The sequence below is a fragment of the Endozoicomonas atrinae genome (assembly GCF_001647025.1).
GTDB lineage: Bacteria > Pseudomonadota > Gammaproteobacteria > Pseudomonadales > Endozoicomonadaceae > Endozoicomonas > Endozoicomonas atrinae.
In genome coordinates this window covers 1-57,671 of the sequence record NZ_LUKQ02000002.1, presented here as the reverse complement: position 1 = coordinate 57,671, position 57,671 = coordinate 1, and the positions used below count along the sequence as shown (strand labels likewise).

General features: G+C 48.3%; 48 protein-coding genes and 1 tRNA gene (1 of these 49 running past the window's edge). 35 read left to right on the top strand and 14 right to left on the bottom strand.

All coding sequences use genetic code 11. From position 1 onward, the window contains the following. On the bottom strand, nucleotides 1-456 hold the beginning of the coding sequence (gene ygfZ / locus AK963_RS00825; RefSeq protein WP_066013241.1) for a CAF17-like 4Fe-4S cluster assembly/insertion protein YgfZ. The gene continues 591 nt to the left of window position 1, outside the view; only the first 456 of its 1,047 coding nucleotides appear in the window; it begins with the start codon at nucleotides 454-456; its stop codon lies off the left edge, out of view. Between the two features lie 475 nt (nucleotides 457-931). Between ygfZ and AK963_RS00820 the strand changes: the two genes are divergently transcribed. Together AK963_RS00820 and AK963_RS00815 are read left to right on the top strand one after the other, a co-directional pair. After that, nucleotides 932-1,198, top strand: coding sequence for an FAD assembly factor SdhE (locus AK963_RS00820; protein ID WP_066013270.1), 267 nt, complete (start codon nucleotides 932-934; stop codon nucleotides 1,196-1,198). Next, complete coding sequence (locus tag AK963_RS00815) at nucleotides 1,170-1,625, top strand: protein YgfX (protein WP_139117179.1); 456 nt, start codon at nucleotides 1,170-1,172, stop codon at nucleotides 1,623-1,625. Before AK963_RS00820 ends, AK963_RS00815 begins: the two co-directional genes overlap by 29 nt. 340 nt (nucleotides 1,626-1,965) lie before the next feature. On the opposite strand, the gene nadB is transcribed toward AK963_RS00815, so the two are convergent. Next, complete coding sequence (gene nadB / locus AK963_RS00810) at nucleotides 1,966-3,591, bottom strand: L-aspartate oxidase (RefSeq protein WP_066013236.1); 1,626 nt, start codon at nucleotides 3,589-3,591, stop codon at nucleotides 1,966-1,968. Between the two features lie 579 nt (nucleotides 3,592-4,170). Here nadB and rpoE point away from each other — a divergent pair. The 13 genes from rpoE (at nucleotide 4,171) to acpS (ending at nucleotide 15,706) form a co-directional block, all read left to right on the top strand. Further along, nucleotides 4,171-4,758 (top strand): RNA polymerase sigma factor RpoE, encoded by a 588-nt coding sequence (gene rpoE / locus AK963_RS00805; protein ID WP_066013235.1) that lies wholly within the window; start codon nucleotides 4,171-4,173, stop codon nucleotides 4,756-4,758. 59 nt (nucleotides 4,759-4,817) lie between these two features. Further along, nucleotides 4,818-5,528, top strand: a complete 711-nt coding sequence (locus AK963_RS00800) for a sigma-E factor negative regulatory protein (protein WP_066013233.1) — start codon at nucleotides 4,818-4,820, stop codon at nucleotides 5,526-5,528. Nucleotides 5,529-5,532: 4 nt separating this feature from the next. Further along, complete coding sequence (locus tag AK963_RS00795) at nucleotides 5,533-6,540, top strand: MucB/RseB C-terminal domain-containing protein (protein ID WP_139117178.1); 1,008 nt, start codon at nucleotides 5,533-5,535, stop codon at nucleotides 6,538-6,540. Nucleotides 6,541-6,626: 86 nt separating this feature from the next. Further along, nucleotides 6,627-7,115, top strand: a complete 489-nt coding sequence (locus AK963_RS00790) for a SoxR reducing system RseC family protein (protein WP_066013230.1) — start codon at nucleotides 6,627-6,629, stop codon at nucleotides 7,113-7,115. Nucleotides 7,116-7,380: 265 nt separating this feature from the next. After that, a complete protein-coding gene (locus AK963_RS00785) occupies nucleotides 7,381-8,718 on the top strand; it encodes a DegQ family serine endoprotease (RefSeq protein WP_238593605.1) in 1,338 nt (445 codons plus the stop codon). Between the two features lie 252 nt (nucleotides 8,719-8,970). Further along, nucleotides 8,971-10,770 (top strand): translation elongation factor 4, encoded by a 1,800-nt coding sequence (lepA, locus tag AK963_RS00780; protein WP_066013228.1) that lies wholly within the window; start codon nucleotides 8,971-8,973, stop codon nucleotides 10,768-10,770. A 153-nt stretch (nucleotides 10,771-10,923) separates the two neighbouring features. Further along, nucleotides 10,924-11,733 carry a signal peptidase I gene (lepB, locus tag AK963_RS00775; protein WP_066013225.1) on the top strand — a complete coding sequence of 270 codons (810 nt, stop codon included), beginning with the start codon at nucleotides 10,924-10,926 and terminating at the stop codon, nucleotides 11,731-11,733. Between the two features lie 30 nt (nucleotides 11,734-11,763). Then, nucleotides 11,764-12,138 carry a DUF4845 domain-containing protein gene (locus tag AK963_RS00770; RefSeq protein ID WP_066013223.1) on the top strand — a complete coding sequence of 125 codons (375 nt, stop codon included), beginning with the start codon at nucleotides 11,764-11,766 and terminating at the stop codon, nucleotides 12,136-12,138. A 2-nt stretch (nucleotides 12,139-12,140) separates the two neighbouring features. Then, nucleotides 12,141-12,818 (top strand): ribonuclease III, encoded by a 678-nt coding sequence (rnc, locus tag AK963_RS00765; protein ID WP_066013221.1) that lies wholly within the window; start codon nucleotides 12,141-12,143, stop codon nucleotides 12,816-12,818. Nucleotides 12,819-12,832: 14 nt separating this feature from the next. Next, nucleotides 12,833-13,804 carry a GTPase Era gene (era, locus tag AK963_RS00760; RefSeq protein ID WP_238593604.1) on the top strand — a complete coding sequence of 324 codons (972 nt, stop codon included), beginning with the start codon at nucleotides 12,833-12,835 and terminating at the stop codon, nucleotides 13,802-13,804. Further along, entirely contained in the window at nucleotides 13,801-14,562 is a 762-nt protein-coding gene (recO, locus tag AK963_RS00755) for a DNA repair protein RecO (protein WP_066013219.1), read from the top strand. The genes era and recO overlap by 4 nt, the downstream gene beginning before the upstream one ends. 19 nt (nucleotides 14,563-14,581) lie before the next feature. Then, complete coding sequence (pdxJ, locus tag AK963_RS00750; protein ID WP_066013217.1) at nucleotides 14,582-15,331, top strand: pyridoxine 5'-phosphate synthase; 750 nt, start codon at nucleotides 14,582-14,584, stop codon at nucleotides 15,329-15,331. Further along, entirely contained in the window at nucleotides 15,332-15,706 is a 375-nt protein-coding gene (gene acpS / locus AK963_RS00745; protein ID WP_066013215.1) for a holo-ACP synthase, read from the top strand. 99 nt (nucleotides 15,707-15,805) lie between these two features. Here the strand turns inward: acpS and AK963_RS00740 are convergent, their stop codons facing one another. After that, nucleotides 15,806-18,607, bottom strand: a complete 2,802-nt coding sequence (locus AK963_RS00740; protein ID WP_066013213.1) for a response regulator — start codon at nucleotides 18,605-18,607, stop codon at nucleotides 15,806-15,808. 236 nt (nucleotides 18,608-18,843) lie between these two features. Here AK963_RS00740 and cysM point away from each other — a divergent pair, with 236 nt between their 5' ends. From cysM to mazG, 4 genes are all read left to right on the top strand, one after another. Next, entirely contained in the window at nucleotides 18,844-19,728 is an 885-nt protein-coding gene (gene cysM / locus AK963_RS00735; protein ID WP_238593603.1) for a cysteine synthase CysM, read from the top strand. Between the two features lie 132 nt (nucleotides 19,729-19,860). Beyond that, complete coding sequence (rlmD, locus tag AK963_RS00730) at nucleotides 19,861-21,198, top strand: 23S rRNA (uracil(1939)-C(5))-methyltransferase RlmD (RefSeq protein ID WP_066013209.1); 1,338 nt, start codon at nucleotides 19,861-19,863, stop codon at nucleotides 21,196-21,198. A 420-nt stretch (nucleotides 21,199-21,618) separates the two neighbouring features. Next, the gene (gene relA, locus AK963_RS00725; RefSeq protein WP_066013207.1) at nucleotides 21,619-23,877 is read left to right on the top strand and encodes a GTP diphosphokinase; all 2,259 of its coding nucleotides are present in this window, start codon (nucleotides 21,619-21,621) and stop codon (nucleotides 23,875-23,877) included. A gap of 77 nt (nucleotides 23,878-23,954) precedes the next feature. Beyond that, complete coding sequence (mazG, locus tag AK963_RS00720) at nucleotides 23,955-24,764, top strand: nucleoside triphosphate pyrophosphohydrolase (RefSeq protein WP_083232368.1); 810 nt, start codon at nucleotides 23,955-23,957, stop codon at nucleotides 24,762-24,764. Nucleotides 24,765-24,846: 82 nt separating this feature from the next. Here the strand turns inward: mazG and AK963_RS00715 are convergent, their stop codons facing one another. The 3 genes from AK963_RS00715 to AK963_RS00705 all read right to left on the bottom strand — a co-directional run bounded on the left by AK963_RS00715 (nucleotide 24,847) and on the right by AK963_RS00705 (nucleotide 27,509). Next, a complete protein-coding gene (locus AK963_RS00715) occupies nucleotides 24,847-25,299 on the bottom strand; it encodes a YaiI/YqxD family protein (protein ID WP_066013206.1) in 453 nt (150 codons plus the stop codon). A gap of 181 nt (nucleotides 25,300-25,480) precedes the next feature. Next, nucleotides 25,481-26,611: a dienelactone hydrolase family protein gene (locus tag AK963_RS00710; RefSeq protein ID WP_083232367.1), complete on the bottom strand. Its 1,131-nt coding sequence runs from the start codon at nucleotides 26,609-26,611 to the stop codon at nucleotides 25,481-25,483. Between the two features lie 97 nt (nucleotides 26,612-26,708). Beyond that, complete coding sequence (locus tag AK963_RS00705; protein WP_066013204.1) at nucleotides 26,709-27,509, bottom strand: type IV pili methyl-accepting chemotaxis transducer N-terminal domain-containing protein; 801 nt, start codon at nucleotides 27,507-27,509, stop codon at nucleotides 26,709-26,711. Nucleotides 27,510-27,566: 57 nt separating this feature from the next. On the opposite strand from AK963_RS00705, the gene AK963_RS00700 reads away from it, so the two are divergent. Further along, the gene (locus AK963_RS00700) at nucleotides 27,567-28,274 is read left to right on the top strand and encodes a pseudouridine synthase (protein WP_066013202.1); all 708 of its coding nucleotides are present in this window, start codon (nucleotides 27,567-27,569) and stop codon (nucleotides 28,272-28,274) included. Here AK963_RS00700 and AK963_RS00695 read toward each other — a convergent pair. Both AK963_RS00695 and trmJ read right to left on the bottom strand, forming a co-directional pair. Continuing rightward, entirely contained in the window at nucleotides 28,248-28,688 is a 441-nt protein-coding gene (locus tag AK963_RS00695) for a GNAT family N-acetyltransferase (protein WP_066013200.1), read from the bottom strand. The genes AK963_RS00700 and AK963_RS00695 overlap by 27 nt on opposite strands. Then, on the bottom strand, nucleotides 28,681-29,427 hold the full coding sequence (gene trmJ, locus AK963_RS00690) for a tRNA (cytosine(32)/uridine(32)-2'-O)-methyltransferase TrmJ (RefSeq protein WP_066013199.1): 747 nt from the start codon (nucleotides 29,425-29,427) through the stop codon (nucleotides 28,681-28,683). Before trmJ ends, AK963_RS00695 begins: the two co-directional genes overlap by 8 nt. A gap of 252 nt (nucleotides 29,428-29,679) precedes the next feature. Here trmJ and cydD point away from each other — a divergent pair, with 252 nt between their 5' ends. Together cydD and cydC are read left to right on the top strand one after the other, a co-directional pair. Further along, nucleotides 29,680-31,488, top strand: a complete 1,809-nt coding sequence (gene cydD / locus AK963_RS00685) for a heme ABC transporter permease/ATP-binding protein CydD (protein ID WP_066013197.1) — start codon at nucleotides 29,680-29,682, stop codon at nucleotides 31,486-31,488. After that, the gene (gene cydC, locus AK963_RS00680) at nucleotides 31,481-33,157 is read left to right on the top strand and encodes a heme ABC transporter ATP-binding protein/permease CydC (RefSeq protein WP_066013193.1); all 1,677 of its coding nucleotides are present in this window, start codon (nucleotides 31,481-31,483) and stop codon (nucleotides 33,155-33,157) included. Before cydD ends, cydC begins: the two co-directional genes overlap by 8 nt. 299 nt (nucleotides 33,158-33,456) lie before the next feature. Here the strand turns inward: cydC and AK963_RS00675 are convergent, their stop codons facing one another. From AK963_RS00675 to ubiG, 4 genes are all read right to left on the bottom strand, one after another. Then, nucleotides 33,457-35,118 carry an HAD family acid phosphatase gene (locus AK963_RS00675; protein ID WP_238593602.1) on the bottom strand — a complete coding sequence of 554 codons (1,662 nt, stop codon included), beginning with the start codon at nucleotides 35,116-35,118 and terminating at the stop codon, nucleotides 33,457-33,459. A gap of 200 nt (nucleotides 35,119-35,318) precedes the next feature. Next, entirely contained in the window at nucleotides 35,319-36,065 is a 747-nt protein-coding gene (locus AK963_RS00670; RefSeq protein ID WP_066013190.1) for a YciK family oxidoreductase, read from the bottom strand. Between the two features lie 92 nt (nucleotides 36,066-36,157). Beyond that, on the bottom strand, nucleotides 36,158-36,871 hold the full coding sequence (locus tag AK963_RS00665; protein ID WP_175404401.1) for an HAD family hydrolase: 714 nt from the start codon (nucleotides 36,869-36,871) through the stop codon (nucleotides 36,158-36,160). A gap of 88 nt (nucleotides 36,872-36,959) precedes the next feature. Next, the gene (gene ubiG / locus AK963_RS00660) at nucleotides 36,960-37,682 is read right to left on the bottom strand and encodes a bifunctional 2-polyprenyl-6-hydroxyphenol methylase/3-demethylubiquinol 3-O-methyltransferase UbiG (RefSeq protein WP_066013188.1); all 723 of its coding nucleotides are present in this window, start codon (nucleotides 37,680-37,682) and stop codon (nucleotides 36,960-36,962) included. A 564-nt stretch (nucleotides 37,683-38,246) separates the two neighbouring features. Between ubiG and gyrA the strand changes: the two genes are divergently transcribed. The 12 genes from gyrA (at nucleotide 38,247) to AK963_RS00600 (ending at nucleotide 53,866) form a co-directional block, all read left to right on the top strand. Next, a complete protein-coding gene (gyrA, locus tag AK963_RS00650) occupies nucleotides 38,247-40,868 on the top strand; it encodes a DNA gyrase subunit A (RefSeq protein WP_066013185.1) in 2,622 nt (873 codons plus the stop codon). A gap of 263 nt (nucleotides 40,869-41,131) precedes the next feature. Next, nucleotides 41,132-42,250, top strand: coding sequence for a 3-phosphoserine/phosphohydroxythreonine transaminase (gene serC, locus AK963_RS00645; protein ID WP_083232364.1), 1,119 nt, complete (start codon nucleotides 41,132-41,134; stop codon nucleotides 42,248-42,250). Then, nucleotides 42,250-43,335 carry a prephenate dehydratase gene (gene pheA / locus AK963_RS00640; RefSeq protein WP_066013183.1) on the top strand — a complete coding sequence of 362 codons (1,086 nt, stop codon included), beginning with the start codon at nucleotides 42,250-42,252 and terminating at the stop codon, nucleotides 43,333-43,335. Before serC ends, pheA begins: the two co-directional genes overlap by 1 nt. Before the next feature lie 221 nt (nucleotides 43,336-43,556). Further along, a complete protein-coding gene (gene hisC, locus AK963_RS00635; RefSeq protein WP_066013182.1) occupies nucleotides 43,557-44,663 on the top strand; it encodes a histidinol-phosphate transaminase in 1,107 nt (368 codons plus the stop codon). 104 nt (nucleotides 44,664-44,767) lie between these two features. Beyond that, nucleotides 44,768-47,140: a bifunctional prephenate dehydrogenase/3-phosphoshikimate 1-carboxyvinyltransferase gene (locus tag AK963_RS00630; RefSeq protein ID WP_083232363.1), complete on the top strand. Its 2,373-nt coding sequence runs from the start codon at nucleotides 44,768-44,770 to the stop codon at nucleotides 47,138-47,140. Nucleotides 47,141-47,305: 165 nt separating this feature from the next. After that, entirely contained in the window at nucleotides 47,306-48,001 is a 696-nt protein-coding gene (gene cmk / locus AK963_RS00625) for a (d)CMP kinase (RefSeq protein WP_066013181.1), read from the top strand. Nucleotides 48,002-48,235: 234 nt separating this feature from the next. Beyond that, the gene (rpsA, locus tag AK963_RS00620; RefSeq protein WP_274520482.1) at nucleotides 48,236-49,936 is read left to right on the top strand and encodes a 30S ribosomal protein S1; all 1,701 of its coding nucleotides are present in this window, start codon (nucleotides 48,236-48,238) and stop codon (nucleotides 49,934-49,936) included. 352 nt (nucleotides 49,937-50,288) lie between these two features. Next, nucleotides 50,289-50,588 (top strand): integration host factor subunit beta, encoded by a 300-nt coding sequence (gene ihfB / locus AK963_RS00615; RefSeq protein ID WP_066013177.1) that lies wholly within the window; start codon nucleotides 50,289-50,291, stop codon nucleotides 50,586-50,588. Between the two features lie 15 nt (nucleotides 50,589-50,603). After that, complete coding sequence (locus AK963_RS00610) at nucleotides 50,604-50,951, top strand: LapA family protein (RefSeq protein ID WP_066013175.1); 348 nt, start codon at nucleotides 50,604-50,606, stop codon at nucleotides 50,949-50,951. Next, nucleotides 50,944-52,116 carry a lipopolysaccharide assembly protein LapB gene (gene lapB, locus AK963_RS00605; RefSeq protein WP_066013171.1) on the top strand — a complete coding sequence of 391 codons (1,173 nt, stop codon included), beginning with the start codon at nucleotides 50,944-50,946 and terminating at the stop codon, nucleotides 52,114-52,116. The genes AK963_RS00610 and lapB overlap by 8 nt, the downstream gene beginning before the upstream one ends. A 271-nt stretch (nucleotides 52,117-52,387) precedes the next feature. After that, nucleotides 52,388-52,942: a hypothetical protein gene (locus tag AK963_RS31735; protein WP_139117177.1), complete on the top strand. Its 555-nt coding sequence runs from the start codon at nucleotides 52,388-52,390 to the stop codon at nucleotides 52,940-52,942. Nucleotides 52,943-53,302: 360 nt separating this feature from the next. Continuing rightward, entirely contained in the window at nucleotides 53,303-53,866 is a 564-nt protein-coding gene (locus tag AK963_RS00600) for a hypothetical protein (RefSeq protein WP_066013169.1), read from the top strand. 6 nt (nucleotides 53,867-53,872) lie between these two features. Here the strand turns inward: AK963_RS00600 and AK963_RS00595 are convergent. Further along, a tRNA-Asn gene (locus tag AK963_RS00595) sits at nucleotides 53,873-53,948 on the bottom strand. Nucleotides 53,949-54,034: 86 nt separating this feature from the next. Then, the gene (locus AK963_RS00590) at nucleotides 54,035-55,183 is read right to left on the bottom strand and encodes a pyridoxal phosphate-dependent aminotransferase (protein WP_066013168.1); all 1,149 of its coding nucleotides are present in this window, start codon (nucleotides 55,181-55,183) and stop codon (nucleotides 54,035-54,037) included. A 329-nt stretch (nucleotides 55,184-55,512) separates the two neighbouring features. On the opposite strand from AK963_RS00590, the gene uvrB reads away from it, so the two are divergent. Then, nucleotides 55,513-57,525 (top strand): excinuclease ABC subunit UvrB, encoded by a 2,013-nt coding sequence (uvrB, locus tag AK963_RS00580; protein ID WP_066013164.1) that lies wholly within the window; start codon nucleotides 55,513-55,515, stop codon nucleotides 57,523-57,525. Nucleotides 57,526-57,671: the final 146 nt, after the last annotated feature.

Below are 57,671 nucleotides of genomic sequence, written 5' to 3'. Positions count from 1 at the left end.
TGATGAATCGGGGAAAATATTAGCTAGTATTCTGTCGATATTTGCACCAGACAGACCGAGAGCCACGTAATCGGATTGATTGGTGAGATTAACTTTAAAAAAAACCGCGTACTTCTTCAGAGTTTCTATTGTGGTTTCAGTAAGGCCTGAGTTCATGCACAACAGGTAGTCTTCACCATTGTCCATTATTTTGAAATTTGTATACATCCGTCCTTTAGGGGAACATGCCACCCCAGTACTGAAATGATGAGCGGCAAGCTGAAGCATATGTGTTGATATTTGTCCCTGTAAAAACTTCTGGCGATCAGTGCCGTCGACCCTGATAAAGTTTTGGCCGGATAGTACTGAGACAGCATTTTCACCCAGTGCACGTGGGACTTTGGAAAAGCCTGTTAACTGCTCTTCTTCATAAATAGCGCCCTGAGTTTTTAAGTAGGTCTTCCAGTCGGTGGCCATCTGATTACCTTGTTATCTGGTTGCCGCAATGTGATAGGGCAGAACACTAGGGTCTGTTGACGTTTCATTACGTGCTCAGTGACCCAGAAAAGCGTCATATGCGCGAAAGGCTTGCGCAGCGTGTAGTTATTCTACATCAAGCAAGCATGACAACGCAGATGGTGCTTTTCTGAGTCACCCTTCGGGCGGATCAGGGCGTTGCCTATGATTTCGTTATGGCATCTTGAAAGGCAGCCAGCCTTCCAACAATGCCGAGCCTCGTCATAGGCAACGCCCTGATCCGCTGAGCTCGCAACGAAACGTCAACAGGCCCTGGCACCCGAAAAATTAAAAATAATTGATCGCCGTACGTTTGTTATGTCTGCCAGTTATGCCCTGGGGCATGCATTCAGTGAATGCTGGCATAATAGAGGATTATTGCTTCAAATTTAAAGGTATAATATCCGGCAAAATCCATAATTGGAGTTATTCTGAGATGCTGGGTGAAAATGAATTGAAATGCCTGCAGTGGCGAAGTCGTCGTGGGATGCTTGAGCTTGATGTGCTTTTGGAGCCTTTTACCAGGGAGGCGCTGTCAGACTTGAGCGAGGAAGACCAGCAAACATATGTTCGCTTGCTGGAGTGTGAAGACCCGGACCTCTTCAGTTGGTTTATGAGTGGTACAAGGCCTGAAGATCAGGCACTGAGCCGCATGGTCGATATGGTATTGGAACGTGGGCGATACAAAGGCGAGTCTTTGTGAAGTTAATTTAAGAAGTTCCCGTTACCATCTTGTTGTAATGCTTCTAAGCCACTGTGCTGGATTTGTCGCACTGTGGCTTTGCTCGGTCTGGCTTATTTTCAAGATTACCCTGGCCACGGCTCTGGCTATGCATTTATATCGATACTACCTTCAATTTATTACTCAGAAGCTTTCGAACAGTATTTCTGCCATTCGTTTACTGGAAGACCAATGGCGAGTTAATCTTTCAGGTGTCTGGTATCGCGCCTGGCCTGAGGGTGAAATTGTTGTTACCTCAATGCTAATTTGCTTTAAGTTAAGAGTTGAGGGTAAGCGGTATCCCTCCTACCTGATTCTGTTTCCGGACAGTGCTGACCCTGTTGAGCTACATGGCTTCAGGTTAAGACTGATTCTTGAGTCTCACTCTCTTTTCGATGGCAAGAGTTAGTACCCGGTATTCCTATATAAGTCCTCCTTGAGCCAGCTTTTATGCTGATTTGACGCGAATAGTGGTTCTATTTAGCGAGAACAGCGTGAAAAACATGGCCAAATCCGGATTTTTACACGACTGCAGGGACGCAGGAGCTGCTGCCGTTAGGTTAGTGGTCAGCTAGAAAGGCTCCTGGGGGCACGTATCATTGCGTGCCCATCATATCAGTGCCGGTTATGTCTTTATCGTGGCATTTTGATTGGCAGTAACCTTTATCTGCTCTGCAATACTGAACCTTGGCGGCACTTGCGGGTATCGTCATAGGAACGGCTTGAAACGCTGGGCATGTAGCGAAACGTCAACGAGTCTTGAAATTCTCTGGAGCCAGAACCGTGTCTTTGGGATCATGGCTCGTCTGAGGGTAATCCAGTGTATAATGCAACCCACGGGACTCTTTCCTCGCCATGGCGCACCGAATAATTAGCTCAGATACCTGGGCAAGATTACGAAGTTCAATCAGGTCATTACTGACTTTGAAATTGCTGTAGAACTCATGAATTTCAGACTGGAGTAACTCAACGCGATTCATAGCCCTCTGCAGGCGTTTTGTGGTACGGACAATACCAACGTAATCCCACATAAAGCGGCGAAGCTCATCCCAATTGTGTGAGATAACAACATTTTCATCGGAATCCGTTACCTGACTTTCATCCCAGTTCGGTAGAGATGGTGGTTTTGGGTATTGGTGAAAGGTATCGCTTATGATCCGGGCACAGCTTTTTGCAGTTACAAAGCACTCTAACAGTGAGTTGCTGGCCAATCTGTTAGCGCCATGCAGGCCGGTAAAACTACATTCGCCAATGGCAAAAAGGCCTTTTGTGTCTGTTTGACCGTTTTTATCAACCAGAATTCCACCACACGTATAATGAGCCGCAGGAACAACAGGGATTGGGTCCCTGGTGATGTCGATGTCATAACTGAGGCAGCGCTCATAAATGGTTGGAAAATGAGAGCGAATGAATTCTGGGGACTGATGGCTGATATCCAGGTAAAGACAGTCTGATCCCAGTCGCTTCATTTCATGGTCAATGGCCCGTGCAACAATATCTCTAGGAGCCAGTTCTGCCCTGTGGTCATAGTCTGGCATGAATCGGCTGCCATCGGGCCGCTTGAGAAGGCCTCCTTCACCTCGAACAGCCTCTGAAATCAGAAATGACTTGGCATTTGGGTGGTAGAGGCAGGTTGGATGAAATTGATTGAATTCCATATTGGCAACCCTGCAGCCTGCCCGCCAAGCCATTGCAATGCCGTCTCCAGATGCGCCATCGGTGTTACTGGTATATAGATAGGTTTTACTAGCGCCCCCAGAAGCAAGAACGGTACAACGGCTCTTGAATGCATGAACCTGATCTGACACCAGGTCGAGTATATAAACACCAACACAGCGCTGTTCCTGGCTGTTACTGTAATTTTCCAGTTTGCTGGTGGTGATTAGATCTACAGCCAGGTGATGGTCGAAAAGGTCTATGTTCGGCTTTAACTTTGCCTGTTCCAGTAATGTATCTGAAATAGCCCGGCCAGTGGCATCTGCGGAATGAATTATTCTTCGGGAGGTGTGTCCTCCTTCTCGTGTCAGGTGGTAGTCAAAGGGCCTGTCAACGGCGTGATCCGGTGTGAATGGAACGCCCTGGCCTATCAGCCATTCAATACTCTCCCTGCCATTCTCAACAATATGTCGAACAGCCGGCTCATTACACAGGCCTGCGCCAGCAGTCAGGGTATCTTTCACATGCTGGTCGATATTGTCGCCTGTTTGGTCCAATACGGCCGCCACGCCTCCCTGCGCCCAATAGGTTGATCCGGCGCTTAATGAGTCTTTGCTGAAAATGGCTATCCTGGCATCATCAGGCAACTGCAGTGCAGTAGTCAGGCCGGCTGCGCCAGAGCCAATGATGATCACATCGTAATTATAGGGCTGTTGCATAAGGCTCCCCAATCATCAGGTCACTCTGACGTAATATATCCTTCATATAATCCATAGGAAAATGAATGCAGTATGGTTTAATGTGCTAGCCTGTGGAACTGTAACTGTCTGGCATGTGACATGATAAGTTCTTTGTTGAGAGGCTTGTTCATTTATAAGTATGATTAATTACAGTTACTGGTTATGTGTATCGGGCTAAAGAGGCAATTTTTCGGGTCGATGTTAAGATTGCTGCTGATCTGAATCAAGAGCCTGAGTTTACTTGTTTGACCTTTGTTTTTTACTGAGCCAGGTCAGCTATATACTTTAGAATACACATTTTCTGGGCATTATATAGAATGTGTTGCAGCTACTGTAGTGTCGTTGAAGTGCTAGAGATAACATGTCGGTTTTCCAATATAATTACAGAACTCAGATAAACTGGGTTGTGGTGGACAAATACCCTTATAGTAAAAAATTGAAAATATCAGGAACTTTTCTTCATTTTGATGGTCTATATATTTGCGGTTGAGCTAAACCCTATATTGCACGATGGTACCGTTTTAGGTGCTCCTGCCATGCATGGGTGGAGATGCCTGAATGGTTGATAGTCCGGATTCTGATCAGCAGTTGGTTGATCGTGTTAAGCAGGGTGATAAAAGAGCTTATGATGTGTTGGTTATAAAATATCAACACCGCATACTTGGGCTGGTTGGAGGTTATGTCAGTGACTTTCAGGAGGTTCAGGATGTTACGCAAGAGGCTTTTATAAAGGCATATCGTGCGCTGGATAAATTTCGTGGGGATAGCTCTTTTTATACCTGGTTGTATCGTATTGCTGTTAATACTGCCAAAAATCATCTGGTATCCAAAGGGCGAAGGCTTCCAGAGTCTGATATTGATGTTCATGATGCTGACTTTCTGGAAACAGCGACCACTTTGCGAGTCGTTGATACCCCTGAACGCAACCTGTACTGTAATGAAATTGAGCAGGTTATTCACGATGTAATCCAGCGTTTACCCGATGAGCTGAGAACGGCGGTCATGTTGAGAGAATTTGATGGTCTCAGCTATGAAGAAATTGCAGATGTTATGGACTGCCCGGTTGGTACTGTACGGTCCAGGATATTCAGGGCTCGTGAAGCCATTGATCGTGAGATCAGACCGTTATTAGGGCAAAGTGGTTAAATAAGGTTTAACTCATGTGTGGCAGAACGAAGGCCTGCATGAATACCAGAGGTTTGTCTATGAGTGAAAAGGGTTCTCAACACAGTGCCAGAGAACAGCTGAAAGAATCTTTATCAGTTTCTCTGGATGGGCAGGCCAGTGAACTCGAATTGCGTCGAGTGATTGATGGCATAGGCAAGGATGACGAGCTTCGAACACTTGCGGGACGCTATCAGTTGATTGGTGAGGCACTGCGTGGAAAAAGCAGTAAATTTGTCAATGTCGATATTTCCAGGGGTGTGATGTCTGCTATAGAGCAGGAGGAAGTCGATAACGCCTTTTCGCAGAGTGAATCTGGAGTGGGAGGTTCTTCTTCTGCGATTATCTCCAGATCAGGTCGCTTTGTTGAGGATGTATGGGCTTCTTTGGGTAAGGTTGCTGTTGCAGCCTCTGTGGCTTTTGCGGTCGTTATCGGAGTTAGAAACAGTAATCCAACGCCTGAATTGCAGGTTCTGGCTGAAAATGAACCAGCTGCCACCTTGACTCAGCCAGTTCAACTGGCACAAATAGGTAGTAATGATTATGGTGCGTCGGGTATTCGTGCAGGGTACAACTCTAAGCAGCATGACAGTATTACGCCTGAACAACTCGCGTATGCACAGAGCCTTGCTGATAGAGCAACCAGGGAACGCTTTCATGCCTATGCGCTTCAGCATGCTGAGCTTTCTGCAATGGGAAGCGGTCAGAGTATTTTGTCATTTGCCAGATTGACCAGTTTTGACAACCAATAAATTTATGAAAAAGATGCAATGGATTACCAGAAAGCTGCTGGTGCTTAGTCTTTTTGTCAGTGGCTTTGTGTATGCAGATACGTCATCAGATGCTGGTTACTTGCTTGAAAGAATGGCAGTTTCTTCCAAGGGGTTGAGTTTTCAGGGAGAATTTGTCTATCAGCAGGGAGCGCAGCTTCAGACGTTAAGCATTATTCATCAGGCCAAAAATCAGAAAATATCGGAAAAAGAACGAATTCTCTATCTTGATGGTGCTCCTCGGGAAGTAGTACGTTCTGGGAATGAGCTTTTCTTTTCCAGTTATAACGAAGGGGTGACGAAGTTTCAGCATGGCTCATTGTTGCCTGTGATAAACAAGTTTCAGTCGGGTGTATCTGAAAGTTTCTATGACTTGAAGATTGTAGGTATTGACCGGGTGGCTGGCCGAGAAGCAGTCCTGCTGCTTGTGTTACCAAAAGATCGTTTCCGTTATGGGTATCAGTTATGGCTCGATCGAGAATCTTCGCTGTTATTAAAATCAGTACTGGTCGATGATCAGGGTAAAATTATTGAGCGGCTGCAGTTTACCTCTCTGAGTATTGGACAGCTGTCAGATGATGTTCTGGTGCTACTGAATCGCAAACCCTCCACTGTTGATGAAACTATTCATATAAAAAGCAGCTCAGCTAAAGAATACCCAGAGAAAGATGTTGCGCCCCCTGATTGGGAAACGGGTTGGTTGCCAGATGGTTTTGTGTTGGAGAATAGAAGTATTCGCCCTTCACCTGTTAGTCGGCACGATGTCGATGCATTGATTTTTTCTGATGGCATTGCCACTTTCTCTGTTTTTGTAGAGCAGGATGATACTCGGGTGCTTAGCCAGGCATCTGAGAAAATCGGTGCTCTTTCTGCTGTTTCAAAGATCTACAGAGAGGGTGATCAGTATTTCCATGTTACGGTTGTTGGTGATATACCTCTGGGTACGGCAGAGAGGGTGGCTGTCTCTGTGCGTCCGGTAAAAATGAAGCCTTGATGTAATGATCAAGTAAGTTTACTGGACTTGAAGGTTTGTTTTTTTTTTATTATTTCGTTACCGATCTATATCAGGTTTTCAGGAATATGATAGAAGAGCAGGGACGAGTTGTAGCTGTAGAGCGTGATTTTGTCTGGGTTGAAACAATCAGGCAGTCCAGTTGTTCAAGCTGCAGTGCTCGAAATGGTTGTGGGCAGCATCTTTCCGAAAAGTACAGGGTCAGCTCATCCTATTCATATATCAAGGCGATTAGTCCCTGGGTGGTGAAAGAGGGTGACAGGGTTGTGGTCGGTATACCGGAAGGCGCATTGTTAAAGGCTTCTTTTCTAATTTATCTCTTCCCGCTTTTACTTATGATGGCTGGTATCTGGTTGTCCTCTGCAATGGGGGCTACAGATGGACAGCTGCTTCTCTCAGCTGGTTTGCTCCTTGTATGTGGCTTTGGCGCAGTATGGTTTATGGGGAAGAGGTCATCTGATATGTGCCGTGTTAATGTGGTAAGGCTATTACCATCAGATGATTTGTATTTTTCAGATGGCTCCTTCGGGCAGACGCTTTCTTTCAGGCAAAATTGATTTTTTATTGCTTTGTTTCTGGTGGAAAGCAAGTCTGCATGGCTGAGCTGATGTTGCTGGCGTTGAACCGGCTCTTAGTCATGTAATTATAAACATTATCGCAGGAGTCTATAGCTGCGGTGGATATTTCCAATAGTCGAGTACTGGAGAAAACATATTTATGAGTAGGGTGTTTTTTCTCTTCAAAAAGTCATTTTATAATGTTGGGCTTCCCCTGTTTTTGTTTTACGTAACATTGGCAAATGCTTCAGGTAGGGATTCTGGTTTGCCAGATTTTGAGGCATTGTTTGAACAGGCATCCCCAGCAGTAGTTAATATCAGTACTCTGGCCACTCCGAAAGCGAGGCAGCCAATATACGGACCGGGGGGGGAGGAGATTCCTGAGATTTTTCGCCGTTACTTTGGTATACCACTGCCCGATGAAAGCCCTTCCGGTCGTTCCCAGCCAATGTCTCTTGGTTCTGGTTTTATTATCTCGCCAGATGGTTACATTCTGACGAATAATCATGTTATCGATGGTGCTGATCAGATTATTGTCAAACTCAGCGACAGGAGTGAGCGTTCTGCAGAATTAATAGGCGCGGATAAACGTTCGGATCTGGCGCTGTTAAAAATTAAAAGTGACCGGGGTCTGCCAGTAGTGAGGCTTGGTGATTCTGAGAGTGTTAAGCCTGGTCAGTGGGTCGCGGCGATAGGCTCTCCGTTTAATTTTGAATACTCGATTACCAAGGGTATTGTCAGCGCTCTCAATAGAAGCCTTCCCAGCGACTCATATGTTCCATTTATTCAAACCGATGTTCCTATTAATCCGGGTAACTCAGGTGGTCCTCTGTTTAATATGAGTGGAGAGGTAATTGGAATTAACTCCCAGATTTTTACGCGCTCTGGCGGATTTATGGGGCTTTCATTTGCCATACCTGTTGATCATGTTATGTGGGCTGTTGATCAACTGAAAGAGAAAGGGTATGTAACCAGAGGCTGGCTGGGTGTTGCTATCCAGGACGTGGATCGCGATCTTGCAGAATCATTTGGTCTGGAAAAGCCGATAGGGGCTCTGATCAGTCAGGTGGTTCCAGGCGGGCCTGCTGATAAGGCAAAGCTACACCCTGGAGACATTATTGTAAGGTTTAATGAAAGGGTTATCAGCAGCTCAGGTGTTTTGCCAATGTCGGTAGGTGTTATAAAACCTGGTGAAAAAGCAAAGCTCGAATATATCCGTAATGGCAAGCGCAAGACCGTAGATGTTGAAGTGGGCCAGCTGCCGGATGAAAACAGTGCAGCTTCTGAGCGAAAGGGGGATAAGGCTGCTTCTGATAAAAACCCTCTAGGTGTTCAAGTGGCTGAGCTTGATGAGAGTTATCGCAGTAAACTGCGCCTGGATGAGGATGTTCAGGGGTTGGTTGTGATTGGAGTAAACCGGGGGGCTGGTCGTTCTATTGGGTTGCGCCAGGGGGATGTTATTACAGATCTCAATAATCGCAGTGTGACTACGGTCGTGGAATTCAAAAAAGTAGTCGCCAAGCTACCCAGAAATCGCTCGATTTCAATGCGGGTCATTCGAGGTGGAAATCCTGGCTACATTACCTTCCGGTTGCAGGAGTAATCAAATGTGGGTAGCACAGTATATGACCATGGAGTACTGTGCTGACATGTTATAGAATAGTATGGAATCATTTATGCAGGTCAGACACGTTTTAATTGCTTCCGGAGCTTTAGCCATAGGCTGAATAGAAGTAAGCCATGCTGTTTAACAGCCGGTAGCGTCAGTTTGATCTGCAGGTCAACTCCCTAGTTCAAGACGGTCCCCGCGGTTGCGGGGACCGCTTTTTGTGACGTTTTTATAGTAGATACTATCGTGAGCGACCTAAGCTTAATCAGGAACTTTTCAATCATTGCCCATATTGACCATGGGAAATCGACCCTGGCTGACCGTTTTATTCAAACCTGTGGCGGGCTCAGTGATCGTGAAATGCAGGCCCAGGTGCTTGATTCCATGGAGCTTGAGCGCGAGCGGGGAATCACGATCAAGGCCCAGAGTGTTACGCTGGATTATCACGCAAAAGATGGTAATACCTATCAACTAAATTTCATTGATACACCTGGGCACGTTGATTTTTCCTATGAAGTTTCACGTTCTCTGGCTGCCTGTGAAGGTGCCTTGCTGGTGGTTGATGCGGCGCAGGGTGTAGAGGCCCAGTCCGTTGCTAACTGCTACACGGCGATAGAGCAGGGGCTGGAAGTCATGCCCGTGCTGAATAAAATGGATCTGCCTCAGGCTGAGCCTGACCGGGTCTCTCAGGAAATTGAAGAGATTATCGGTATTGACGCAACTGATGCTGTTCGTTGCTCTGCCAAAAGTGGTTTGGGAATTGAAGATGTTCTTGAGCGTCTGGTATCAACGATTCCTGCTCCCGAAGGTGACATTAATGGCCCGCTGCAAGCGCTGATTATTGATTCATGGTTTGATAACTATCTTGGTGTAGTGTCTCTCGTTCGAGTTAAAAATGGCACGTTACGAAAGGGCGAGAAGATCATTGTAAAATCCACCAAACAATCTCATGTGGTGGATAATGTTGGTATTTTTACTCCAAAGCGGACACCTACCGGGGTGCTGAAAGCCGGTGAGGTTGGTTACGTGGTTGCCGGTATCAAGGATATTCACGGTGCCCCCGTAGGTGACACACTGACTCACCTGAAAACTCAGGATGTTGAGGCACTGCCAGGCTTTCAACATGTTAAGCCGCAGGTCTATGCAGGCTTGTTCCCAGTCAGCGCTGATGACTTTGAAGATTTTCGTGATGCGCTTGAGAAATTGAGCCTGAATGATGCTTCGTTGTTTTATGAGCCGGAGAGCAGTGATGCGCTGGGCTTCGGCTTCCGTTGTGGCTTCCTGGGTATGCTGCATATGGAAATCATTCAGGAGCGGCTTGAACGGGAATATGACCTGGATCTGATTACCACTGCACCAACGGTAATCTATGAGTGTCATATGAAAAATGGCAGTGTGGTTGAAGTTGATAACCCTTCAAGATTGCCTGATCCGGCTGGTATTGATGAAATTCGTGAGCCCATTTCCCGGGCAAATATTCTGGTGCCTCAGGAATATCTCGGCAATGTAATTTCTCTCTGCGTTGAAAAGCGTGGGGTACAGAAAGACATGCAGTTTACCGGTGGCCAGGTTGCGCTAACTTATGATATTCCGATGAATGAGGTGGTTCTGGACTTCTTCGATCGTCTGAAATCGGTGAGCAGGGGCTTTGCTTCTCTGGACTACTCTTTTGATCGTTTTGAAACCGCCAAAATGGTTCGGGTGGATATTCTGATCAATGGTGAGAAAGTAGATGCGCTGGCAGTTATTGTGCATAAGGATCACGCTGTTTCCCGCGGACGGGTTCTGACCGAGAAAATGAAAGAGATTATTCATCGTCAGATGTTTGATGTTGCCATTCAGGCGGCCATCGGTGGCCAGATTATTGCTCGTACAACGGTTAAGGCGCTGAGAAAGAACGTAACGGCCAAATGTTATGGTGGTGATGTTAGCCGTAAGCGTAAACTGCTGGAAAAACAGAAGGCCGGTAAGAAGCGTATGAAGCAGGTTGGGCGTGTGGAAATTCCACAGGAGGCTTTCTTGGCAGTTCTAAAGGTCGACAAATAATTTACCATTGATTATATATAACCTACTTTTGGTTAACACGATGAGCCGGACTTCCGGCTCATTGCGTACCGGGAAACTCTCACTTTGGACGTTGTTAGTGCAGTTTTACCGATTTGTTCAGGTCTGATAAAACAGGTTTAGAGAAAAACAGCCATGGATTTTAACTTTCCACTGCTATTGGTACTGTCGGTTGTTGTAACAGGTATCATTGCACTTATTGACCGACTCTTTCTGTTACCAAAGCGAAAGGCTGCTGTTGCAGAGCTCAGTGCTCAGGGTGGAGATGGTGACTCCCTTGAAAAACTGGCTAAGGAACCGGCCGTTGTAGAGACTTCCAAGTCTATTTTCCCTGTTTTGCTGTTTGTTCTTGTGATTCGTTCCTTTTTGTTCGAACCATTTCAAATTCCGTCTGGTTCCATGATTCCGACCCTGGAAGTGGGTGATTTCATTCTGGTTAATAAATACAGCTATGGTTTGCGTTTGCCGGTGACAGGTACCAAGGTGCTTTCCATTGGTGAGCCTGATCGTGGTGATGTGATGGTGTTTAAGCAGCCAGGTAAGGAAAATATTAACTTTATTAAGCGTGTGATCGGGTTGCCTGGTGATGTTGTGCGTTATATGGGTAAGCGACTGACGGTGAACGGTCAGGCGGTTCCTGAAGAATTTGTAGCACAGCTGAGTGATTCCCGATCCATTTATCGACTCTATAACGAAGGTGATGAAGGCAAGCGCTACCAGGTTCGAAAAGAATTGACCAGCAACGATTTCCGGGCTGAAGGTGAGTGGGTTGTGCCTGAGGGTATGTATTTCGTCATGGGAGATAACCGTGACCGAAGTAATGACAGCCGATACTGGGGCTTTGTTCCTGAGGAAAATATTGTTGGCAAGGCGGTTTACATCTGGATGCACTGGCCGAGCTGGACTCAACTCCCCGGTTTTAAGAACAACGGGGCGATTGAGTAAGCTGTATAGGAACTCTAAGGAGAGAATCTTATGTATGGTATGAGGAGCAGGCAGCGAGGCAGTGGTGCTGTCAGTTGGTTGTTTTACCTGTTAATTGGTGGACTATTGTTGTCTTTTGCGGTTAAGGTTGTGCCGTTTTATATGGATGACCACTCTGTGAAGCAGGTAGTGTCTTCGTTAACTGACCGGCCAGGCTCTTCTACTGCATCCGTTACCCAGATTAGAACCTGGATAAATAAAGGACTGCAGTTAAACCTGGTTAAGCTTGATCGCAATGAGGTTAATGTAACCCGCGAAAACGGTGTTGTTGCTGTAGATATTGACTACGAGCGACGGATTCATTTTTTCTATAACGTTGATCTTGTATTAACGTTTGAACATAACTGGAAAGCTGGAACTCAGTGAAAATGCTTGAACTTGCCCGACTTCAAAGAAAGCTAGGGCATGAATTTTCCAATCAGAACCTGTTAGAGCTTGCGCTGACTCATCGTAGCTTTGGCAGTCGTAATAATGAGAGATTGGAGTTCCTTGGCGACTCGATTGTAAACTTTGTTATTGCTGAAGCGCTCTATGAGCGTTTCCCCGATGCCAAAGAAGGTCAGTTGAGCCGCCTGCGGGCTCGAATGGTTCGTGGTGCAACGCTTGCGGAGCTTGGGCGGGAGTTTGAGCTGGGTGACTTTCTTCGTCTTGGCTCCGGTGAGCTTAAAAGTGGTGGCTTCAGGCGGGAGTCGATTCTTGCGGATGCGGTTGAGGCCATTATTGGTGCGATTTACCTTGATGCCGGGATGGCTGTTTGCCACCAGCGAATTCGCAGCTGGTTTACAACCCGTCTGGATAAGCTGACCACGACGGATGAGCAGAATAAAGACCCAAAAACCCGCTTGCAGGAATATCTACAGGCTCGGCAGCAGTCACTGCCAAAATATCAAGTGACTGACATTCAGGGGGAAGCTCATGATCAGCACTTTTCAGTGATTTGTGTACTGGAATGTCTGGATGAGCCGTCAAAGGGGGAAGGGTCGAGTCGTCGTGGTGCTGAACAGCAGGCGGCTCGCAATGCATTGAAATTGCTTGGCGTAGAATAGAGAGCAGAAAACAGATGACATCTGATGTAAATCGCGAAGAGCCCACTGCTCATGAATTCAGCCTGTCCGATCCCTCTTCGGAAGTCAGCCGCTGTGGTTATGTTGCCATCGTAGGCAGACCCAATGTTGGTAAATCTACACTGTTGAACCACCTTCTTGGGCAGAAGCTTTCTATTACCTCCCGCCGCCCTCAGACTACACGTCACCAGGTTCTTGGCATCAAGACAGAGCAGGGAGTTCAGACGGTCTATGTTGATACGCCGGGGATGCACAAGGTTCAGAAAAAAGCGATCAACCGTTATATGAACAAGGCTGCCAGCAGTGCCTTGGCAGGTATTGACGCCATTGTGTTTGTGGTTGACCGCCTTACCTGGAATGAAGAGGATCAGATGGTCCTTGAAAAGGTTAAAGGAGCCCGCTGTCCAGTTATTCTTGCTGTTAACAAGGTGGACAAGATCAGTGATAAGGCTCAATTGATCCCGCACCTTGAGTCCCTGTCTGCAAAAATGGATTTTCATGCGGTGGTGCCAATTTCTGCGCAGCATGGTCATAATCTGAAGCAGCTGGATGAAATGATTACCCAGCTGATACCGGAAGGTATCCATCACTTTCCTGAAGATCAGCTGACGGATCGGAGCTCACGCTTTCTGGCTGCTGAACTGGTGAGGGAAAAAGTAATGAGACAGCTTGGCGATGAGCTGCCTTATGAAGTTACGGTAGAGATCGAAGAGTTCAAGCAAGAAATGAGGCCAAAAGGTCCTCTGTTGACCATCAGTGCACTGATTCTTGTTGAGAGAGCGGGTCAAAAGGCTATTGTGATTGGTGACCGTGGAGCAAGGCTGAAGAAAATCGGACAGGAAGCCCGTAAAGATATGGAGCATATGTTCGACTCAAAAGTCATGTTGAATCTTTGGGTTAAGGTTAAGGCAGGCTGGTCGGATGATGAGCGTGCCCTGAAAAGTCTGGGGTATGATCACAACCAGTGACTGGTAATGATTTTCATAAAGCCTGGTTGCTTCATCGGCGCTCTTATAAAGAGCGCTCGGTCATTGCTGAATTTTTAGTGGAAGATCATGGCCGTGTGGCCATGGTGGTTCGTGGTGTACGGCAGTCGAAGTCCCGGTTGGCTTCACTATTACAACCTTTTCACCAGGTACTGGTTCGCTGGAAGGGGCGAGGCGAGTTGAAGACTCTGGTTGATCTTGAGCTTGATCGCTTTAGCTTTCTTACGGGGGAGCGACTCTATTGTGGGTTCTATACCAATGAGTTGTTGATGAGATCAATGCTTCCAGGGCAGCCCGTCGATGGCGTGACGGATTTATACCGGGAAACATTGGCTCATCTTAATCAGAGTGTTTCTCTTGAACCTTTGCTCCGATCATTTGAGTTGGATTTGCTGGAACTCTGTGGTTATGCCCCATCTCTTGACTGGGATGCGCTTTGTGGAGCTCCTTTAAAGGAAGGTATGGTTTACCGCTTTGAACCAGAGCATGGGCTGGTCCCGGTAAATGGGCATGTCGGTCATCATGAGAAACCTTTTTGCTACACTGCAGAGTTGCTTAAAGCACTTTCGGTCAGGGACTTCACAAATTCTGATTTCTATCCGGGTTTTAAGCGGTTTACCAGGCAGGCCATGAAACCGCTTATCGGTGAAAGGCCTATGCAAAGCCGAATGCTTTTCGCTGGGCGGACTCGAGCGCTTTCGGGAAAACCTGATTTATTGCCAAAGACTGACATTGTTTGATTAACGGGAAGGTTTATTCATGGTTCCTCATCAGCGTATTTTGCTGGGTGTCAACATTGATCATATTGCAACCATCAGGCAGGCCAGGGGAATTCGCTACCCAGATCCTGTGCAGGCTGCAATTGAAGCTGAAGAGGCGGGGGCCGATGGCATCACACTGCATCTGCGCGAAGATCGTCGACATATTCAGGATCATGATGTATTCCGGATTCGTGATGTTCTGCAGACAAGAATGAACCTGGAGATGGCGGTTACCGACGAAATGATCGGGATTGCCGAAAAGGTCAGACCTGAACATGTCTGCCTGGTTCCTGAGAAGCGGGAAGAAGTAACAACTGAAGGCGGACTGGATGTCAAAGGCCTTTTTGACAGTGTGTCTTCAGCCTGTGATCGCCTCGGAAAACAGGGCAGTGAGGTTTCTCTGTTTATTGATCCTGATCTGGATCAGGTTGAGGCAGCAGCCAGGGCAGGAGCACCTGCTATTGAACTGCATACCGGTGCTTATGCCGAAGCTTTGACGGCTGAAGTCATGCAGGATGAGCTTGACCGCCTTAGAAATGCGGTGGTGTTTGGTCTGGAACAGGGGTTGATCGTCAATGCTGGCCATGGCCTTAATTATCAGAATGTTGAGCCTGTAGCAATGATTGCTGGTGTCAATGAGCTGAACATTGGTCACTCGATCATTGCTCGTGCACTGTTTACCGGTTTGAAACCAGCGGTTCGTGAAATGAAAGCACTTATGTTGGAAGCTTCACGGAAAGCGTTCTAAGTGATTGTGGGTATAGGCACCGATATTGTAAGGATTGACCGGATAGAGCGTTCACTCAGCCGGCTGGGTGATGCGTTTGCCAGAAGAATCCTCACCAACTATGAGCGGTTACAATGGCTGGAGCGCTCATCTTCTGCTGCATGGCTGGCTAAGCGATTTGCGGCCAAAGAGGCGGTTGCCAAGGCATTTGGAACGGGTATCGGTAAGCTTTCATTTCAGCACATAGAGGTAAGAAATAACGCTTCCGGGGCTCCTGAGCTGTTATTGTATGATTATGGTCTTGAGCTGCAGGATCAAAGAGCGGTTAAGCGACTTCATCTCAGTCTCTCTGATGAACAGGATAATGCGATTGCCTTTGTAGTATTAGAGAGCTGATATCAGCTCTCTTTATAATCACCATAGCGATGACTTGTTGAGTCACTCTCTCTTTCTGCCCAACTCGCCATTCTCATAAGCAGGGTGGAAAACTTGGGATCAGGCTTCTGGCTCAGCCATATTCAGACTTTTTATTTCCCACTCATTCAGTCGGATGATGGACTGGATCAATAATTGAAAATCTTCCCTGACTTTATCATTGTTCAGGGTGTTGTACTTCTTCAGCCGTGTTTCCAGCCGGTTGCAAACACGTTCAAGTTCAGGTACGCCGCAGTAACGGCAGGCTCCGTGTAATCGATGTACTCGCTCCAGCACCGCTGCAAAATCGTTGGTAGCCCACCCATCTTTGAGTGTCTCTAGGTCATCATCCAATCCATCTTGCATCATAAGCAGCATTTCTTGAGCCAGACTCCGGTTTCCTGCCGCCAGTTGAGTGGCTAGGTTGATGTCAACCGGGCTTTCCGGTTGCTCGATTGTCTGGTCGATAGACACACTGATCTTCGATGTTGGGAAGTATTCTCTATTCTCCATGTCGATTGGCATCTTTGCCCACTGATTCATCATGCTGATCAAGTGTTTCTCACTGACTGGTTTACTCAGGTAGTCATCAAACCCACTTTGCAAAAGTACCTTTTTCTCCTCGGGAAGCGCATGGGCAGTCACTGCAATGATAGGGGTGCGCTGATGATTTGGGAGCTCACTTCGTATTCTCTTTGTTGCTTCAAGTCCATCAACTACCGGCATCTGGACATCCATGAAAATAATATCGAAAGCAAACTGCCTGCAAAGTTCAATGGCATCAAAACCATTTTCTGCGGTTTGTAAATGTTGCCCCAGGTTTCCAAGAATGGTCTTGAGTAGCTTCAGGTTTACGGGGTTATCATCAACGGCCAGAATGTTCAGGGCTTTGTTGATCGGTTGTTGTTGAATGTCTTTGCCTTCCTGATCTGTTTTTATATGGGTAAGCAGTGCTTTCAGTCTGTTAAGTCCAACGGGTTTCATAAGAGTGTCAGTACTTTCAGGAATCACAGGATCCATTGTTCCTGTGATTCCTGCCGAACTGAGAACAATAATGCTGGCGTTGTTATAGGGTTCTTTTAACTGCCTGATAGCCTGAATGGGTTCGATATCATCAAGATTAATGAAAATAAAGTCGTAGGAGACATTTGTCTTGTTTAGTGATATCCCCTGCTGGATGTTGGCTGCTGCAGTAATATTTGCACCCAGTTTATCCAGCAAGTGAAAAATCGAGAGTCGGGTCAGTTCATGGGGTTCGACAAGAAGTACTTTCTGATCGCTCAGCAGTGTCGGTGCAACGTTTTTTTGCTTAGAATCATCAGAAACAGCCGGTTCACCATTTTTGTCATTAAGGGTTGTTTTAAAGGTAAACCAGAATGTTGCTCCCTGGCCTAAATCGGACTCCAGGCCAATTTCTCCGCCCATTTGCTCAACCAGGTTTTTACAGATCGACAAACCAAGCCCGGTTCCTCCAGCCTTGCGTGTTCTGCTGGAGTCTGCCTGGGCAAAAGCATGGAATAGTTTGTGATGCTGCTCCCGAGTCAGCCCGATGCCAGTATCCGCCACTGAAATTCTCAGGCTCAGGGACTCATCACTTTCTTTCTGGTGAGGTCTGCCTTCCTGGTCCAGCATCACTCGAACCGCGACGGAACCATAGCTGGTGAATTTAATAGCGTTGCTGATGAGGTTGGTCAGGATCTGTTTCAACCGCTGCCCGTCAATAATGATATTTTCAGGAACGTCGTCGTAGATAAAGTGAACAATTTCCAGAGACTTGCCATGCGCAGCAGGTGCCATAAAAGTCATAACATCCTCAACGATCTCCCGAAGGTTGATGGGCTGGGGGTCCAGCTCAAGCTTTCCGGCTTCCATACGGGAAAAATCAAGAATGTCATTCAACATGGTAAGAAGTCCTTGTGATGACTTCTCAATGGTGCTGATGTAGTCGTATTGCTGTGGTGTGAGCCTGGAGCTGAGCATCAGGCTGGAAAAACCAATAATACCATTTAGTGGTGTTCTGATTTCATGGCTCATATTGGCCAGGAATTCGCTTTTGCTTCTGCTTGCCTCAAGAGCCTCTTTTCTGGCGAGGTCCAGCTCAACATTCTGAATTTCAATGGTTTCCAGTGTTTCCTGCAGTTCATCATTGTATTGGGCAATATGACTGGTCATCTTCTGGTGTTTAGCCTGCAGGCTATCGAGCATTTCGTTGATAGAGGACTCCAGCTCATACATCAGGCTGCCCGGGTTGTCTGGCAGTCGGGTATCAAAGAAACCATCCTTTATACGACCAATGACCCTTGCCATATGATCCAGGGGGCGGGTAACGCCATTGCCCAGTTTGAGGCTAATGACCAATGCAATCGCTAACCCCATTGAGATGACGATAATACTGAACGCCAGAGAGCGATACCGGGTCAGGTGAGTTTCTGCATAGGTGTAATCGATAATCAGCCAGCCACTGTTTTTTGTCGAATTTGGATTGGTGATTGGATTGGCAACCTGTATGATCTGATCGCTCTGGAACCAGCTCTGACCGGGCTCCATTAATAAAGATAATTTTCCGGTGTCAGTGAGCTTGGGACCGGCATGAACAATTTCCTTGCCTTGCTCATCGACCAGGCTGACTGCACGAATATCCATATCGTCGAGCAGCATGCTGATCAGGGTTTGCAGGTCTTCATGCTGGGTTTTATTCAACAGAAGTGACGCAATGGCTGCTTTCTGTTCAGATTGAGTCAATGCCTTGGCCATGAGCTGGTTATCCAACTCGTTATAGCGCTTGCTCAGATAGACACCGCCCATTAGTAGGGAAACAATAATGCCAGGCAGAAAAGCCAGTAAAAGTATGCGTTGGCGGAATGCCATAAGGTGCTGTTTCATGGTACTGCCTTTCCCTGTTTGGCTTTTGTTCGGTATTATTGCAGGGTTATGCTCTAAGCTATTAAAAAATAAACGCCTTATATCTGGCAATTTGTAGGACTTGTCTTGCTCCGGCGGGTTAAGCCCGACAGGCTCCTGAGGTTTGTTTTTTAATGTAAGGGCGCTGATAAATAGCCAATAGCCAGAATTATTCTTCTCTGTGCTGGAATAATAAAGTCTACGTAAGTTATATGTCCATGGAATATCCGACAATAGAGTCGATTATTGGCAATACCCCTCTGGTTCGCCTGCAACGCATGCAAGGGAAGAGCTCCAATACCATATTGCTCAAACTGGAAGGCCAGAATCCGGCCGGATCAGTGAAAGATCGCCCGGCCTTGTCGATGATCGCGGAGGCCGAAGCTCGTGATGTCATCAGGCCGGGTGATACATTAATTGAAGCCACCAGTGGTAATACGGGAATAGCGCTAGCCATGGCGGCGGCTGTTCGTGGTTATCGAATGATTCTTATTATGCCGGACAATATGAGTGCCGAGCGTCGTGCTGCCATGAGTGCCTATGGGGCAGAGCTGATTCTGGTCAGTGATGGAATGGAAGGTGCCCGTGATAAAGCCCTGGAAATGCAAGAGCAGGGAACAGGGAAGGTTCTTAACCAGTTTGCTAATCCTGATAACCCTCTTTCGCATTATGGGACTACTGGGCCAGAAATCTGGCAGCAAACCCAAGGTACATTGACGCACTTTATCAGCTCCATGGGAACAACCGGGACAATAATGGGAACCTCTCGTTATCTGAAAACGAAGAACCCTTCTATTCAGATTGTTGGCCTGCAGCCGGAAGAGGGAGCTCAAATACCCGGTATTCGTCGTTGGAGTCCCGAATATTTGCCTGCTATTTTTGATCGTTCCGCCATTGATGAAGTGATGGATATTGGCCAGGTAGAGGCTGAAGAATGCATGAGGCAGCTGGCTCGTGAAGAGGGAATATTCTGTGGCGTTTCGTCAGGCGGAGCAGTTGCAGCAGCCCTGAGACTTTCAAAAAGTGTAGAGAATGCCACCATCGTTGCGATTATCTGTGATCGTGGTGATCGCTATCTTTCAACAGGCGTATTTTTACCATAGCCATTTTTTATAAATGACCGTAATTTTCAGGTATGGACGTATGACTGCGAGTTTTTTGTACTCCATATCCAATGTAGAATCAGGCTTTTAAACAGCCCCGATCGGGCAGTAATAGAATGTTGGAAGTACTCTATGCGCTTTAAACGTGCTACCTCAACCCCTTTTTTTCTGAATGAGGATGTGCGTATTGATGGCCTTTCCCATGATGGTCGTGGGATAGCCCGTCATCATGGGAAGACCCTCTTTATTGATGGTGCACTGCCGGGTGAAACCGTTCGTGTTCAGGTTCTGGAAGATAAACGGCGTTTTATGAACGCCTGTACAAAAGAAGTGCTGCTTGCATCGTCCGAGCGCAGTGAGCCAGCCTGCTCGCATTTTCATCAGTGTGGAGGCTGTAATCTTCAGTACTGGTCTCATGCTGGGCAGCTCAAAGGCAAGCAGCAGATTGTGCTTGATCAGCTAAGGCGTTTTGCCAATGTTGTGCCTGAGCATATAGAAGAACCGCTGATTTCTCCACCCTATGGGTACCGCTACCGTTGTCGTTTTGCCATGCGTTGGCGCAAAGGAAGGCTGAGCCTCGGATTTCGGGAAAAGGGCAGTAATACTATCTGTGAAATAAATGAATGCCCAGTACTGGCAGCGCCTTTGCAGGAAATGCCCTTACTTCTCAAGTCATTTTTGCCAACGCTGAAAGGCCGTGAAGGTATTTCTCATGCAGAGTGCTTTCTGGCGGAGCAGGGGCGTGGGTTACTGCTGCGTCATATTCGCCCTCTGTCAGAAGAAGATCGGGCGCTATTGAAAGAATTTGCCGCTACCCATCAGCTATTTCTGTATCTGCAGGATAGTCCTGGGAGTATCAGGGTTCTATATCCCCACATGCCCGATGAAGATGTATCCGTAGCACTGAATTATTTTCTTCCTGAATCCAGAGTGAAGCTGTACTTCCGGCCACAGGACTTTACCCAGGTTAACTGGGTGATCAATCAGACGATGGTTGAGCAAGCTCTACAGTGGCTTACCCCGAAAGCATCCGACAAAGTGCTTGATCTTTTCTGTGGTCTGGGTAACTTCTCACTGCCACTGGCTAAGAAATCAGGCCATGTCACGGGTGTTGAAGGTTCGAAGAGCTCGGTTGAGCAGGCGACAAGAAATGCCGATCTGAATGGTTTGAATAATGTGAGCTTTTACTGTGCGGATCTGTCCAGTGATTTTACAGCGGAATCTTGGGCAAAAGAACATTACGACATAGTGGTTCTGGATCCACCGAGGGCCGGTGCGGATTTTATGATTGAACAACTGGCCGGTTTATTGCCTGATCGCTTGTTGTATATTTCCTGTAACCCGGCAACTCTTGCCAGGGATGCTGGCAGTCTTGCTTCCTATGGTTTCAAACTTGAGCGTTTGTGTGTAATGGATATGTTTCCGCAAACTGCTCATGTGGAGTCCATGGCACTTTTTATTCGTGCATAGGCTGTCAGGACTTAGGGGGTGTTGCCAACTGGCCATTCAACTAGTTGGTCATACAAGCACTCAGGCAAGGCGAACGGCGCAGGACATGGTGGTTCCCTGTTCAAGGCGTTCAACACGGCATGAGTGCTTGTATGACCAACCCAAAGGGGCCTCACATTATTTGCACCATACAGCGTTGCTCACTGCTCATGTGGAGCAACCACACTACGCAGCTTGCGCCTTGTCTGGCACAAATAATGGGTGGCTGGTTGTATGTCCAGTTGGTAACACCCCCTAGTTCATCAGACAGTAATTTATTAGAAAGTAGTCTATTAATGGCTGCTTTCAGGTAGTAGTCTTAAGCCGACGCCTGACCAGGGCTTTGAGTACCAGGAAGGGCGACAGGGCATCATTTATATAGAAAGAGACGGAATGGAATAGATGGTCAAGGTCAGAGAGGATCAGCCTCAGCACTTCGACGGCAGTGTCGATCTGGGTGCCTGGCTGAATCGCCTGCAGGAACGTTATGGCGTTGGTGATACTGATAGCCTGAGGGAGGCCTGTGAGCTGGCCCGACAGGCTGAGCTGCTGGCATTGCAGCGGTCTCTCCATCAGAGCGCTGAAGAAACAGCCTGGCCAACGGGAAAAGGGTGTTTCCGAACCGGACTGGAAATGGCGGAGATCCTGGCTGAGCTGAAACTGGATATGGATACCCTGGTTGCAGCCGTCCTCTATCGAGCTGTCCGTGAAACCAAACTGTCTCTAGACCAGGTTGAAGAAAATTTTGGTAAGGTGGTTGCCGGTCTGATCAAAGACGTTCAGGGCATGGCGGCCATCAGCAATATCCAGAACCCCAGAAGGCAGGTTCTGGATCATCGTCAGGACCAGCTGGAAAAAGTTCGCAAGATGCTGGTTTCCATTATTGACGATGTCCGTGTTGCCCTGATCAAACTGGCCGAGCGAACCTGTGCTATCCGGGCTGTTCAGCATGCCAGCAAGGAAAAGCGGCAACGTGTTGCCAGAGAAGTTTTTGAAATCTATGCACCGCTGGCTCACCGGCTTGGTATTGGTTATATCAAGTGGGAGCTAGAAGACCTCTCCTTCCGTTATCTAAAGCCCCATGACTATAAGAAGATTGCCAAGCTGCTGGATGGTAAACGACTCGATCGTCAGAAATACATCACCGACGTTGTAGATACCCTGAAAACATCACTGTCGGATGCCAGAATCGAGGGTGATGTGAATGGCCGGGTGAAGCATATCTACAGTATCTGGCGGAAGATGAAGCGGAAAAATGTCGATTTCCGTGATCTCTATGATATTCGTGCAGTTCGAATTCTCACTCATGAAGTGCGCGACTGCTATGCAGCGCTGGGCGTCGTGCACTCTCTCTGGAATCATATTCCAAAAGAGTTTGATGATTACATTGCCACTCCGAAAGAGAATGGGTATCGCTCACTGCATACGGCGGTATTTGGTCCCGAAGGAAAAACTCTTGAGGTTCAGATACGCACCCATGATATGCATGAGGAAGCAGAGCTTGGGGTTTGCGCTCACTGGAAGTACAAGGGTACTGACGTTAATAGCCGAAGTGACAGCTATGAGGAAAAAATCTCCTGGTTGCGTCAGGTCATGGAGTGGCATGAAGACCTTGGCGATTTGGGTGAACTCGGAGGTCAGTGGCGCGCGGATGTAGAGCCAGACCGAATTTACGTGTTTACCAAAGATGGTCATGTTGTTGACCTGTCGGTCGGGGCTACCCCTATCGATTTTGCCTACCGGATTCACTCTGAGGTAGGTAGCCGTTGCAGGGGGGCGAAAGTCGCCGGTCGTATTGTACCGCTGACTCATAAGCTCAAAACTGGTGACCAGGTCGAAATCCTTACCGCTCCAAATGCGCGTCCCAGCAGGGACTGGCTAAACCCTGACCTTGGCTATGTCACCACTAGTCGTGCAAGGGCTAAGATCACCAGCTGGTTCAAAAAGCAGGATAGAGACGCCAACATTGCGGATGGTCAGAGCCTTCTGGAATTGGAGCTTAAGCGTCAGGCGTTACATGGCGTTAATTACTCAGAGCTTGCTCTGGCCGTAAACAGTCTCTCTCCTGATGATATGTTTGCGGGTATTGGCGCCGGTGACATAAAACTTCGCCATGTGGTTTCGCTGGCACAGAAGCAGGTGGCGCCCGAAGAAGAGAAAACGTTTGAAATCCGTACCAAGCCGCAGCAGGATCGGCTATCGGACAGCACCATAAATATTGATGGTGTTGGTAATCTGCTGACTCAGATGGCGGGCTGCTGCCAGCCGGTGCCGGGTGATCCGATCATTGGCTATATCACCGTTGGACGTGGCGTAACGATTCACCGGGAAGACTGTAATACTGCGCTCTCTCTACGTAGCCGTGAACCTGAGCGTTTGATAGAGGTTAACTGGGGGACTAAGCCTGACTACAGTTATCCGGTTGATGTCATCATTACGGCTTATGACCGCCCGGGCTTGCTAAGGGACATTACCATGGTGCTGGCAAACGATAAGGTGAATGTTCTCTCGATGCAGACCCGTACCAGCAAAGAAGAACATCTGGCCAGTATGCTGCTGACCATGGAAGTTCCTAGTCTGGAAAGCCTGGGGCGTCTTCTTGCCAAGGTCAGTCAGTTGCCCAACGTAATTGATGCCGTTCGTCATCGCAAAATGAGTTAAATGACTCTATTAACTCCCACGCTTTGCGTGGGAGGATCCTCCCTTTTCATGCTTTTTAATACCTGCAGGAGTCTGGTTTGTCACATTCCATTGATGATCTGATTATTTTGATGGCCAGACTCAGGGATACAGAACATGGTTGTCCGTGGGATCTGAAACAGACCTTTGCCACCATTGCTCCCTATACTCTGGAAGAAGCCTGTGAAGTTGCCGAAGCCATTGAGCGTGAAGATTACGACAATCTTAAAGAAGAGCTGGGAGACCTGCTATTTCAGGTGATTTTTCATGCTCAGATGGCAAAGGAAAGCGAACTCTTTGACTTTGCAGATATCAGTGAGGGGTTGTTAACAAAACTGCTGCGCCGGCACCCTCATGTATTTCCTGATGGCAGTCTTGAGTCGTTTGCTTCAGAAGAAAAACTCACTCCAGAACAGGTTAAGCAGAAATGGCAGGAAATAAAGGCAGACGAAAAAAAGCAGAAAGGGCAAAAGCAGCCTGAATCAGCGATGCCTGATGATCTGCCAAGAACACTGCCTACCTTGCAGAGAGCGGAAAAGATTCAGGCTGCAGCGGCAAGGCTTGGCTTTGACTGGCCTGAAACTGAGCCGGTATTTGACAAGATACATGAAGAGTTGGACGAAATCCGCACAGCAGGAAATGAGAGCCAGGAGCGGGTTGCTGAAGAGGTAGGAGATCTTCTATTTGCCTGTGTTAATCTTGCCCGTCATTTAGGGGTTGATGCGGATATGTCCTTGCGGAAGGCATGCCATAAATTTGATGGGCGTTTTCGTAAAATGGAGTTGCTTGCCACAACAAACGATCAGGTGTTTGAGAAGTTAACATTAGAAGAAATGGAAAACTACTGGCAGCAGGTAAAGAGTGAATAGTCATCATTGGTGCTGGCTTCTCTGGGGCGAATTTCTAACTACTAGATACTTGCCAGCGTTACCGTATTAATTCATAGCAGGCTTATGCTTCTGATTTCTTGGCCAATAGCTTGTCCAGATTATTGGCGAAGGTTTGTCGATCACTGTGGCTGATTGCTGGAACACCACCCGTCTGAATACCACTTGACCTCAGGGTGTCCATAAAATCGCGCATATTAAGTCGCGCCCTGATATTGCTGTCGGTATATAACTCGCCTCGTGGGTTTAATGCCAGTGCACCTTTTTCAATGACTTCAGCTGCTAAAGGAATATCAGCGGTAATCACTAGGTCTTTGCTGGTTATACGTTTAACTATTTCATTGTCAGCGACATCAAAGCCAGTACTCACCTGCATGAATTTAATGTATTTAGACTTAGCCACTTGTAAAAAGTGATTGGCAACAAAAGTTGTTGGTGTTTTGGTGCGCTCAGCTGCCCGGTATAAAATTTCTTTTATTACCAAGGGGCAAGCATCAGCATCAACCCATATTTCCATCGTAAAACCCCAGTGCTGATATGAGTGGTTATTTTATTCTCATAGAGCCTGGTGAATCCAGTAACATTGCTGGCCTCCTTCAGAGAAGAACAAACCTGACCACAGAGGCCTTAATGAACATGAAGAATAGACTTTTTTTCCTTTGTGCTCTTAACGGTCTCTGTGGGTAGATTTTTACATGTTAAGATTCATTAACAGCAGCTAAAGCCATAGAGCGATCAAAATTCTTTTTGAGGAAGCTCAACAAGTCACTGTATGCCTGCTGTTTGGTTTCATCATCGTTGCCGATCAGGTAACCATACTTCAGGCAATCCTTATATTTAGGTCCACTCTTGAGGCGAGCAGCAATTCGCTCTTCCCGGCTTGCGGTTTCTGACAGTTCCAAGATAGAGTCGCCATTCAGCAGAGGGTTGCCTTTATCATCATAGGTGACTTCGCACCCTGAAATATAAGGGGCGTCTTCTTTGAGAATCTGAGGTGCCAGGTTTTCCCAGGAGTGGCCAGCACCCTGATACACAATACTTTCAACATCGACATTAAGTGCTCGGAGCTCATTTTCCCGATCGGCGCAGGCTTTCAGATCATTTGAATAATCTTCTGTGCCTCTCAGTGTCAGGAGTGGCTTGCCGTTGGTTGACTGTGTTCCCAGGTTCTGGAAGCAGGGGCCATAAACATCAACGTACAGACTGAATCCATCCGTTTCGGGAGCCAGTGTCTTGTGGAAACGTTCATCCATTGCCATCCGGCTTGCCATTCCACCGTAGGAAAAACCCATAACCCCAATGCGTGAGCCGTCAATCAGGGGGCTGGTTTTCAGCAGTTTATAAACCGAATAGGCATCGGTAATGACGTCAAACTCTGTGACGGCATTAATCTTCATCATATAGCTTTTATCTTCAGTCAGCCCCCTGGGCTGGTAGTAGTCAACAACTACCGCTGCAATACCGTTCTGGTTCAGGAGTTTGGCATGTTCATGTTCACGTCCAGGCGAGATGCCGCCACTGCCGTGCAGTATCACCATTGCTGGAACCGGCTGCTCGCTGGTGGCTGACTCGGGAATATAAAGATGACCCAGTCCAGTCGTTGGTCTGGCGTCGTCCATATTGTTGAGAAGAACATCCAGATCAAAGGGGGTAGCACTCTGATAATAGATAGTGCCCTCAGTTTGTTCATTCAGCTGAGTAATGGGTTGCGGGTATTCAGGAAAGGATGGAAAGATAAGGCCGACCAGAAAGGATTGAACAGCCGTTATCTGTAATAACCCCGCTGCAGCAGCAATCAGGGCGAGCAGACTGAGCATAACTTTTTTCATGGGAGTGGCTCTTTGTTATTGTTCTATTGAGCACTCCATTGTCTGGATTGGTTAATGATTTTCATATCATCCAATCAGACGATTTTTTGGCGAGTAATCAGCCTTTGGGTTTCATCATCAGCTGTTCATAGTCGTAGGTAAGATCGTTCATTTTGTTCAAAATCGACTCAGTGGTTACCGAGATCATATTGGGAACAAATTTGCCCTGATCGCTGATTTTAAATCCGGCATTGGTGAAATCCCACTGGCTTTGAACCTTGGACAGCTTTTGATTGATATCGTTTGAGTTCAGTTCAGACTGGCGGAGTGTGGTCAGCGCGGTTCCAAACTCATTGATGGCCACGGCCAGCGATTCATCAACCGACTGATTCTTAACACCCCAGGCCCGGGCAATATAGAGTTTGGCGATCCGCTGACTGAGCATCCGCTGCCGACCAGAAATATCGACCAGATGCCCCGCTTCATGTCCCACATGCTCAGTAATTGCTTTAACAACCAGTTCGCTGCGCGCCAGAAGTTCATCGCTGAGTGTCAGTACAGTTAATGCGTCTTCACGGCTTGGTGCTTCCAACACCTTTAAGCGGAACTCCTGCCAGGTGATAGCTGCATCATTCAGGCTATTGCGAATCGCTTCATTGGGCGCGTAATCAAGAAGCTCGAGAAACTGCTGCTCGAAAAGGGCCATGCTGATATCCAGGTCAGCTGTCGCTTTATCGGGATTTACATCGGAGCCAATCATAATGTAACTTTTGGCGATCCGCTGGCTGAGCATTCGCTGACGGCCTGCTTTGTTAATGGCTTCTGCATCATTGATGGTTGCCACTGCAGGCATTGAGGTTATGATCAGGCTGAGCAGGGTGCTCAGTATGGCTGAAGTTTTGAAAATCTGTTTTAACATGTCCGTATCTGTGAATTACTATCGATTTAAAAGGCGGATAATACATGAAAATTGCCTATGATTCGCCTTTCCAAATTCATTGCTGATGCCGGCTTTTGCTCGCGGCGGAAGGCCTCCCGCCTGATTGACAGTGGTTGTGTGCTGGTCAATGGCAGACTGGGATTACATATTGATCGAGTAACAGGCAGCGATTGTGTGACGGTTGATGGGCGTGAGCTGAAGTTAACGACTGCAAAAATATACTTTCTCTACAACAAGCCGGTAGGTATTGACTCTGTGTGTGATGTTGATGATCCGGCCAGTATTGTTCATCATTTGCCCAAACTTAATGACCATTTAAGGGTTTTTCCCGTTGGCAGACTGGATAAAGACTCCCACGGTTTGATGCTGCTGACCAACCATGGTGAATTATGCCAGAGCTTGCTGCATCCGGATTATTACCATGAAAAAGAGTATCTGGTCACTGTCGATAAGCCGATTGATAAGGCTTTCCTTTTGTCGATGGCGGCGGGTGTCCGTTATGGGGGTGTAACCACAAAGTCCTGCCGGGTAACGAGGGTAGCCAGTCATGCCTTTAAGATTGTCTTGACCCAGGGACTTAATCGTCAGATACGTCGAATGTGTCAGGCGCTGGGCTATCGCGTAATGGATTTGCAGCGCATTCGTATGGTGAACTTACTTCTGGATGGAACTGGACCTGGTCAGCATCGCCTGCTTCTGCCCGAAGAAATCTCTGGATTACTTAGGGCAGTGACACATCAATAAGAAATCGTGTCCCTGTTGCTGGTACCTCAGGTAAGGGGCCAGAATATCAGGCGGTACACTGTCAGGTTCTGGGCTGAAAAAGCCTGATCTCTGGTAAAAAAGCTCAAGGTGAGCGTATGGGTAGCACCAGCAGTGAATACTCCCAAGGTCATTCAGGACTTCTCTCAAAAAGAACGACCCAATACCCTTTCTCTGGGCATGTCTGCCCACCCAGACGCTTCTCAGCAGATAACCTTCGGATTTTGGGCTGGCCCTGAGCCCGGCGACAATGTTTCCCTTCGAACAGCGGGCGACCCAGACCCGCTCATCGCCCGACGCTTTTCCTTTATGTCCATTGTCTTTAAAAAAACGGTTAACCAGAGGAAAGGCAATCGGAGTTAGCTCCTCAACGGTAAGCGGAGCAAATTCAGCCATTATTGCTGTTTTTTCCAGATGCTTTCTGGGCAGCTCCGAGAATGCCACGCAACATATTCAATTCTTTGGCTTCGGGGCGAGCGCGGTTAAAGAAGCGACGGAGCCGTGTCATCACCAGACCCGGGTGCTGTTGAATAATAAAGTCGATGTCGGTCAGTGTGGTTTCAAGATGTTCATAGAACTTTTCCAGCTCCTGATTTAGAGGGTATTCCTGTTCCGGTTTTTCACTGTGCCAGTCGCTCTCTTTTTTCAGTGAAGCCTTGAAGATCTCATAACAGAGGATCTGGATAGCTGAGGCAACGTTAAGAACCGGGTATTCTGGGTTTGCATCGATACTGGTATGAAAGTGGCACTTTTCCAGTTCGCTGTTGGTAAGGCCCATGGTTTCCTGGCCAAATACCAGGGCAACGGGAGATTGACGGGAATCCGAGAGCAGCTTCTCAGCGCATTCTTCAGCACCCAGCATCGGGCGTGAGAAAGAGTGGGTGCGTGTTCTGGCACTGGTACCAATGACCAGAGAGCAGTCGGCAATAGCCTCGTCCAGAGTGTCAAATACCCGGGCATTCTCAAGCACGTCCAGCGCTCCTGCTGCCATAGAGTCCGCCTCGGGAGCTGGAAATCGTTGAGGGGTTACCAGGCAGAGGTCACTCAGGCCCATGGTTTTCATGGCTCGGGCCGTGGAGCCTATGTTGCCAGGGTGAAACGTGTTGATAAGGATGATTCGAATATTCTGAAGCATGATGACCAATGGCTGAGTTACTGAAGATGCTGTCTTGTTGGACTGCTCTAGGCTCTGTTGAGAACGGCTAGATGAGCCACCCTTCGGGCTCAAACCTTATGTCAACAGAGCCTAAACCACATAGTGAATTTGGTCCGTAATTATAGGGGGCGGAAGTACCTGAAAACCAGTCTGTATCATCGTGGTGAGTACCGATCGAGTTATGTACAATGCACTCCACGTCGTAAGTAGTCCGGGAAATACATTCAAAAGATGAGTCAAACTACGCAAAAGCAGGCCTATCGCTGGTTGTTGAGGCAGATAAGGCCGGCCCGGCAATGGCTACTGGTCTCCATGGTACTGGGCTTGCTCAATGGAGTCTTTCTGATTGTTCAGGCTTCGATCATGGCAGGAATGATCCACCGGCTGGTGATGGAAAGTGCAACTCGGGAGATGCTGACGGAAGATTTTATCTGGGTTCTGGTGCTGGTCATTATTCGTGGTGTCTGTGCCTGGGGGCGGGAGTTCTGTGGTTTCCGTGCAGGCGCCAGTGTCCGGGTGGAAGTGCGCAAACTACTGTTGGATAAACTACGCCGTCTTGGCCCCTTGGTTATTGGTGAGCGGCCTGCTGGCAGCTGGTCGGCGATTGCCGTTGAGCAGGTAGAAGAACTTCATGAGTTCATCGCTAAATATCTGCCCCAGATGGCTCTGGCGGTGATGATACCGGCCATTATGCTGGTGGTTGCTTTTCCCCAGAGTTGGGTGGTTGGCATTATTTTCCTGGGAACTGCACCACTGATTCCTGTTTTTATGATTCTGGTTGGAATGAAAGCCGCGGAGGCTAATCGTAAAAACTTTCAGGCACTCTCTCGTTTGGGGGGCTTTTTTCTGGATCGTCTTCAGGGTCTGGAAACGCTGAAACTCTTTCAGCGAACCCGCTTTGCAGAAACACAGTTGGCTGATGCCAGTGAAGACTTTCGGATAAAAACCATGCAGGTGCTTCGCCTGGCTTTTCTGTCTTCCACGGTGCTGGAGTTTTTTGCTTCAGTTTCCATTGCGCTTGTGGCGGTATTCCTGGGGATGAGTTTTCTTGGCCACATTACCTTTGGTGGCGAAGTCACTCTGTATACCGGGCTTTTCCTGTTACTGCTGGCTCCTGAGTATTACCAGCCATTGCGGGAACTGGGAACCTACTATCATGCCAAGGCCAAGGCAATAGGTGCGACGGAAGAGATTCTGGAAGTATTGTCCCGTGAAGAGCCGAAAGCGCATCGTGGCGGTTTGTCTCTACCAGAAGCCATGCCGTTGACCCTAGAGGCAAAAGAACTCTCCGTTTCAGCAGCCATAAGATCCTCTGCAGGCTCTGAGTCAGTACATGATTCAGAAAATAAACATCAGTTATTACTGGATCGTCTGTCGTTTAAGATCGAGCCCGGAAGTCGTGTCGGTATTATTGGCAGCAGCGGTGCCGGTAAAACGACGCTGATTAATACCCTCATGGGATTCTGGAACTATCAGGGTGAAATCAAAATAGGGGGGCAATCTCTGGCGGATACTCAGCTCGATAGCTGGCGCAAAGAGATTGCCTGGCTGGGTCAGCTTCCATTGATTATCCATGGTTCTGTTTATGACAATATTGCGTTTGGCCGCGCTGTATCCCATGAGCAGTGTCTTGAAGCGCTGGGCAGGGCGCAGGGTATGGACATTCTAGCTAATCTGCCGGACGGTCTGGGCAGTGTGCTCAAGGAACAGGGAGGTAACCTGTCGGTTGGTCAGGCTCAGCGAATAGCCCTGGCAAGGGCTCTGGTACTGCCTGTGCGTTTATTAATTCTGGATGAACCAACGGCAAGCCTGGACTCTGTCAGTGAGAGCCTGGTTCTGGATGCACTTAACGCCATACCGGATGAATGCACGGTGATCACGATCACCCATCGAATCAGTCAACTCAATGCCATGGATCAGATCCTGATGCTGGATAAGGGAAATCTGGTGGCTGATGGTTCTCCCTCAACGCTGGCCAGGGAAAGTGCTCTGTATCAGCAGTTCGTCAGCATGCACAGCGGGAGTCTGGACGATGAATGACCTCTGGCCTTTTCTAAAACTGTACCGTCAGGATCTTGGGATGTTGTCGCTGGGTGTTTTGCTGGCGATTGTTACTTTGCTGGCAAGTCTCAGTCTGCTCTCACTGTCCGGCTGGTTTATTACTGCCACAGCGATAGCGGGACTGACCTTTGCAACGGCACAGACCTTTAACTTCTTTACCCCCGGAGCTGGCGTTCGAGGTTTTTCCATTGCTCGAACCGCTGCCCGCTATGCAGAACGCCTGGTAAGTCATGATGCCACTTTTCGGCTGTTGTCAGGCTTGAGAAGCTGGTTTTTCAGTAAGCTGATTCCAATATCTCAGGAGCAGCTGGGGCAATATCGGAAAGGTGAGCTACTTGATCGACTGGTGGCCGATATTGATGCGCTGGATCAGCTCTATCTGAGGCTGGTCAGTCCGTTACTGTCCGCTGTTGTTGTTGCACTGCTGTTTTCACTGTTTATCTCCTTTTTCAGTACAACCGTTGCCATGGTGGTGTTACTGGCGATGATACTCTGGATCATTACCATGCCATTGCTGTTTTACGTCCTGGGTCGTAAGACTGGGGAGTCCATGGGTGTCAGGCAGGCGCGATTGAGACAGGAGGTGCTGGATTATCTACAGGGTATGGCTGAACAGCAGGTCTACGGCAGTGAGACTAATAGCCGCACGACGATTACTGAATCGGAAGAGAAACTGGTTGCAGATCAGTCCCGAATGGCAGTGATGGAAGGGTTTGGCTCAGCCTTGTTTGTTTCCGGCTCCGGTGCGGCGGCATTACTGGTTTTGTACATTGCCAGTGGTGAAATGAGTGCAGGCCTGTTCAGTGGACCGGTCATGGTCATGATGGTCTTTGGAATGCTGGCCAGCTTTGAAGCACTGATGCCGTTACCCGTTGCATTTCAGTTTCTCAGTCATACACGACACGCGGCAAGTCGATTGCGTCAGGTAGTGAGTTCACCGGTGGTTGTATTTCCAGAGACAGCACCTGAGGTCGAGGTAAAAGGTGAGATTCAGTTTACGAATGTGTCCTGTAACTATGGGAATGACCAGCCAGTTATTAATAAGTTATTTCTTCACATTCCTGCAGGCAGTCATGTTGCACTGCTCGGCAAAACGGGCTGCGGTAAATCAACGCTGATCAAGTTATTGAGCCGTGGGTTGGAGCCTTCTGGTGGCAAAATATTACTGGATGGACAGGAGATTCAACGATTTTCTGAGCAGATGCTTTACCAGTCAATCACGTTTGTGCCTCAGAAAACCCATGTTTTCAGTGCCACACTCAGGGAGAATCTGCTGTTGGCGTCACCTGCAGCCAGTGATGAGGCGCTTTTAACGATAATTAAACATTCAGGGCTGAGTGAACTTGCAGCTGCCAGAGAGAATGATGGCAATTTGCTGGATATCTGGTTAGGGCAGGGTGGCATTGCATTATCTGGTGGTGAGCAGCGTCGCCTGGCTCTTGCGAGAGCTATGCTGAAACCGGCACCTGTACTGATTATGGATGAGCCGGGCGAAGGGTTGGATGTTCACAGCGAACAGGCGCTGATGGATGCCGTCTTTCGTCAATTTAAAGACAGTACCATCATTATGATCACCCACAAGAGGACGGTGCTGAAGAAGATGGATAAGGTCTATCGACTGGAAAGTGGGAGCCTGATCAACCTGTAAGATATATTAATGCCTTCAAGGCCTTCTGTAGTGTCTGGGTAACCATGTTCTCCGGCCGATGCCATTAGGGATTGGCTGGAGAATGTACGTGAAAAAATACTTCTTTATTGTTTTGATGATAATCTGAGTGGTTTCAGGTTGGATGAAGGGGCAGTTACCAGGAAGGTCTGATGTTGTTGCCGGTTTAATGGGTGATCTTATAGAGACGCCTACCTTTCACGGCGCATATGTATGGAAGAACCTACCCTTCTTTAGGGTAGGTTCTTTTTTAAAAAGACAGCAGCTGCAATGCAAATAAACTAGCGCTGTGCCGCTTTGTATAGATCTTTTTCAGGCCAATCTTCTATTAATTTTTTGCGAATGTCAGAACGTTCCTGGTCGCTCAGCTGGCAAATATCTTTCCCTGCTACGCCTGAATAGTAGTGCCTCATCCAGGTTTTGTTTACCGGATTGGGAATAATAAAATATCTTCTTCCGTATAGGTGTTTGGTTTTTTCAACCGAAGCTCTGTCAAAAGGTGATAGACCCTGCTCTTTTAAATCAAAGTCATCAAGAAGGTCGCCTACAAACAGTCGGACGTTATATTTTTTCCCATTGATTCTACCGGATATGATTGCTTTTCGCTGGTATTCTTTGTCACAGCTATTTTTATCGATTGGGCAATATTTTGAGCGGTTCAGTAGATTAGTCGGTGTAACTTTGGGGAACCCATTGTAAACGAGTTGTCTTAAGGTGAAGTTCTCTACATCCCCCTTATGGCCAGAGCGGCCCGAAGAGTGCTCCCGTGCGGTTAAATAAAAGATTTCATAACCCAGGGCAGCCGCTTTGTTTAAAAACTCTCTAGCACCGGGAATTGAACTGGCTTGAAGCTGTTTTTCATAGTTCTTCATCTTTTCTTCAGGTTCAGGGAATGATTTACAAAGTGGGGGCGTTAAGTGAATTGGAGGGTAGTCTATTAGTGTGCCGTCTATATCAACTATAACCGCCCGGTCGTTGGCATAACGGTTTTCAGGTGCCTCAAGAGCCTTACTAGCGAGGTTATAGGTTTGAAGGGCGGTGGCATTGAAGTCTGCAGATTTTCTGATCCATAGATCAGCCATAATAATGTGCTGCCGGTAGCCCTCGGGAATAGGTACTGGTAACTCTGAGTAGTTAACTCCCTGTATTCGAACCCTGTGTTTTTCTTCAGGGTTCAGTGTTCGGTAGCCTTTGCTGATGGCTTCTTCCCAGAACCCGTAAACGGTATTTGGTAGAATAAACCATTGGGAGCCAAGTTTATCCTGATGCTGGCTTACCCACTTTTTCTTTTCAGGGTAAAGGCCTTTGTCTACCTCACCAAGATCGTCCAGTTGGTCACCAAATAGCATGATTGGGTAGTAACCCATTTTTATGATTTGCTGCCGCTTGTCCTCTTTATTGAGGGTAATGTTTTTTTCTTCTTGTAGAATTACATGACTTTCACTGTTAACAGGGTAGCCCAATTGCTTCAGTTTATTGATTGTAATTGTTTTTACATCATTGAAACGACCGCTGATATAGAATATCTCAATGCCAAGGCTGTTGGCTTTTTTCAGGAAGTCTACTGATCCTGGTAGAGCTTTAGCCTCTTGATGATTCCACCAGAATCTCGATCGTTCTATGCTTCGGGATTCGTTCGTGTTGACCATGCTGGTAAAATAAGGAGTACTTGGTATTAGTGTGTCATCAATGTCTGTGATTATTGCAGGCTTTTGATCATCAGGTGTATTTTTTAAAATAGTTTCAAGTTGATCTGTTGCGCTGTTAAAGCTCTGGTAAAAGTAAGCGGAGTACTCTCCTGAATGCTGTTGCCAATTTGCTGCAATGATAATTTCATTATTTAAATCTTTCTGATCAAAGCTCTTGGCAAGGAAAGACTGTGAGCTTAGCAATGATGAAAGTAATAGTGCAGCCAAAACTTTCTTATCTATTTTCTTTTCCATAAAACGTCGAATTTTCATAATTCTGATTGTGATAATTTTATTTGTGATAAGAGTGACCGCATCAGAATAGACGAAAAGAAGTAAAGCACATGGAAGAGTTTGTTCTCAGTTTATTGACGAATAAGTTCTTTTTTATTGACAAAGTCGTTGAAACAGTTGTTTGAAGCCCCGGCTTTCAGCTGGGGCAGTTGGAAGTGTTTTTAGCTCTGCTGAGCATGAAAGGCCTGACCATTTATGTCCTGGCTTTCGTCTCCCATCAGGTAAAGGTAAACCGGCATAATGTCTTCCGGGGTTGGCAGTTTCTCCGGGTCTTCTCCTGGAAAGGCGGAGGCTCTCATTGAGGTACGGGTGCCGCCAGGATTAATGCTGTTGGCACGAACAGAACTGATGCCGTCCTCCTCATCCGCCACAATTTGCATCAGGCCTTCAGCGGCAAATTTGGAAACGCTGTAAGCTCCCCAGTGGGCACGTCCTTTATGACCCACTCCGGATGACGTGAAAATCACGGACGCTCTGTCAGAAAGGCGGAGCAGGGGCAGGAGTTCCCGGGTCATCATAAAGGCGGAGTTCAGATTCACCTGCATGATTCGCATCCAGGTTTCTGTTGGAAACTGGCTGATGGGTTTCAGCTCACCAAGAAGACTGGCGTTGTGTAACAGGCCGTCTAGCCGACCAAACTCATTTTCAATGGTTTCTGCAAGATTGCTGAAATCGATATCGCCAGCACTTTCCAGGTTGAGTGGATAGATGGCTGGCTGCGGCCACTGGTTGAGTTCGATTTCATCATACACCGCTTCCAGCTTTTCAGTGCTTCTGCCCAGAAGAATGACCGTGGCACCGTGGCGGGCATAGGTCAGGGCGGCGACCCGGCCAATCCCGCTGCCAGCTCCGGTTACAAGTATGACTTTATCCTTCAGAAGGTCTTTCGGAGCCTGGTACTTAAACATGGTTCTACTCCCTGGTGTTTGTTGACTGCTCGGTTTAAGCAATACAACGTGAAAATCATTGCTCTTGATCAGGCTGACAAACAGGTACTGAGTCAGGCATGAGACCGGTCGTTGATGATTTGCCAGTTGTGCTGTTCAAACCACTGGTGCAGCTGCTGGACATTGTCGATATCCAGGTCTGCACCCCATAACGCAGGGTCATCCCCCTCGGCAATGTAGCCATAATGCGCGGCAACAGTGATCATGCCTGCTTTTTTTCCTGCTTCGATATCACGAAGATGGTCACCAATATAGACACTGCACTCCGGTGAGCAGCTGGACTGCTGACAGGCAAGAAAGAGCGCTTCCGGGTCTGGTTTCGGTTTTTTGACATCCTCTGGGCAGACAATGGCGTGACTGCGCTCCAGCAGACCAATTTGTCGGATCAATGAGAGTGCATACGTCCTGGGTTTGTTGGTGACGATACCCCAGGCAATATCACGGCGTTCAAGTTCCTCGATCAATGGCAGTATGCCAGGGTAAGGCTGTGCGAACGTTGAACGACGTTGATCCTGGATGTGCCGGTCATAGTATTGCAGGAACAAGGCCCTTTTCTGCTCCAGCTCATCTCCTGGTGTGAGATTGAAGGCAAGCTTCATCAGGGCGCGTGAGCCTGCTGAAACATTCCGCCGAATCACATGGCCATCCATCTCGGGGTGCTGGTGATCAGTCAGCATTTGATTCACGGTAATCACAAAATCTTCCGCGGTGTCCAGAAGAGTGCCATCCAGATCAAAAAAAACGCCTTCAATGGCTTTCATCATCATTACTCTTTGTTGTCTGCTTGATGGCGGTGGTTCTGGTTGCTTTGAGACTGTTCTTCCAGAAGTCATGCCATCAATAAGAGGGTGCTTGCTATGATGCTGGCTTAGAACCATAAATCAGGTAATTGACGTCTACATCCTTTGGGTTAAGCCGATACACTTTGGTTATCGGGTTATAGGTCATGCCGGTCATGTCATGAGTGTTGAGATCTGCTTTTCTCATGTCACGACTTAATTCGCTGGGTTTGATAAATTTGCTGTGTTCATGAGTGCCTTTGGGCAGCAGTTTGAGTATGTATTCCGCACCGACAATGGCGAAGAGGAATGACTTGGGGTTACGGTTGATTGTGGCAAAAAAGATCTGTCCACCCGGTTTCAACAGTTTGCTGCAGGCTTTGATAACGGAGGCTGGGTCAGGGACGTGCTCCAGCATCTCCAGGCAGGTAACCACATCAAACTGGCCAGGCATCTCTTCAGCCAGCTCTTCGGCGGTAATTCGGCGATAGTTCACCTCAACGCCACTTTCCATGCTGTGAAGGCGGGCAACGGAAAGAGGAGCTTCGCCCATATCAATACCGGTTACCTCTGCACCACGTCGAGCCATAGACTCACTCAGGATGCCGCCACCGCAGCCAATATCAACCACGCGTTTTCCAGCCAGTCCAACACGTTCATCAATATAATTCAGGCGCAGGGGGTTGATCTGATGAAGCGGCCTGAACTCACTGTCCGGATCCCACCATCGGCTGGCCAGTTCTTCAAACTTGGCTATTTCTCCAAGATCCACATTTTGGGCTGAGCGCATTTCGGGCATTCGTTCTGATCCGTCAAAGCAGTGTGATTGAGGCAGTCAGGGCTGCCATATGTGCGGATTATACCGTTAATCCTGCAGCCGACCACAGTCTTGATTTCCGGAGTTGGCTGGTGTTTGAAAATTAACCTGTAACTCTCGTGGTTTTATCCCAGAGATATCTCGCGATCACTGCATGGACTGTGGTATTCTTCCTTCTTTATTGGTTGTCGAGCCAATAGCTGTATCATTGAGAAGTGGTTGACTGGAGTTCGCTTTACCTGCTCTTGAGGTTGCTGTTTTGTAGAAAGTCTTTGTCTCATCTGGCTGTTGTATTGAAGATGATGCTGAACTGTTCACTCATATACCCAAAGAGGCAGGCCTTTGCATCCCCTGGCTGATAATTACCTCTTCCAACAGCGGATGAATGATGGTTCACCTTGGGTGATCCTACGAATAGTGATGCCTTGAGTGAAAGCGTTCTTCTGAGTAAAGAGAGCTTTTCAACATCGGTATCCTGGTCCACAGAACTGGAATGGATGCTGACCGCTATCTGTTGGCCGTAAGCAAAAGGACGACTGGGTTTCCATGACTGAAATTGCCAAAGAGATTCTCCCGGTAAATATTGAAGATGAGCTCAAGCAGTCCTATCTGGACTACGCCATGAGTGTCATCGTTGGTCGTGCCCTGCCTGATGTACGTGACGGGCTTAAGCCCGTACACCGGCGCGTACTGTTCGCCATGAGCGAACTGGGCAACGACTGGAATAAACCCTACAAAAAATCTGCACGTGTTGTCGGGGATGTGATCGGTAAATACCATCCTCATGGCGACTCTGCGGTATATGACACCATTGTCCGTATGGCGCAGCCATTTTCCCTGCGCTACATGCTGGTTGATGGTCAGGGCAACTTCGGCTCCATTGACGGTGATTCCGCTGCGGCAATGCGTTATACGGAAATCCGGATGGATAAGATCGCTCACCAGTTGCTGGCGGATCTCGACAAGGAAACCGTAGACTATGTGCCCAACTACGATGGCACAGAGCAGATTCCTGCTGTTTTACCTACCCGGGTACCGAACCTGTTGGTGAATGGCTCTGCCGGTATCGCGGTCGGTATGGCTACCAACATCCCTCCTCACAACATGACTGAGGTGGTCAATGGCTGTCTGGCACTCCTGGAAGATGACGCACTGACGGTTGATGACCTGATGGAGTACATCCCGGGGCCTGATTTCCCGACAGCGGCGATTATTAACGGACGTGCTGGCATTCTTCAGGCCTATCGTTCAGGTCGCGGCCGGATCTACATTCGTGCCAGGGCTGATATCGAGCACGATGAAAAGAAAAACAAAAGTACCATTATCATTACTGAAATTCCTTACCAGCTGAATAAGGCGCGCCTTATCGAGAAGATTGCTGAACTGGTAAAAGATCGCAAGATTGAGGGTATTTCAGAACTGCGTGACGAGTCTGATAAAGATGGTCTGCGTGTGGTTATCGAGCTTCGCCGTGGTGAAAATGCAGAGGTGGTGCTTAATAACCTGTACGCCCAGACCCAGCTTGAGTCCGTTTTTGGTATCAACCTGGTTGCTCTGGTTGATGGCCAGCCCAAGCTGCTCAATCTGAAAGAGTTTCTTGAAGCCTTTATTCGTCACCGTCGTGAGGTGGTTACCCGCCGGACCGTATATGAACTGAGAAAAGCCCGTGAGCGTGGTCATATTCTGGAAGGTCTGGCAGTTGCCCTGTCCAATATCGACCCGGTTATTCAGCTGATCAAAGATTCGCCAACACCGGCAGACGCTAAAGAAAAGCTGATTGCCAAGGGCTGGAACCCTGGCCACATGACCGAGATGGCTGAGCGAGCCGGTGCGGATGCCTGTCGTCCGGATGATCTGCCTGAGACTTATGGTCTCAGAGATGGGCTCTATTATCTGTCTCCAGCCCAGGCTCAGGCCATTCTGGAAATGCGCCTGCACCGACTGACCGGCCTTGAGCATGAAAAATTGCTGTCTGAATACCGGGAACTGCTGGATAAGATTGCTGAGCTGATTCTGATCCTCTGTGACCCAATGAAGCTACGTGCCGTGATTCGGGAAGAGCTTGAGCAGGTTCGGGATGAGTTTGGCGATGAGCGTCGCACCGAAATCACCAGCTCCCGTCGTGACCTGACTGTAGAAGACCTGATTGATGAAGAGGACATGGTGGTCACGCTGTCTCATGGCGGCTACGCCAAGACAACCCCTCTGGATACCTATCAGGCTCAGCGTCGTGGTGGTCGTGGCAAGTCAGCGGCTTCCGTTAAGGAAGAGGACTACGTCGAGCACATGCTGGTGGCCAATACCCATACCCAGATTCTCTGTTTCTCCAGCAAGGGTAAGGTTTATTGGCTGAAGGTCTACCAGATTCCGCAGGCTGGCAGAACGTCCCGTGGTCGACCCATCGTAAATATTCTGCCACTTGAGCAGAATGAGAAAATCACCGCCATGCTGCCGGTGGAAGAGTTTACCGAAGGTCATTTCGTCTTTATGGCGACACTGAACGGTACTGTCAAGAAGACGCCTCTTGAGCAGTTTGCCCGTCCACGTTCTTCCGGTCTGATCGCGTTGGGTCTGGATGAGGGTGATACACTGGTGGGTGCTGAAATTACCACGGGAGAAAAGCAGGTGATGCTGCTGTCCAATGGTGGTAAGGCTGTTCGCTTTGAAGAGACCGATGTTCGTGCCATGGGCCGTACCGCCCGTGGTGTTCGTGGCATGAAACTGCCTGAAGGTCAGCGGATAATCTCTCTGATTATTCCAGAGGAGGATACCCAGATCCTGACAGCCAGTGCCAAAGGTTTCGGTAAACGAACTGCTGTAGACGAGTTCCGACTGACCAGTCGTGGTGGTCAGGGCGTTATCTCCATGCAGTGCACTGAACGAAATGGTGAAATCGTTGGCGCTATTCAGGTGAAGAGTGGCGAACAGATTATGCTGATTTCAGACCAGGGGACACTGGTGAGAACCAGTGTTGATGGCGTCTCTTCGCTGGGTCGTAATACCCAGGGTGTTACGCTAATCCGGGTTTCTGAAGGTGAAAAACTGGTGGGTGTTGCCCGTGTCGAGGAGCCAGAGGCTGTCGATGTGCCTGAACTTGAGGCAGAAGCCACTAGTGAGGGTGAAGGGCAGGGTGATCCCGTTGAAAACGAAGGGACGGTAGAATCCTGATAGCTTGAAAAAACGCCAGCCCAGTGCTGGCGTTTTTATGTCCAGAGATGGACTGTATGCTGGTAATGTCGGGAACAAATACCAGTATATGTCCAGGGACGGACGGTATGCTGGCAATGCCCGACTGCATGGATGCAGGAGTTAGAGTAGCGCAGGAGCAGTTACCGAGCGAGCAATTGCCAGTATTGGTTTGATAATATTAGCTGCAAAATTTTTTACGTAATGACCAGGGTAAACCGCCGTTAAGTGGAGAGGGAGTCATTGTGAAGCATTGTGTAAATGATGTTCTGGCACAGCTGGATAATCGGGTTTACAACTTTTCAGCCGGACCTGCACCGATTCCCCATGAGGTGCTTCAGCAGGCTCGCGATGAGATGATGAATTGGCAGGATGTGGGTGCTTCTGTGATGGAGGTGAGTCATCGTGGCAAGGAGTTTCTCACGGTTGCTCATGAAGCAGAAAAAGATCTGCGTGATCTGTTGAAAATTCCAGATAATTATAAGGTGCTTTTTCTTCAGGGTGGGGCGCGGGGACAGTTTGCCGCGGTACCATTAAACCTCAAAGGAGAGAAAACCTCTGCTGACTATGTCAACAGTGGCCACTGGGCCCAGTCAGCCATCAAGGAAGCTCAGCGCTATCTGGATGTGAATATTGTCGCTGATGGCAAGTCCAGTGCCTTTAATACCATGCCTGCAGAAGATCAGTGGCGGATAAGCAGAGATGCTGCTTATTTGCACTATACGCCGAATGAGACCATTGGTGGTCTTGAGTTTTCATTTGTTCCTGAGACGGGTGATGTGCCGCTGGTTGCGGACATGTCTTCCAATATCTTGTCTGGCCCGATCGATGTCAGCAAGTTTGGTGTTATTTATGCCGGGGCCCAGAAGAATATTGGTCCGGCAGGCCTTACCGTCGTGATTGTTCGTGATGATCTGTTGGAGCGCGGTTCATTGATGTGTCCTGCGGTACTGGATTATAAGCTGCAGGCCAATAATGACTCCATGTATAACACACCGCCTACCTTTGCCTGGTATCTTGCTGGCCTGGTCTTTAAATGGCTGAAAAAACAGGGTGGGCTTGAAGCGATGAATGCGCTCAATGAACGTAAGGCCACCAAACTGTATGCTCAGATAGATGGTTCCGGTTTTTATCAGAATCCGGTGGATCCACAGTGGCGCTCGCGCATGAATGTGCCTTTTACGCTGATCACGCCTGAACTTGATGCGACATTCCTCGCCGAGTCTGAACAGGAAGGCTTCCGTTACCTGAAAGGACATAAGGCAGTAGGCGGTATGCGGGCAAGTATCTATAATGCAGTGCCAGAGCAGCATGTGGATGCGCTTATTGACTTCATGAAAGAATTTGAACGGCGGTACGGATAATGGCAGAAGAGAAGTTGGGGCAGTTGCGAATTCAAATTGATTCACTGGATCAGAAAATTCTTGACCTGATCAGCGAGCGTGCGCGATGCGCCCAGGAAGTGGCCCGTGTAAAAACAGAAGCTGACCCCTCTGCTGTGTTTTACCGCCCTGAGCGTGAAGCTCAGGTGCTTCGTAAAATCATGAAGAAAAATGACGGTCCTTTGAATGATGAAGAGATGGCCCGTCTGTTTCGTGAAATCATGTCGGCCTGTCTGGCCTTGGAAGACCCGGTCAAGGTCGCATTTCTGGGGCCTGAAGGCACATTTACCCAGCAGGCTTCGCTGAAGCACTTTGGTCATTCCGCTGTTTGTGTCCCGATGGCGGCTATTGATGAGGTGTTCCGGGAGGTGGCTGCCGGTGCCGTCAACTATGGTGTGGTGCCGGTTGAAAACTCCACGGAAGGTGTTGTCAGTCATACGCTGGACAGTTTTTTGGACTCTTCACTGAAGATCTGTGGTGAAGTGGTTCTCCGTATTCATCAGCACATGATGGTTTCAGAAAACACCCGACGGGATCATATTACCCGTATCTACTCCCATGCCCAGTCATTTGCCCAATGTCGTAAGTGGCTGGATTCCCACTGGCCAATGGCTGAACGGGTGGCAGTGAGCTCCAATGCAGAAGCGGCCAAGCGGATCAAGGGAGAATGGAATTCGGCGGCTATTGCCGGTGATATGGCTGCAGAGATGTATGGCCTGGAAAAAATCGCAGAAAAGATCGAAGACCGCCCAGACAATTCAACCCGGTTTTTGATCATTGGTAATCAGCCAGTTCCGCCCAGTGGTGATGACAAGACGTCAGTTGTGATCAGCATGCGCAACCAGCCAGGTGCGCTGCATGCGATTCTTGAACCTTTCCATGTCCACAACATCGACCTGACACGGGTTGAGACCCGTCCCTCCAGAACAGGAATCTGGAACTATGTGTTCTTTGTGGATTTTGAGGGGCATCAGGATGATCCTGTCGTTCGCAAGGTGCTGGAGAAGCTGGGTGAGCGTGCCAACGATCTTCGGGTTCTTGGTTCTTATCCCAAGGGTGTTCTCTAATTCGTTGTTGAAATAATAACCGAGCCAGTTTTCAGTAAGAAGCTGGCTGGGCTTAACTGCATTTTGCAGTCTGTTTTTGTCTGGCAAGCGTATAACCTCTGAAACTTTCCATAATCAATAAAAATTGCCACGAGTTGGAAATGGCTTTCTTCATCATCTGAAACGATTGGTGGTTAAAAAAGCCCGTTTTCAAGTTCAATAACCCAACTGAAGGTCGAGTTATGTCCTGTGATTTTCTGGAGCTGGCGGTACCCGGAGTAAGAGGAATGAGTCCTTATCAACCTGGCAAGCCTATTGAGGAGCTTGCCAGAGAGCAGGGCTTGAGGGTTGAGGATATTGTCAAGCTGGCCAGTAATGAAAACCCTCTGGGTCCACCACCTTCTGCCGTTAAAGCAATGGCTGAATCTCTTGCTGAACTGGCTCGCTATCCAGATGGCAGCAGTTATCAGTTAAAACAGGTACTGGCAGAAAAATTGAAGGTAACACCTGAGCAGCTAACCCTGGGTAACGGGTCGAATGACGTGCTGGTGCTCCTGGCGGAATCTTTTCTGGATACCAACAGTTCAGCTGTTTTTTCTCAGTATGCTTTTGTCGTTTACCCATTGGCTGTGAAGGCAGTAGGTGCTGAAGGTATTGTGGTTCCAGCGCTGAATTACGGTCATGATCTTGATGCCATGGCTGAAGCGATCAAATCAAATACCCGAATTGTTTTTCTGGCAAACCCTAATAACCCAACAGGTACCAGCTTCAGCGAACAGGAGCTGGTTGGTTTTCTTGGCAAGGTGCCGGAAGAGGTCATCGTTGTCCTTGATGAAGCCTATTTTGAGTATGGGGTGGGTGGTGACCTGCCAAATGGCATTGAACTGCTTGACCGCTATCCAAACCTGGTGGTTACCCGCACTTTTTCCAAGGCTTATGGGCTGGCGGGAGCGCGAGTTGGTTACTCGATATCCAACCCTGAAATAGCGGATGTACTGAATCGTTTAAGGCAGCCATTCAACCTGAATCTTCCTGCCCAGTTCGGTGCGGTTGCAGCTCTGAAGGATGATGCGTATATGCAGAAGTCCATTGAGATTAATCAGCAGGGTATGGAGTACCTGGAGCAGGGGCTTGCTGGTCTTGGACTGAGTTGGATCCCTTCATCGGGTAATTTTATTACGGTTGATCTCAAGCGTGATGCTATGCCGATTTATGAAGGATTGCTGTCAAAGGGGGTTATTGTTCGTCCTGTCGCCAATTACGGTATGCCTGAACACCTTCGTATTTCAATTGGCTTGCCGGAAGAAAATCGTCGTTGTCTGGAAGCGCTGAGCCAGGTGCTGACATAAAAGAACGCCTCCCGCCTCCCACTTCCTGAAAAGCCAGATTGGTTTGTACTTTTACGGGAAGCCGGCAGCGGGAAGCGGATAGCGTTCTTATAAGGAGTGCGTTTGTGAAAACAGTTGATACACTGCTGGTGGTTGGGCTGGGCCTGATCGGGGGATCTTTTGCGGCGGCGGTAAAATCTGCCGGAGCGTGCCGGCAAGTGTATGGTTATGATCTGAATAAGGCCTCATTGGAAGAGGCGGAAGCGCTCGGGATCATTGATTGTGGCTTTGAGAATCTCTCCGAGGGGGTTGCGGCTGCCGATGTGATTATGCTGGCTGTTCCCATGCTGGCAATGAAGCCGGTGCTTGAGCAGGTATCGCTATATTTGCTCGACGAAGGAGTTGGTCAGAAAGTGGTTACGGATGCCGGATCCAGCAAAAAGGCGCTGCTCGATGCTGCGCTTGAGACCTTTGGAGAGATTCCCGCCTGGCTGGTGCCCGGTCATCCCATCGCGGGGTCTGAAAAAAGTGGTGTCGGTGCAGCGAAAGCTACTTTGTTTCAGGCGCATGATGTGATTCTGACCCCGTTGAAACATACGGATGATCTGGCACTTGAAAAGGTGAAGATGCTCTGGGAGGCCTGCGGGGCCGTGGTTACCAGTATGGATCCTTATCACCATGATGAGGTTCTGGCGAAGACCAGCCATCTTCCTCACTTTCTGGCATTCTCACTGGTGAATACGCTTGCCGGAAATCCTGATAATCAGGATATCTTCCGGTTTGCTGCCGGTGGGTTTCGAGATTTTACCCGGATAGCTGGCAGTGATCCTATTATGTGGCATGATGTTGCGCTGGGTAATAATCAGGCAGTGCTGGAAGCACTGGATGAGTTTACCGAAGGTCTTCAGGTGCTCCGAAAGGCGATTATCCAGAAAGACAGCCAGTCGCTATTGGGGATATTCAGTCGTGCGCAATCCGCACGTCAGCATTTCTCTTCTCTTCTGGAGAGCAGGAAGCAACGCGTGAAGCCATTGCCTGATACTGCGATGGCCCACTCTGTTTTTTCGGGCTCCGTACTGGTTGAAGGTGAAGATATAAAACAAGAAGTTATGGAAAGTATGAAAGAAAGTAGTCAGACGTTTATTGCCAGCCCAGGAGGGTCGATCTCAGGTGAGTTGCGTGTTCCCGGGGATAAGTCGATTTCTCATCGTTCCATAATGCTGGGTGCTCTGGCGGAAGGGGAGACGGTGGTTGAAGGGTTTCTTGAAGGAGAGGATGCCCTGGCAACCCTGAAGGCATTTCGGGATATGGGTGTTCAGATTGACGGCCCCTACCTTGGGAAGGTCACCATTCAGGGTGTAGGCATGCATGGCCTCAAGCAGCCGGAAGGGCCGCTTTATCTTGGTAATGCCGGTACAGCCATGCGGTTGATGGCGGGGTTGATGGCAGCCCAGTCCTTTGATGTCACACTAACTGGTGATCACTCCCTGTCAGGTCGGCCTATGAATCGGGTAGTGGATCCTCTTGGTCAGATGGGGGCGACCATTGAGACCTCTGAAGGTGGTCGTCCGCCACTGAAGATCAAGGGCGCTGCACAGCTAAAAGGTATTGAGTACCAGCTGCCCATGGCTTCTGCGCAGGTACAGTCCTGTTTGCTACTGGCTGGAATGTACGCTGATGGTGAAACGGTGACGGTTGCTCCGGGAATAGTCCGTGACCATACCAACCGTATGCTTAATGGTTTTGGTTACCCAGTCTCTGTCAGTGGCGAGAATGGCTGCCGGGTTGCCATCAAGGGCGGTGGAAAGTTAACCGCTACCCGAATTGATGTGCCGTCCGATGTGTCATCAGCTGCGTTCTTCATGGTGGCTGCCTCAATAGCAGAAGGGTCAGAGGTTCGTCTTTCCCATGTAGGAATGAACCCGACCCGTTCTGGTGTGGTTGAGATTCTTCAGCTGATGGGCGCGGATATTACCCTTGAAAATGAGTCTGTTGTGGGCGGAGAGCCGGTGGCTGATCTGGTAGTGCGGTCCGCTCAGTTGAAAGGTATTGATATCCCTGAACGTCTGGTTCCCATCGCTATTGATGAATTTCCGGTACTTTTTGTTGCAGCCGCCTGTGCAGAAGGCAGAACGCTGCTGACCGGGGCCCGTGAGCTCCGGGTTAAAGAAAGTGATCGAATTCAGGCAATGGCGGATGGCTTGATCGCCCTGGGTATTGATGCACAACCACTGCCTGATGGTATGATGATCAATGGTTCCGGAAATGCTCCTTCTGAAAGGAAAGGAGAGCCTGTATTTAACGGCGGCACGGTTGACAGTCATGGCGATCATCGTATTGCCATGTCATTCGCAGTAGCTGCTCTGCGGGCAAAGGGTGATATTCGCATTCTTAACTGTGCAAACGTGGCGACTTCATTCCCGGATTTTGCAGGTCTGGCAAATCGAGCCGGTATGCGTATTGTGGTAACCGAAGGTCTTGAAGACGGTTCCTGTTAAGGCGGTTTGTCCGTCTGATTAACCTGTCTCATGGTTGGTAGCCGCTTCAGTGTCCTGTGATGGAGAGCAGGCCCTGAAGCTGGTTTTCGCTGGGCGAAATCAGTTAACACATTGAGCAGGCTTTTAACTGGGGCCCTTCGTTCCATGGAATAAAGGTAAATACGAGTGAGTGAGTCTCAGACACCAGTGACAGTGGTCACCATTGATGGTCCCAGTGGGTCTGGCAAGGGAACGATTGCAGCCCTGCTGGCCAGAGAACTTGGCTGGGGGTTGCTGGATAGCGGGGCGTTGTATCGATTAACCGCCCTGGCGGCAATGAATCATGGGGTTGATTTTGCCGATGATTCATCCCTGGAAGTTTTGGCAGGCCACCTTGATGTTCAGTTTTTGCCATCAGAAACCGGCGAGGGCCTGATCATCATTCTCGAAGGAGAGCAGGTGGGTGCCAGTTTGCGAACGGAAGAGGTTGGCGCCATGGCTTCCAGGGTTGCGGCTCTGCCGGGTGTTCGGGCTGCACTTTTACAAAGGCAGCGGGATTTTGCCGAACTGCCCGGGCTTGTGGCAGACGGCCGTGACATGGGAACGGTTGTTTTTCCTGAAGCTGTGTTGAAGGTCTTCCTGACAGCCAGCGCTGAAGAACGGGCAAAAAGACGTTACGATCAGTTGCATCAAAAAGGGATTGATGCTAGTTTTGATCGCCTTTTGGCAGATATTCAGGCCAGAGATGAGCGAGATAGCCAAAGGGCTGTAGCGCCGCTCAAACCTGCCGATGATGCCATCATTCTTGACAGTACCCGCATGAGTATCCAGGAGGTATTCAACAGGGTGCTGGAACAGATGCGCCTGAAAGGACTTGTTTAGGAGTTTTCAGGTGCAGGGAAGTGGGATTTCCGCTTCAGCAAGCCTGAGTGCACCATAAGTTGCGCTCGACATTTTTTGGAGGTTCGTTTCTGTCGTAAGGCCAGCATTGCAGATTCGAACCTGTTTAAAGTAACCCATGCCGGCTGGCGGTGTGGATGACAAGCAGCGTACGCTATCCAGTTGTTATTAACTGGCTGGTCTTTCGTCAAGAGGGCGGGGATTGTGCATGAGCGTATGCTGTCACAGGAAAAATCCATGAGCGAAAGCTTTGCAGAACTGTTTGAAGAGAGCCTGAAAGAAATCGAAATGAAGCCAGGCGCCATTGTCAGTGGTGTTGTGGTTGATATCGACAGTGACTGGGTTACTGTTCATGCTGGCCTGAAGTCTGAAGGTGTTATTCCTAAGGCTCAGTTCCAGGATGACAATGGTGAACTGACTATCGCTATTGGTGATGAAGTCCAGGTAGCTCTGGACGCGGTTGAAGACGGTTTCGGTGAGACTCGTCTGTCCCGTGAAAAAGCCAAGCGTATGGAAGCCTGGAAGGAACTGGAAAAGGCCTTCGAAGCTGAAGACGTTGTTAAGGGTGTTATCAGTGGCAAGGTCAAGGGTGGCTTCACTGTTGACGTGGCTACTATCCGTGCGTTCCTGCCAGGCTCTCTGGTAGACGTTCGTCCGGTTCGCGACACTGCGCACCTGGAAGGCAAAGAGCTTGAGTTCAAAGTCATCAAGCTGGACCAGAAGCGTAACAACGTTGTTGTTTCCCGTCGCAGCGTTCTGGAAGCTGAAAACAGTGCTGAGCGTGAGCAGCTGCTGGGCTCTCTGCAGGAAGGTCTGGAAGTTAAGGGTATCGTTAAGAACCTGACTGACTACGGTGCCTTCGTTGATCTGGGTGGCGTTGACGGCCTGCTGCACATCACTGACATGGCCTGGAAGCGTATCAAGCATCCTAGCGAAATCGTTAACGTTGGTGACGAAATCAACGTTAAGGTCCTGAAGTTTGATCGTGACCGTAACCGCGTATCTCTGGGTCTCAAACAGCTGGGTGAAGATCCATGGGTTGCTATCACCAAGCGCTTCCCTGAAGGTGCCCGTGCTTCTGGCCGCGTAACCAACCTGACTGACTACGGCTGCTTTGTTGAGCTGGAAGAAGGTGTTGAAGGTCTGGTACACGTTTCTGAAATGGACTGGACCAACAAGAACATCCACCCATCCAAGGTTGTTAACCTGGGTGACGAAGTTGAAGTTCAGGTTCTGGACATTGACGAAGAGCGTCGTCGTATTTCTCTGGGTATCAAGCAGTGCAAGACTAACCCATGGGAAGACTTCTCCGGCTCCTTCAACAAGGGCGACAAGCTGGCTGGTAAGATCAAGTCCATCACTGACTTCGGTATCTTTATCGGTCTGGACGGTGGTATCGATGGTCTGGTTCACCTGTCTGACATCTCCTGGAACGAAACTGGAGAAGAAGCTGTTCGTCAGTACCGTAAGGGCGACGAAGTAGAAGCGGTTATCCTGGCTATCGACGCTGAGCGTGAGCGCATCTCCCTGGGTATTAAGCAGCTGTCCGAAGATCCATTCAATGCCTATGCTGGTCTGAATGAAAAAGGTACGGTTGTTAAGGGTATCGTTAAGGAAGTGAATGCCAAGGCTGCTGTTGTAGAGCTGGCTGAAGACGTTCTGGCTACCCTGAAAGCATCTGAAATCAGTGTTGACCGCGTTGAAGACGCAACCAACGTTCTGAAAGAAGGTGAAGAAGTCGAAGCTCGTATCATCAGCATTGACCGTAAGAACCGCAACATCAGCCTGTCTATCAAAGCGAAAGACCAGGCTGATGAAAAAGCAGCAATGAAAGAGCTGCGTACCAAGCAGGACGAAGAAGCTGCTGGTCCGACCACCATTGGTGATCTGATCAAGGCTCAGATGGAAAGCAAGTAATTCATCTTGTTCCTGTTTGCTCTCGGGGTGCTTTTGTTACCAAAAGCCGCCTCTGAGAGTAGAAAAAACCGCGAGTGCTTTTGCTTCGCGGTTTTTTTTGATCGAAAGATTGTGTGAGGTTAAGCTCTTGTGTTTCAGTGTTTACATAAAGTGCTGCCTGCCAGAGGCAGGGGTGGAAGCTATCCTGATGAAATATTCGGGCTAATCAAAGGGTTGCTTGATTTCTCGGTGTGGGTTAGCTAGTGTAGAAACTGTCTGATTATTTAGGCGCTTTTGAAGAATAAGCGGTGTCTATCAAGGTCTTCAGGATCTTTTAGACATTCCGGGAATGGCAGGGAAAGGAAAAACGACGATGACCCGGTCTGAACTGATTGAGCGGATTGCCCAGTTGCAACCGCAGCTCTCTATCAAGGATATTGAGTTGGCTGTAAAGGCTATCATTGAACAAATGTCAAATTCGCTGGCTAATGGCGAGCGAGTTGAGATCAGGGGGTTTGGTAGCTTCTCCCTTCATTATCGTGCCCCAAGAGTTGGGCGTAACCCGAAAACCGGTGAAGCTGTGAGCCTTGATGGCAAATATGTTCCCCATTTCAAGCCCGGCAAAGAACTGCGGGAGAGGGTGAATCGTGGCTTACAGGCAGAAACGGATTGATCGTGAAATAAGTTTATGGCGGACTACGAGTTGACTGTTTTTGCGACAATAGTCGTATGGATCAAGCGTCTTCTGGTTTTGGCGTTGTTTGTTGTTCTACTGGTGTTTTTTGTCAACTTTACTCTGTCCAATACCGAGCAGATCAGCCTGGAAATGGGTGGATTAACGATTCCGTCAGTGAGCAGTTCTACGCTGGTTATGGTGCCCTTTGTGCTGGGTGGCTTTGCCGGTTTGCTGGTATCCTTGATGCTTGTTATCCGTTTGCGACTGACGAATGCCAGCTTGAGAAGAAAGCTTGCGCGTCGTGATACCGAACTTCAGAAGTTGAGATCCAGTGCCCTGAAAGGGTTAACGGATGCCTGATATTGCGTTATTGGGCCTCATTCTAGCTGCTATCGTCATTGGTTATTTTCTGGGTTGGCGCGATCAGAAAAGAAGGCGTGTAGATGGCTCCGGCCAGCTTTCGAAGGACTATTTTGTTGGTCTGAATTATCTGATTAATGAGCAGACGGATGAGGCTATCGATGTCTTTATCAAGGCTCTGGATATCAATAATGATACCGTTGATACTTATCTGGCGTTGGGAAACCTGTTCAGCAAGCGTGGAGAAGTAGAAAAATCCATCCGTGTTCATCAGGATTTGCTGGCGCGCCCAAGCCTGACATCTATTCAGTCCTTTCAAGTTCAGCTTGCCCTGGCTCAAAACTATTCGTCTGCTGGTCTGTTGGATCGTGCAGAATCCATTCTAATTGACCTCAGTCGTCAGAATCATGAGCTGCGAGATCAGGCTTTGCAGCAATTGTTACGAGTCTATGAGCAGGAGCGAGAGTGGGCAAAGGCTACAGATGTTGCAGAAAGGTTGAGACGAGCCCGGGGAGAACTTTTTGCAGTCATCCTCGCTCATTACTACTGTGAACAGAGTGAAATAGCGCTTAAGCAGAATGATCGGGTGAATGCACGTCGTCTGATACGTCAGGCATTTTCCCGGGATAAAAACAGTGTCAGAGCCAGTCTTTTGCTTGGTCAAATGGAATTTGATGAAGGTGGCTACAAAGAGGCGATTAAGGTATTGCAGAGAATATCAGTTCAGGATATCAGCTTCATGCCTCTCTCGCTTCCGCTATTGGAAAAATCTTTTGAGCATACGGGGAGTTTGCGTGGGTTTGGGGCTTATCTTGGTCGTTGTCTGAATGAGCGTCCTGGTACTGCTGTTATCATATCTATGACCCATCTTTTAATCAGAGAGTCCGGTGAGTCTCAGGCTGTTAGCTTTTTAACAGGTCAGCTTGAGCGTCATCCTACATTGAGAGGGCTGAATGAACTGATCGATCTTCGTCGTCAGTTTCAAGGCGATCTGCCGGATAATGTATTGGCATTGATTCACCGTCTTACGGATAGGATGCTTGAACTTAAACCAGTATTTTCCTGTGGAAGGTGCGGGTTTTCTGGTAAGGAGTTGCATTGGCAGTGTCCACGTTGTCATAGTTGGGGAACGGTTAAGCCTATTCAGGGATTTGAGGGAGAGTAACTGAGGGGGCTCAGGACAAACTCTTTATTTTGTATCGCATTGATACTGCTCCAACCATTAGCTATTCGATTTATTGCTATAACCATTCGAATATTCAATATTGAATATTCGAATGGTTATTTATTATTTATACTTAGATTAAGTTGCTTTATTTGGGGTTAATTATTGAAGTTCTATCATTGCTTTCTGTTATTTTGTTAACTGTCATTCTACTTTAAACCAATGGATATATGTTTTTCTGGAAAAGATAGCTTTCCTGTTCGGGGGTTGTATGTCAGGCTGGTTTAATTCAGTTAAAGGTTGGGGTAATTTATTTCAAAAAACATCAGGTACTAATGAGTTAATAATAAAAAATAATGATAGTGCTAACTCATCAGTTGAAAAAAAAAGACAAAAATTTAGAGAGCAATCGTGCCCTGCATGGTTTTGTGGGATTTCTGTTTATGCGCTAAAAACAGTGGAGAAAATGACGTTAACCCCTATGGTAGGATTGGCTGAGAGCAGTAAATGGTATTACTGTGCAGGCTGTTGTTGTCTAACCAGTTATCTTGCGCGTGTATGCTGCGAAAAGACCGCGATTGGTTGTCGTGAAGGGCCTGATGGTTCTGAAGAGATATACTGTTCTTTCAAAAAGCATTCATGTGGGGATGCTTTAAAAAAAGTTGAGAATGATTTTGAGTCGGTATGGGGTTTTTGTATGAAGTCAGAAACCGTTCCTGTCACCAAACAACCGTCGCACAGCTCCTCAAGCGATCAGCAGTTTTCTCGATTTCCTCAGTCTTATTATTCATCGTTTCCGTATGGTGATCAATCACAATATAAGTGATTATGATAGAAGAAAGTAGTTTTTTTATCATATGGAATCAGGATGTTTTTGGTAGTGATTGCAATAATTGCTTGCCTATATGGTTGGGCATTTTGATGAATAGTTGTGTGGTTGATGAGATTGGATTGCTTTCCAGACAATTTTCAGCAGTATTTTTTATTTTTCTTAAAAAATGTAAGGGATTTTATTAATTATGTTTTGATTGCCGTTGTTTGCTAAATGACAAGGCTAACTTAATCTGAAAATAAAAAGGAACTGATTATGATTGATTCTATCTAATCAGGTGTGTCACTTAACTCTGCTTACATCATAGTGATGTAGTATTTTGATTCAGTCCAATATTTTTAGAGAGGCATGCTTATGGATGCACCAGCTGGTTTAACGATGAATCGCTATATTCCCTGTGATGTCGCTTCTGTTAAAGGGCATATTACGACAGAAAGTAATGGTGAGCAGAAAACTCAGGGTTTTAATCAGACAACAGTTGCAACTAAGCCTCACTTTTTTGGGATGCTGATTAGTTCTGTCAAATCAGTCCCCAGTTTAGTATCGGGGGCAGGTGATTTAGTTGGAGGCGCAGTAGCGAAAGGATGTGGGCAGGTATTTTGTGGGGTAACGTGCTGTATGGCAACCGCTTATGTTGGGCATGTGGCATGTGAGGGGACAGGTGTTGGTTATGAGAAAGGAGATGATGGAACCGTAAAGGTTTTTGTAGATTATAGACTGAGAGGGGCACCAGAGATGTGGGGGCAGGTAAAAGATGATGTTCAATCCGTCAAAGCCATGATCACGAGGCAGGGTGATGTAGAGAAAGTAGATTCAAATCCATCGGACCCCCAAGCAGAAGCCTTAAGTAATAGTATAAGTGAGGGGGGGGAGATAGAGGTAGAGGGCAAATCAGAAACGGATAAGAAAACTGATTAAAATTGATGGCTCCCCGAGCTGGACTCGAACCAGCGACCCAATGATTAACAGTCATTTGCTCTACCAACTGAGCTATCGGGGATCAAAAGGTGTGGTAAATGATACCTTTCTTAATAGGCCTGTCAAGTTACTGAGTACCAGAAGCTGGTACTCAGTACAAACAGCCAATCAGGACAGAGCTTGTTGAAGTCTGTCAAGAGCCTTCTCTAATGCTTCATCGCTGGTCGCGAATGAGAGTCTCATGCAGCCGTCAGAACCGAAGGCGGAGCCGGGAACCAGGGCAACGCCTTTCTCCAGGAAGAGAGCAGCGAGGTCTGTGTCTTTTTCAAAACCCAGCTTCTTCATCGCTTCACTGAAATCGGCAAAAGCGTAGAAAGTGCCGTCACCCTCGATAGCGCTGACGCCTGGTAGCTGATTGAGTCGACCTACAACGTAGTCATGGCGCTTTTTAAATACCTTGAGCATGTCTTTCACGCAATCCTGCGGTCCATTCAGTGCTGCCACTGCAGCCGCCTGAGCAATAGAGCAGGGGTTGGATGTGCTCTGGGACTGGATCTTCTTCATGTTCTTGATCAGCCACTCCGGCCCGCCAGCATAACCGATACGCCAGCCGGTCATGGAGTAAGCCTTGGATACGCCATTGAGAACAATCGCACGGTCATACAGCTCAGGGCAGGCCATCAGAATGTTGCAGAAAGGCGCTTCAGTCCAGAGGATGTGTTCATACATATCATCGGTCGCCACCATTACATCCGGGTGCTTTTTGAGCACTTCGCCCAAGGCCTCAAGCTCTTTGCGTGTATAAGCGGTTCCGGTTGGGTTGGAGGGGCTGTTGAGTACGACCAGTTTGGTTTTGTTCGTGATTGCAGCTTCGAGCTGCTCTGGCGTGATTTTGAAGCGGTTTTCCAGGCCGGCTTCTACGATAACCGGGACACCCTCGGCGATCACGACCATATCTGGGTAAGATACCCAGTAAGGGGCTGGAATAATGACTTCATCGCCCTTATTCAGCAGAGCCAGAGCCAGGTTGAAGAAGCTCTGTTTGCCGCCACAGGAAACCAGAATCTGGCTTTGACCGTATTCAAGACCATTATCGCGCTTGAATTTGTCAATAATCGCCTGTTTAAGCTCGGTGGTTCCATCCACTGCGGTGTATTTTGTTTTCCCTTCAGCGATGGCTTTTACCGCTGCGGCCTTAATGTGCTCCGGAGTGTCGAAGTCGGGCTCTCCGGCACCCAGGCCAATAATGTCATGTCCGGCAGCTCTCAGTTCGGCAGCCTTGGCGGTGACAGCCAGAGTTGGAGATGGCTTGACCATTTGTACGCGTTGGGATGGATGACCAGTCACAGTTTTCCTCGTTTATGGTTGTAACACTGAGAATTATAATGCTGTTTGCCTTCCGCTATTGGCCGGAGAAATTCGCTAGGTGGCATCGTGCCTGGGGAGTCAGTGGAAGCAATTATGCTGGTTTGGTTAGACTCCCTATGGCGGAAACTATCTACCAATACCTGTAGTATAACGGTGATGAGTAGCGAGTATCCGTCATGCGAACAACAGAAGGCATCATACACAATACGGTGATCTGTTGACATCCGTTTGTCAGTTACCGTTAGCAAAATTTTTTCTGCTCCAGATGGAAGGGTAGCATGAGTCGATCGTTTAAAGTTTCTTCCCGCTTCAGTCCCGCTGGTGATCAACCGGTTGCTATTGAGCAACTGGTCAAGGGCATTGATGCTGGCCTGGCCTGTCAAACCCTGCTGGGGGTAACCGGCTCCGGCAAGACATTCACGGTTGCCAATGTGATCGAGAAAATCCAGCGGCCGACGATCATCATGGCCCATAACAAAACACTGGCCGCACAGCTCTATGGTGAGTTTAAGGAGTTTTTTCCAGAGAATGCCGTGGAGTATTTTGTCTCCTACTATGACTATTACCAGCCAGAAGCTTACGTACCCACATCAGATACCTATATCGAGAAAGATGCGTCGGTTAATGAGCATATTGAACAGATGCGTCTCTCTGCCACCAAAGCCCTGATGGAGCGGCAGGATGCCATTATCGTAGCTACGGTCTCGGCCATCTATGGCCTGGGTGATCCTCAGTCTTATCTTAAAATGATGATGCATCTGGATCGTGGCGACAGGGTTGATCAGCGAACCATTCTGCGTCGACTGGCAGAATTGCAATACACTCGAAACGATGCGGATTTTCGGCGGGCAACCTATCGTGTTCGTGGTGATGTGATTGATATCTTTCCGGCAGAATCGGAAAAAGAGGCTGTTCGTTTAGAGCTTTTTGACGATGAGCTGGAGTCCATCAGTGAGTTTGACCCACTAACCGGTGAGGTGTTGAGAAAACTACCCCGGGCGACCATCTATCCAAAAACTCATTATGTGACGCCCAGGCAAACCATCCTGGATGCCGTAGAAGCCATTAAGGTCGAGCTGGTGGATCGGCTCCAGGTTTTGCGCGATAACAATAAGCTGGTGGAAGCTCAGCGTCTTGAGCAGCGAACGCAGTTTGACCTGGAGATGATGGTTGAGCTGGGTTATTGCACAGGTATTGAGAACTATTCCCGCTATCTTTCCGGCAATAAACCCGGCGAGGCACCACCCACCCTGTTTGACTATATTCCGGACAATGCACTGCTGGTGATTGATGAATCCCATGTCACTGTGCCTCAGATTGGTGCCATGTACAAAGGGGATCGCTCTCGAAAAGAGACGCTGGTCGAATACGGATTCCGCTTACCTTCTGCTTTGGATAACCGACCCATGAAGTTTGAAGAGTGGGAAGGGCGACGGCCGCAGACTATTTTTGTTTCTGCAACCCCTGGTAAATATGAAGAAGAGAACCAGGGGCAGGTGGTTGATCAGGTGGTCAGGCCTACTGGTCTGGTTGACCCGGAAATTGAGGTTCGTCCAGCAACCACTCAGGTGGACGACCTGCTCATGGAAATTCATAAAACCGTTGCCAAAGAAGAACGGGTGCTGGTCACTGTGCTCACCAAGCGCATGGCAGAGGATTTAACGGAATTTCTGCATGAGCAGGGTGTCCGGGTACGCTACCTGCACTCTGATATTGATACAGTGGAACGGGTAGAGATTATCCGTGATCTGCGTATTGGTGCTTTTGATGTGCTGGTGGGTATCAACCTGTTGCGGGAAGGTCTTGATATGCCAGAGGTCTCTCTGGTCACTATTTTGGATGCTGATAAAGAAGGTTTTCTCCGTTCTGACCGTTCATTGATTCAGACCATTGGTCGTGCTGCCCGAAACATCAATGGTCGGGCGATCCTTTATGGTGACCGGATTACCGGTTCCATGGAGCGGGCAATCAGCGAGACCGAGCGGCGGCGTAAGAAGCAGATTGCTTATAACAAGAAGCACAACATTACGCCAAAAGGCGTCTTCAAATCGGTGGCCGATATTCTTGAAGGTGCTGTAGTGCCCGGAAGGAAGAAAGGCAGTAAATCCCAGAAAGGTGTGGCTGAGCCGCGAACTGACTATCAAGTGCCTATGACGCCAGAAACCATGGCCGCGACGATTAAGAAGCTGGAAGCAAAAATGATGGAGCACTCCCGTAACCTTGAGTTTGAACAGGCTGCTGCTGTCCGGGATGAAATTGCCCTGCTTCGTGAGCAGGTTTTGAAACACTGAGAATAGGTATTTACCCTGTTGTCATCACCGATGTAATAAGTCTTCAAAACACCAGTTTAATTTGACCTCCCGATTAACCCTTTTCTGGCCGATTGTTTTCCTGTTGGTATCAAGCAGGGAGCAGCGCCATGACCAATCGAGAGGAC

Excerpts from the sequence above, each read along its gene's own strand:
- AK963_RS00820 (WP_066013270.1), top strand. The coding sequence starts at position 932 with ATGCTGGGTGAAAATGAATTGAAATGCCTGCAGTGGCGAAGTCGTCGT.
- nadB (WP_066013236.1), bottom strand. The coding sequence starts at position 3,591 with ATGCAACAGCCCTATAATTACGATGTGATCATCATTGGCTCTGGCGCA.
- rpoE (WP_066013235.1), top strand. The coding sequence starts at position 4,171 with ATGGTTGATAGTCCGGATTCTGATCAGCAGTTGGTTGATCGTGTTAAG.
- AK963_RS00800 (WP_066013233.1), top strand. The coding sequence starts at position 4,818 with ATGAGTGAAAAGGGTTCTCAACACAGTGCCAGAGAACAGCTGAAAGAA.
- AK963_RS00795 (WP_139117178.1), top strand. The coding sequence starts at position 5,533 with ATGAAAAAGATGCAATGGATTACCAGAAAGCTGCTGGTGCTTAGTCTT.
- AK963_RS00790 (WP_066013230.1), top strand. The coding sequence starts at position 6,627 with ATGATAGAAGAGCAGGGACGAGTTGTAGCTGTAGAGCGTGATTTTGTC.
- lepB (WP_066013225.1), top strand. The coding sequence starts at position 10,924 with ATGGATTTTAACTTTCCACTGCTATTGGTACTGTCGGTTGTTGTAACA.
- AK963_RS00770 (WP_066013223.1), top strand. The coding sequence starts at position 11,764 with ATGTATGGTATGAGGAGCAGGCAGCGAGGCAGTGGTGCTGTCAGTTGG.
- rnc (WP_066013221.1), top strand. The coding sequence starts at position 12,141 with ATGCTTGAACTTGCCCGACTTCAAAGAAAGCTAGGGCATGAATTTTCC.
- era (WP_238593604.1), top strand. The coding sequence starts at position 12,833 with ATGACATCTGATGTAAATCGCGAAGAGCCCACTGCTCATGAATTCAGC.
- pdxJ (WP_066013217.1), top strand. The coding sequence starts at position 14,582 with ATGGTTCCTCATCAGCGTATTTTGCTGGGTGTCAACATTGATCATATT.
- AK963_RS00740 (WP_066013213.1), bottom strand. The coding sequence starts at position 18,607 with ATGAAACAGCACCTTATGGCATTCCGCCAACGCATACTTTTACTGGCT.
- cysM (WP_238593603.1), top strand. The coding sequence starts at position 18,844 with ATGGAATATCCGACAATAGAGTCGATTATTGGCAATACCCCTCTGGTT.
- rlmD (WP_066013209.1), top strand. The coding sequence starts at position 19,861 with ATGCGCTTTAAACGTGCTACCTCAACCCCTTTTTTTCTGAATGAGGAT.
- relA (WP_066013207.1), top strand. The coding sequence starts at position 21,619 with ATGGTCAAGGTCAGAGAGGATCAGCCTCAGCACTTCGACGGCAGTGTC.
- AK963_RS00715 (WP_066013206.1), bottom strand. The coding sequence starts at position 25,299 with ATGGAAATATGGGTTGATGCTGATGCTTGCCCCTTGGTAATAAAAGAA.
- AK963_RS00710 (WP_083232367.1), bottom strand. The coding sequence starts at position 26,611 with ATGAAAAAAGTTATGCTCAGTCTGCTCGCCCTGATTGCTGCTGCAGCG.
- AK963_RS00705 (WP_066013204.1), bottom strand. The coding sequence starts at position 27,509 with ATGTTAAAACAGATTTTCAAAACTTCAGCCATACTGAGCACCCTGCTC.
- AK963_RS00700 (WP_066013202.1), top strand. The coding sequence starts at position 27,567 with ATGATTCGCCTTTCCAAATTCATTGCTGATGCCGGCTTTTGCTCGCGG.
- AK963_RS00695 (WP_066013200.1), bottom strand. The coding sequence starts at position 28,688 with ATGGCTGAATTTGCTCCGCTTACCGTTGAGGAGCTAACTCCGATTGCC.
- trmJ (WP_066013199.1), bottom strand. The coding sequence starts at position 29,427 with ATGCTTCAGAATATTCGAATCATCCTTATCAACACGTTTCACCCTGGC.
- cydD (WP_066013197.1), top strand. The coding sequence starts at position 29,680 with ATGAGTCAAACTACGCAAAAGCAGGCCTATCGCTGGTTGTTGAGGCAG.
- cydC (WP_066013193.1), top strand. The coding sequence starts at position 31,481 with ATGAATGACCTCTGGCCTTTTCTAAAACTGTACCGTCAGGATCTTGGG.
- AK963_RS00675 (WP_238593602.1), bottom strand. The coding sequence starts at position 35,118 with ATGGAAAAGAAAATAGATAAGAAAGTTTTGGCTGCACTATTACTTTCA.
- AK963_RS00670 (WP_066013190.1), bottom strand. The coding sequence starts at position 36,065 with ATGTTTAAGTACCAGGCTCCGAAAGACCTTCTGAAGGATAAAGTCATA.
- AK963_RS00665 (WP_175404401.1), bottom strand. The coding sequence starts at position 36,871 with ATGATGATGAAAGCCATTGAAGGCGTTTTTTTTGATCTGGATGGCACT.
- ubiG (WP_066013188.1), bottom strand. The coding sequence starts at position 37,682 with ATGCCCGAAATGCGCTCAGCCCAAAATGTGGATCTTGGAGAAATAGCC.
- gyrA (WP_066013185.1), top strand. The coding sequence starts at position 38,247 with ATGACTGAAATTGCCAAAGAGATTCTCCCGGTAAATATTGAAGATGAG.
- pheA (WP_066013183.1), top strand. The coding sequence starts at position 42,250 with ATGGCAGAAGAGAAGTTGGGGCAGTTGCGAATTCAAATTGATTCACTG.
- hisC (WP_066013182.1), top strand. The coding sequence starts at position 43,557 with ATGTCCTGTGATTTTCTGGAGCTGGCGGTACCCGGAGTAAGAGGAATG.
- rpsA (WP_274520482.1), top strand. The coding sequence starts at position 48,236 with ATGCTGTCACAGGAAAAATCCATGAGCGAAAGCTTTGCAGAACTGTTT.
- ihfB (WP_066013177.1), top strand. The coding sequence starts at position 50,289 with ATGACCCGGTCTGAACTGATTGAGCGGATTGCCCAGTTGCAACCGCAG.
- AK963_RS00610 (WP_066013175.1), top strand. The coding sequence starts at position 50,604 with ATGGCGGACTACGAGTTGACTGTTTTTGCGACAATAGTCGTATGGATC.
- lapB (WP_066013171.1), top strand. The coding sequence starts at position 50,944 with ATGCCTGATATTGCGTTATTGGGCCTCATTCTAGCTGCTATCGTCATT.
- AK963_RS31735 (WP_139117177.1), top strand. The coding sequence starts at position 52,388 with ATGTCAGGCTGGTTTAATTCAGTTAAAGGTTGGGGTAATTTATTTCAA.
- AK963_RS00600 (WP_066013169.1), top strand. The coding sequence starts at position 53,303 with ATGGATGCACCAGCTGGTTTAACGATGAATCGCTATATTCCCTGTGAT.
- AK963_RS00590 (WP_066013168.1), bottom strand. The coding sequence starts at position 55,183 with ATGGTCAAGCCATCTCCAACTCTGGCTGTCACCGCCAAGGCTGCCGAA.
- uvrB (WP_066013164.1), top strand. The coding sequence starts at position 55,513 with ATGAGTCGATCGTTTAAAGTTTCTTCCCGCTTCAGTCCCGCTGGTGAT.